Source organism: Thalassotalea sp. 1_MG-2023 (genome assembly GCF_030546745.1).
In the GTDB taxonomy this organism is placed as follows: Bacteria; Pseudomonadota; Gammaproteobacteria; order Enterobacterales; family Alteromonadaceae; genus Thalassotalea_C.
The window spans coordinates 1-57,671 of record NZ_JAUOPD010000009.1 but is presented as its reverse complement, the minus strand read 5'-3'; the positions used below and the strand labels follow the sequence as shown (position 1 = coordinate 57,671).

The 57,671-nt window shown below is 38.3% G+C and carries 51 protein-coding genes (1 of these 51 running past the window's edge); 15 read left to right on the top strand and 36 right to left on the bottom strand.

The window, feature by feature from the left end:
- From murC to Q4489_RS09085, 18 genes are all read right to left on the bottom strand, one after another.
- On the bottom strand, positions 1-857 hold the 5' portion of the coding sequence (gene murC, locus Q4489_RS09170) for a UDP-N-acetylmuramate--L-alanine ligase (protein ID WP_303479339.1). The gene continues 598 nt to the left of window position 1, outside the view; 857 of the gene's 1,455 nt are visible here — the first part of the coding sequence; it begins with the start codon at positions 855-857; its stop codon lies off the left edge, out of view.
- Positions 854-1,945, bottom strand: coding sequence for an undecaprenyldiphospho-muramoylpentapeptide beta-N-acetylglucosaminyltransferase (gene murG / locus Q4489_RS09165; RefSeq protein WP_303479338.1), 1,092 nt, complete (start codon positions 1,943-1,945; stop codon positions 854-856). The genes murC and murG overlap by 4 nt, the downstream gene beginning before the upstream one ends.
- Complete coding sequence (gene ftsW, locus Q4489_RS09160; RefSeq protein WP_303479531.1) at positions 1,942-3,141, bottom strand: cell division protein FtsW; 1,200 nt, start codon at positions 3,139-3,141, stop codon at positions 1,942-1,944. The genes murG and ftsW overlap by 4 nt, the downstream gene beginning before the upstream one ends.
- A complete protein-coding gene (gene murD, locus Q4489_RS09155; RefSeq protein ID WP_303479336.1) occupies positions 3,138-4,502 on the bottom strand; it encodes a UDP-N-acetylmuramoyl-L-alanine--D-glutamate ligase in 1,365 nt (454 codons plus the stop codon). The genes ftsW and murD overlap by 4 nt, the downstream gene beginning before the upstream one ends.
- 24 nt (positions 4,503-4,526) lie before the next feature.
- Positions 4,527-5,609, bottom strand: coding sequence for a phospho-N-acetylmuramoyl-pentapeptide-transferase (mraY, locus tag Q4489_RS09150; RefSeq protein ID WP_074498239.1), 1,083 nt, complete (start codon positions 5,607-5,609; stop codon positions 4,527-4,529).
- Complete coding sequence (gene murF / locus Q4489_RS09145; protein ID WP_303479333.1) at positions 5,609-7,009, bottom strand: UDP-N-acetylmuramoyl-tripeptide--D-alanyl-D-alanine ligase; 1,401 nt, start codon at positions 7,007-7,009, stop codon at positions 5,609-5,611. The genes mraY and murF overlap by 1 nt, the downstream gene beginning before the upstream one ends.
- Positions 7,006-8,535: a UDP-N-acetylmuramoyl-L-alanyl-D-glutamate--2,6-diaminopimelate ligase gene (locus tag Q4489_RS09140; protein ID WP_303479331.1), complete on the bottom strand. Its 1,530-nt coding sequence runs from the start codon at positions 8,533-8,535 to the stop codon at positions 7,006-7,008. The genes murF and Q4489_RS09140 overlap by 4 nt, the downstream gene beginning before the upstream one ends.
- Positions 8,528-10,261, bottom strand: a complete 1,734-nt coding sequence (locus Q4489_RS09135; protein ID WP_303479328.1) for a penicillin-binding protein 2 — start codon at positions 10,259-10,261, stop codon at positions 8,528-8,530. Before Q4489_RS09135 ends, Q4489_RS09140 begins: the two co-directional genes overlap by 8 nt.
- Positions 10,262-10,264: 3 nt before the next feature.
- Complete coding sequence (ftsL, locus tag Q4489_RS09130; protein WP_303479326.1) at positions 10,265-10,576, bottom strand: cell division protein FtsL; 312 nt, start codon at positions 10,574-10,576, stop codon at positions 10,265-10,267.
- Between the two features lie 3 nt (positions 10,577-10,579).
- Positions 10,580-11,518, bottom strand: coding sequence for a 16S rRNA (cytosine(1402)-N(4))-methyltransferase RsmH (gene rsmH, locus Q4489_RS09125; RefSeq protein ID WP_303479324.1), 939 nt, complete (start codon positions 11,516-11,518; stop codon positions 10,580-10,582).
- A gap of 39 nt (positions 11,519-11,557) precedes the next feature.
- Positions 11,558-12,016, bottom strand: coding sequence for a division/cell wall cluster transcriptional repressor MraZ (mraZ, locus tag Q4489_RS09120; protein WP_074498224.1), 459 nt, complete (start codon positions 12,014-12,016; stop codon positions 11,558-11,560).
- Between the two features lie 732 nt (positions 12,017-12,748).
- On the bottom strand, positions 12,749-14,641 hold the full coding sequence (locus tag Q4489_RS09115) for a methyltransferase domain-containing protein (RefSeq protein WP_303479323.1): 1,893 nt from the start codon (positions 14,639-14,641) through the stop codon (positions 12,749-12,751).
- A 179-nt stretch (positions 14,642-14,820) separates the two neighbouring features.
- Positions 14,821-15,876 carry an ABC transporter ATP-binding protein gene (locus Q4489_RS09110; RefSeq protein WP_303479321.1) on the bottom strand — a complete coding sequence of 352 codons (1,056 nt, stop codon included), beginning with the start codon at positions 15,874-15,876 and terminating at the stop codon, positions 14,821-14,823.
- Between the two features lie 5 nt (positions 15,877-15,881).
- Entirely contained in the window at positions 15,882-17,501 is a 1,620-nt protein-coding gene (locus Q4489_RS09105; protein WP_303479318.1) for an iron ABC transporter permease, read from the bottom strand.
- Positions 17,498-18,511 (bottom strand): Fe(3+) ABC transporter substrate-binding protein, encoded by a 1,014-nt coding sequence (locus Q4489_RS09100; RefSeq protein WP_303479315.1) that lies wholly within the window; start codon positions 18,509-18,511, stop codon positions 17,498-17,500. Before Q4489_RS09100 ends, Q4489_RS09105 begins: the two co-directional genes overlap by 4 nt.
- Positions 18,512-18,793: 282 nt before the next feature.
- On the bottom strand, positions 18,794-19,270 hold the full coding sequence (locus Q4489_RS09095; protein ID WP_303479312.1) for a YcxB family protein: 477 nt from the start codon (positions 19,268-19,270) through the stop codon (positions 18,794-18,796).
- A gap of 116 nt (positions 19,271-19,386) precedes the next feature.
- The gene (locus Q4489_RS09090; protein ID WP_303479310.1) at positions 19,387-20,454 is read right to left on the bottom strand and encodes an energy transducer TonB; all 1,068 of its coding nucleotides are present in this window, start codon (positions 20,452-20,454) and stop codon (positions 19,387-19,389) included.
- Positions 20,455-20,472: 18 nt separating this feature from the next.
- Positions 20,473-20,934, bottom strand: coding sequence for a GNAT family N-acetyltransferase (locus Q4489_RS09085; RefSeq protein WP_303479307.1), 462 nt, complete (start codon positions 20,932-20,934; stop codon positions 20,473-20,475).
- Between the two features lie 196 nt (positions 20,935-21,130).
- Here Q4489_RS09085 and Q4489_RS09080 point away from each other — a divergent pair, with 196 nt between their 5' ends.
- Positions 21,131-22,216 carry an aldose epimerase family protein gene (locus Q4489_RS09080; RefSeq protein WP_303479305.1) on the top strand — a complete coding sequence of 362 codons (1,086 nt, stop codon included), beginning with the start codon at positions 21,131-21,133 and terminating at the stop codon, positions 22,214-22,216.
- Between the two features lie 57 nt (positions 22,217-22,273).
- Here the strand turns inward: Q4489_RS09080 and Q4489_RS09075 are convergent, their stop codons facing one another.
- From Q4489_RS09075 to argR, 4 genes are all read right to left on the bottom strand, one after another.
- Positions 22,274-22,405, bottom strand: a complete 132-nt coding sequence (locus Q4489_RS09075) for a hypothetical protein (RefSeq protein ID WP_303479303.1) — start codon at positions 22,403-22,405, stop codon at positions 22,274-22,276.
- Between the two features lie 106 nt (positions 22,406-22,511).
- Positions 22,512-22,838, bottom strand: a complete 327-nt coding sequence (locus tag Q4489_RS09070) for a helix-turn-helix domain-containing protein (protein ID WP_303479301.1) — start codon at positions 22,836-22,838, stop codon at positions 22,512-22,514.
- 23 nt (positions 22,839-22,861) lie between these two features.
- Positions 22,862-23,299: a hypothetical protein gene (locus Q4489_RS09065; RefSeq protein WP_303479298.1), complete on the bottom strand. Its 438-nt coding sequence runs from the start codon at positions 23,297-23,299 to the stop codon at positions 22,862-22,864.
- A gap of 163 nt (positions 23,300-23,462) precedes the next feature.
- A complete protein-coding gene (argR, locus tag Q4489_RS09060) occupies positions 23,463-23,933 on the bottom strand; it encodes a transcriptional regulator ArgR (protein WP_074498200.1) in 471 nt (156 codons plus the stop codon).
- 229 nt (positions 23,934-24,162) lie between these two features.
- On the opposite strand from argR, the gene Q4489_RS09055 reads away from it, so the two are divergent.
- Entirely contained in the window at positions 24,163-24,957 is a 795-nt protein-coding gene (locus Q4489_RS09055; protein ID WP_303479293.1) for a polysaccharide deacetylase family protein, read from the top strand.
- Positions 24,958-24,967: 10 nt separating this feature from the next.
- Here Q4489_RS09055 and Q4489_RS09050 read toward each other — a convergent pair whose 3' ends face one another.
- A complete protein-coding gene (locus tag Q4489_RS09050) occupies positions 24,968-26,143 on the bottom strand; it encodes an acyl-CoA dehydrogenase (RefSeq protein WP_303479290.1) in 1,176 nt (391 codons plus the stop codon).
- A gap of 149 nt (positions 26,144-26,292) precedes the next feature.
- On the opposite strand from Q4489_RS09050, the gene Q4489_RS09045 reads away from it, so the two are divergent.
- From Q4489_RS09045 to Q4489_RS09000, 10 genes are all read left to right on the top strand, one after another.
- The gene (locus tag Q4489_RS09045) at positions 26,293-27,129 is read left to right on the top strand and encodes a LysR family transcriptional regulator (RefSeq protein WP_303479288.1); all 837 of its coding nucleotides are present in this window, start codon (positions 26,293-26,295) and stop codon (positions 27,127-27,129) included.
- A gap of 221 nt (positions 27,130-27,350) precedes the next feature.
- The gene (locus tag Q4489_RS09040; RefSeq protein WP_303479286.1) at positions 27,351-28,202 is read left to right on the top strand and encodes a MipA/OmpV family protein; all 852 of its coding nucleotides are present in this window, start codon (positions 27,351-27,353) and stop codon (positions 28,200-28,202) included.
- Entirely contained in the window at positions 28,192-28,602 is a 411-nt protein-coding gene (locus Q4489_RS09035; RefSeq protein ID WP_303479283.1) for a DUF3019 domain-containing protein, read from the top strand. Before Q4489_RS09040 ends, Q4489_RS09035 begins: the two co-directional genes overlap by 11 nt.
- Positions 28,603-28,616: 14 nt before the next feature.
- Entirely contained in the window at positions 28,617-29,318 is a 702-nt protein-coding gene (locus Q4489_RS09030; RefSeq protein ID WP_303479281.1) for a response regulator transcription factor, read from the top strand.
- Positions 29,319-29,320: 2 nt separating this feature from the next.
- Complete coding sequence (locus Q4489_RS09025) at positions 29,321-30,619, top strand: cell wall metabolism sensor histidine kinase WalK (protein WP_303479278.1); 1,299 nt, start codon at positions 29,321-29,323, stop codon at positions 30,617-30,619.
- Between the two features lie 84 nt (positions 30,620-30,703).
- Positions 30,704-32,122, top strand: coding sequence for a Gfo/Idh/MocA family protein (locus tag Q4489_RS09020; protein WP_303479276.1), 1,419 nt, complete (start codon positions 30,704-30,706; stop codon positions 32,120-32,122).
- Between the two features lie 13 nt (positions 32,123-32,135).
- Entirely contained in the window at positions 32,136-33,041 is a 906-nt protein-coding gene (locus Q4489_RS09015; RefSeq protein ID WP_303479274.1) for a sugar phosphate nucleotidyltransferase, read from the top strand.
- Positions 33,042-33,072: 31 nt separating this feature from the next.
- Positions 33,073-34,161, top strand: a complete 1,089-nt coding sequence (locus Q4489_RS09010; protein ID WP_303479271.1) for a phosphotransferase enzyme family protein — start codon at positions 33,073-33,075, stop codon at positions 34,159-34,161.
- A gap of 443 nt (positions 34,162-34,604) precedes the next feature.
- A complete protein-coding gene (locus Q4489_RS09005; protein ID WP_303479268.1) occupies positions 34,605-36,233 on the top strand; it encodes a methyl-accepting chemotaxis protein in 1,629 nt (542 codons plus the stop codon).
- A gap of 554 nt (positions 36,234-36,787) precedes the next feature.
- Positions 36,788-37,273 (top strand): MarR family winged helix-turn-helix transcriptional regulator, encoded by a 486-nt coding sequence (locus Q4489_RS09000; protein WP_303479265.1) that lies wholly within the window; start codon positions 36,788-36,790, stop codon positions 37,271-37,273.
- A 25-nt stretch (positions 37,274-37,298) separates the two neighbouring features.
- Here the strand turns inward: Q4489_RS09000 and Q4489_RS08995 are convergent, their stop codons facing one another.
- The 3 genes from Q4489_RS08995 to ygjK all read right to left on the bottom strand — a co-directional run bounded on the left by Q4489_RS08995 (position 37,299) and on the right by ygjK (position 44,822).
- Positions 37,299-40,577, bottom strand: coding sequence for an ATP-binding protein (locus tag Q4489_RS08995; protein ID WP_303479263.1), 3,279 nt, complete (start codon positions 40,575-40,577; stop codon positions 37,299-37,301).
- A gap of 222 nt (positions 40,578-40,799) precedes the next feature.
- A complete protein-coding gene (locus Q4489_RS08990) occupies positions 40,800-42,362 on the bottom strand; it encodes a sodium/sugar symporter (RefSeq protein WP_303479527.1) in 1,563 nt (520 codons plus the stop codon).
- 39 nt (positions 42,363-42,401) lie between these two features.
- Positions 42,402-44,822, bottom strand: coding sequence for an alpha-glucosidase (gene ygjK / locus Q4489_RS08985; protein ID WP_303479262.1), 2,421 nt, complete (start codon positions 44,820-44,822; stop codon positions 42,402-42,404).
- Between the two features lie 137 nt (positions 44,823-44,959).
- Here ygjK and Q4489_RS08980 point away from each other — a divergent pair, with 137 nt between their 5' ends.
- On the top strand, positions 44,960-46,954 hold the full coding sequence (locus Q4489_RS08980; protein WP_303479260.1) for a tryptophan halogenase family protein: 1,995 nt from the start codon (positions 44,960-44,962) through the stop codon (positions 46,952-46,954).
- A gap of 89 nt (positions 46,955-47,043) precedes the next feature.
- Here the strand turns inward: Q4489_RS08980 and Q4489_RS08975 are convergent, their stop codons facing one another.
- The 4 genes from Q4489_RS08975 to Q4489_RS08960 form a co-directional block, all read right to left on the bottom strand.
- Positions 47,044-48,957 (bottom strand): S9 family peptidase, encoded by a 1,914-nt coding sequence (locus Q4489_RS08975; protein WP_303479258.1) that lies wholly within the window; start codon positions 48,955-48,957, stop codon positions 47,044-47,046.
- 203 nt (positions 48,958-49,160) lie between these two features.
- Positions 49,161-51,176, bottom strand: coding sequence for a metallophosphoesterase (locus Q4489_RS08970; protein WP_303479255.1), 2,016 nt, complete (start codon positions 51,174-51,176; stop codon positions 49,161-49,163).
- 233 nt (positions 51,177-51,409) lie between these two features.
- Positions 51,410-51,943, bottom strand: coding sequence for a hypothetical protein (locus tag Q4489_RS08965; protein WP_303479253.1), 534 nt, complete (start codon positions 51,941-51,943; stop codon positions 51,410-51,412).
- A 127-nt stretch (positions 51,944-52,070) separates the two neighbouring features.
- Positions 52,071-52,541 (bottom strand): GNAT family N-acetyltransferase, encoded by a 471-nt coding sequence (locus Q4489_RS08960; RefSeq protein ID WP_303479251.1) that lies wholly within the window; start codon positions 52,539-52,541, stop codon positions 52,071-52,073.
- A gap of 170 nt (positions 52,542-52,711) precedes the next feature.
- Between Q4489_RS08960 and Q4489_RS08955 the strand changes: the two genes are divergently transcribed.
- Complete coding sequence (locus Q4489_RS08955) at positions 52,712-52,951, top strand: type II toxin-antitoxin system ParD family antitoxin (protein WP_303479249.1); 240 nt, start codon at positions 52,712-52,714, stop codon at positions 52,949-52,951.
- Positions 52,951-53,244: a type II toxin-antitoxin system RelE/ParE family toxin gene (locus Q4489_RS08950; protein ID WP_303479246.1), complete on the top strand. Its 294-nt coding sequence runs from the start codon at positions 52,951-52,953 to the stop codon at positions 53,242-53,244. Before Q4489_RS08955 ends, Q4489_RS08950 begins: the two co-directional genes overlap by 1 nt.
- 106 nt (positions 53,245-53,350) lie before the next feature.
- Here the strand turns inward: Q4489_RS08950 and Q4489_RS08945 are convergent, their stop codons facing one another.
- From Q4489_RS08945 to Q4489_RS08920, 6 genes are all read right to left on the bottom strand, one after another.
- Positions 53,351-53,836 carry an ATP-binding protein gene (locus Q4489_RS08945; RefSeq protein ID WP_303479245.1) on the bottom strand — a complete coding sequence of 162 codons (486 nt, stop codon included), beginning with the start codon at positions 53,834-53,836 and terminating at the stop codon, positions 53,351-53,353.
- 113 nt (positions 53,837-53,949) lie between these two features.
- On the bottom strand, positions 53,950-54,621 hold the full coding sequence (locus tag Q4489_RS08940; RefSeq protein WP_303479243.1) for an RDD family protein: 672 nt from the start codon (positions 54,619-54,621) through the stop codon (positions 53,950-53,952).
- 241 nt (positions 54,622-54,862) lie between these two features.
- Complete coding sequence (locus Q4489_RS08935; protein WP_303479242.1) at positions 54,863-55,060, bottom strand: hypothetical protein; 198 nt, start codon at positions 55,058-55,060, stop codon at positions 54,863-54,865.
- A gap of 227 nt (positions 55,061-55,287) precedes the next feature.
- The gene (locus tag Q4489_RS08930) at positions 55,288-56,403 is read right to left on the bottom strand and encodes a restriction endonuclease (RefSeq protein ID WP_303479240.1); all 1,116 of its coding nucleotides are present in this window, start codon (positions 56,401-56,403) and stop codon (positions 55,288-55,290) included.
- Positions 56,404-56,497: 94 nt separating this feature from the next.
- Positions 56,498-56,968 carry a HEPN domain-containing protein gene (locus Q4489_RS08925; RefSeq protein WP_303479237.1) on the bottom strand — a complete coding sequence of 157 codons (471 nt, stop codon included), beginning with the start codon at positions 56,966-56,968 and terminating at the stop codon, positions 56,498-56,500.
- A 3-nt stretch (positions 56,969-56,971) separates the two neighbouring features.
- On the bottom strand, positions 56,972-57,601 hold the full coding sequence (locus tag Q4489_RS08920; protein WP_303479234.1) for an SHOCT domain-containing protein: 630 nt from the start codon (positions 57,599-57,601) through the stop codon (positions 56,972-56,974).
- Positions 57,602-57,671 lie beyond the last annotated feature (70 nt).

The following is a 57,671-nucleotide window of genomic DNA, read 5'->3' as shown; positions in this document are numbered from 1 at the left end:
AAGTCAAGGTTAGGCAAGCCTTGGCGTTCTACACAGAAATAACTAACGCCACCACTTTGTTGGTAATTAGTCGCCACAACATCTGCATCATCAGAAAAACCATAAGTGATCACCTGACGACCAATTCTTGGCAGTATTTCACGCACTACGGGGTTATCAATACATACCACGGCAAGCCCATAAAAAGGTAAGTTATGAAGAAACTCAATGTAGGTATCTTTAAGCTTTTCAAAGTCACCTTGGTAGGTTTCCATGTGATCTTCATCAATATTAGTGATCACTGCAACCATAGGCTGTAAATGTAAAAACGACGCATCGCTTTCGTCAGCTTCGGCTATTAAATAACGGCTCGAACCTAAACGTGCATTGGTACCTGCGCTATTTAATAAACCGCCGATAACAAACGTTGGATCTAGATCAGCTTCTGCAAAGACACTGGCTATTAAGCTAGTCGTTGTCGTTTTGCCATGTGTGCCAGCAATAGCAACGCCATGTCTAAAGCGCATTAATTCTGCTAGCATTTCAGCACGTCTTACTATAGGTATACGTAACTCTCTTGCTTTAATGAGTTCAGGGTTTTCCTGATCTATGGCCGTTGATACAACAATAACGCTTGCACCTAGAATATTGTCTGCTTGGTGGCCTATTGTTACTTTTGCACCAAGATTTTCAAGGCGTTTAACGACCAGATTTTCACCGATATCTGAACCGGTAATTTGATAACCTTCATTGAGTAATACCTCGGCAATCCCCCCCATACCAGCACCACCAATACCAACGAAGTGGATTGATTTAACACGGCGCATTTCAGGAATAATGCTAGCGATATTTGATATTTTTTTCATAAATTTACTCATCGTTGAACAAGCCCCTGGCAAATATTAGCAACATCTTTTGTTGCGTTTGCATGTGCAGCATCATGCGCGGCTTTCGCCATGGCTTGTATGACGCTATCGGAGATAAATAAGCTATTTAACATTTGAGCTAAGCTTGTTCCGTTTAAATCTTTTTGTGCAATTAATTTCGCCGCTTGTCGTTCAACTAAATACAGCGCATTCTTTGTTTGATGATCATCAACGGCGTGAGGGAGCGGAATAAATATTGCTGGCTTAGCTGCCATCGCTAATTCAGAAACCGTTAATGCGCCCGCTCGACATATCACTACATCAGCCCATTGATAAGCGCTCGCCATATCATCAATAAATTCATTTAATATGACTTGTGAAGTATCAATGCCGTATTGTTGATATAGCGATTCAACTGAGGCTAAATGCCCTTTACCCGTTTGATGCCATATTTGGATATTTTGACGTTTAATTTGGCTGATAGCTTTTGGTACAGTGTCATTAAGCACTTTTGCTCCTAAACTTCCACCTACCACTAACACTTTTTTAGTACTTGTTGGCTGTACAGGTATAACTTGCTCTAATGCGATAATATTACCGCGCAACGGGTTACCCACGACCTGGCAATTAACGCTATCAATAAAGGCATCAGGAAAGGCACAAAGCACTTTTTCAGCAATTTTGGATAAATAACGATTGCTCATCCCCGCAACGGCATTTTGCTCATGCAAAACTAACGGTTTACCGCATAACCACGCAGCTACTCCACCTGGCGCACTTGCGTAACCACCAAGCCCTAAAACAACGTCTGGCTTAACTTTGCGAATAACCTTAATTGATTGCCAAACTGATTGCCCTAGTTTAAACGGTAGTTTTAGCCAATCTAACCATGTTTTATTGCGTATTCCGGCAATATTAATAAATGAGATATCAAAGCCATGTGCAGGTACAATCTCGGCTTCCATACGTTTCTTGGTGCCAAGCCAATGAATATGCCAACCTTGTGCTTTTAATTGTTCGGCTACTGCAATACCTGGGAAAATATGTCCACCAGTACCGCCAGCCATGACTAATAAAGTAGGTGTTTTAGTCGTGTTCACGATTTTTTACCTCCTTTACTCGTCGCTTGTAAGCTTTGCACTCGAATTTCATGATCAATACGCATTAATACCACTAAAGCTATCGTCATGATGATCATTGAACTACCACCAGAACTGATCAGCGGCATTGTTAGCCCTTTAGTTGGTACAATACCTGCACTTGCACCAACGTTTACTGCCGTTTGAAAGCTAAACCAAATACCAATGGCATAAGCAAAGAAACCTTCAAAATACTTTTCTTTTAATAACGCTTTTCTGCCGAGTAGTAAGGCTTTACAAACAAGTGTTAAACTCAACATAAGCACAATAGCTACACCAACAAAACCCATTTCTTCGGCTAATATTGCCATTACAAAGTCGGTATGAGCTTCTGGTAAATATTCAAGTTTTTGAATACTATTACCTAGCCCTTGCCCTAATACTTCACCCCGCCCGTAAGCCATTAATGATTGTGTTAACTGGTAACCTGTACCAAATGGGTCAGCCCATGGATCTAAAAAGCTGGTTACTCGCGCCCAGCGATACGGTGAGAAGTAAGCTAACGCAGCAATCGCTGACAAACCTACAGAGGCAATTGAGATAAACTGCCAGAGCTTTGCTCCAGCCAAAAATAATAAGCCAAAAGTGGTAACAAACATCACCACCACAGTGCCTAAATCAGGTTGAAATAACAGTAAGCTAGCTAAAACGCCAAAAACAACAAGAGGTTTGAAGAAGCCTTTAAAGTTTTCCATCACCTCTTCTCTACGTCTCACCATATAAGCAGATAAATAACAGAAAAAATAAAGTTTTGCCGGTTCAGCAGCTTGTACCGTGATCGGACCGATAACAATCCAACGAGTAGAACCGTTCACGGTGCGACCAATGACAAGTACAGCGAGCAGTAACACGATCGCAGATATCAACAGCGGTCCGCTATATTGTTGCCACTTAACCATAGGGATTTGCATGACCAAACCACCAATAATCACACTTAATACAATATAAACACTGTGTCTGATAAAGAAGTGGAATGGATTATCAAATAACCGTTCAGCGACAGGCATTGACGAACTCATCACCATTACAAGACCAATAGCATACATAGCAGCAGCAAGTAGCACGTAGTCTCTATCAAACGTAGCCACTGTTTTACGTTCATGAGTGAACCATTGATGAAACTTGAATAAAGACAGCTGAGTTACTGACGACATTATTCCGCCCCCTGTAACGACTTAACTGTTTGAGCGAACACATCACCACGTTCGGCAAAGTTTTTAAACATATCAAGGCTTGCGCAAGCAGGAGAAAGTAAAACAATATCACCAGCTTTAGCACATACACTTGCTTGTTTTACCGCCTGTTCAAGGCTTTCGACTTGTAAGCTTGATGATTTAAGTTGTGCGATTTGATGACCATCTTTACCGTATGTAATAAGCTTAGCGACTTTATTCGTTATGGCATCTTCAAGCATGGAAAAGTTTGCGCCTTTCCCTTCACCACCAGCAATGAGAATTATTTCACCTGAGGTTAAGGTTGGATAAAGTCCTTCAATAGCAGCTACAGTGGCACCCACATTGGTTGCTTTCGAATCATTGATCCAATTGATATTGTCAGAAGTTATAATTCGTTGGCAACGATGTTCAAGTCCGTGAAACGATTTACACGCATTTGCCACCGCATCAAGCGGCCAGCCTAAGCGATGAGCAATGGCAAATATCGCAAGATAATTTAAGGCATTATGTAAACCCGCTAAAGGCAGTGTATTTATGTCAATAATTTTTTGTTTGCCAAACGCTAAATACTGACACTCACCTTCCGTAATAATGCCAAAATCGCTCTGGCTTGGAACGCCTAGTCCGAATGATGTCACGCGTTCAGCGGTTAAAGTTAAGTGGTTATAGCTTGCAGGATCATCACGGTTAATCACTGCAAATTCACATTGCTGATAAACCTTTTGTTTAATTTCGCTGTAGTTTTCAACGGTTAAATGTCGATCCAAATGATCGTCACTTATGTTTAACACAGTGGCCACTTTAGCCTGCATACTCTGCAATGTTTCTATTTGAAAACTTGATAACTCAAAAATAAAGCCATCTACTTCCGCGTTAATCAATTCAAGTACCGGGGTACCAACATTGCCTGCAAGTGCCATATTGACTTCAAGCGCACTAGCAATATGCGATAAAATGCTGACAACGGTTGATTTACCATTTGAGCCAGTGACAGCAACAATTGGTTTATCATTTAACTGGCAAAAAAGCTCCACATCACCAATGACTTTACAACCCATTGATATGTGAGGAAATAGATCTTCAGCATGTAAATCAATACCTGGACTAACAAGTAAAATATCAGCCTGACTAATTTCATCAAGATCCCAAAAGCCAGTCACTAATGTATTCTTTGGATAAGCACGGGAAAACTCATTGTCATTAATAATGTTGTTACGGCTATCATTGATCAAACATGAAATATTATGTTGTTGTAAAAAACGCACGCAAGACATGCCCGTTAGGCCTGCGCCTAACACCACAATGCGTTTGTTTTTATAATTATTGACAACATTTAAATTCATGTTACTGATTACAAACCTTTTTAATTATCTAAGTTTCAATGTTGCTAAGCCGACTAAAACCAGCACTAAAGAAATTATCCAAAAGCGCACAATAACGCGCGGCTCAGGCCAGCCTTTTAATTCATAATGATGATGTATAGGTGCCATTTTAAATATACGCTGACCACGTAGTTTGTAAGAGCCTACTTGTAAAATGACAGAGACTGTCTCCATGACAAACACCCCACCCATAATGAACAGCACCAACTCTTGCCTAACAAGTACAGCAATAACGCCTAGGGATGCACCTAAGGCTAAAGAGCCAACATCACCCATAAATACTTGTGCTGGGTAGGTGTTAAACCAAAGAAATCCTAAACCGGCACCAACAATTGCTGTACATACCACCACCAATTCACTGGTCAGTGGGATATATGGAATATTGAGATATGCTGAAAAGTTAATATTGCCAGTTACATAAGCAAATACTGCAAAAGCCGCTGCAACCATAATGGTTGGAACAATAGCTAATCCATCTAAACCATCAGTTAAGTTAACCGCGTTACTTGTACCCACAATGACAAAGTAGGTTAATAAAATATAAAGCATACCTAATTGCGGTAGTACATCTTTTACAAACGGTATTATCAGTGCAGTTTCAGAGGCTTGCTGTGTAGTTGAATACAAGAATAATGCAGTGCCAAACCCTAACACCGTTTGCCAAAAGTATTTCCAGCGCGCAATTAAACCGTTAGAATCTTTGCGAATTACTTTACGGTAATCATCAACAAAACCAATAATGCCGAAACTGACCACAACAAACAGCACGGTTAACACATAACGATTTGTTAAATCGCCCCACAATAAAACACTAAACACAATGGCAGCTAAAATTAAAATGCCGCCCATTGTTGGCGTACCTGATTTTGATAAATGACTTTCAGGGCCGTCGTCACGTACTGTTTGCCCAATTTGCATCCGCTGTAAGTAGCGTATTAATTTAGGACCAAAATATAAAGAAACACCTAACGCTGTTAACGTAGAAACAATCGCTCTAAACGTTAAATAGGAAAAAACGTTAAACGCGGTAAAATATTGAGTTAGGTATTCGCTTAGCCAAAGTAACATTAAGCAATTTCCTCATGCATTTGGCCACTACGCCACTTTTTAATATCTTGAACAACTAACTCCATATGAGAACTACGAGATCCTTTCACTAATATCGAAATTTCTTGTTGCTCACCTGCCAATACTTGAGCAAGGTGCTTTAATAAAACGCTGCGTTCGCTGAAGTGCTTACCGTGAGAAGGTTTACGTTGATTGAAAGCATCTGCCGTGCTTTGACTTAACACACCAAGCGTTAGAAGTTCATCGATATCTCGACCTGCCGCATATTCACCCACTTCTTGATGGTAGCTTCGTGCATTTGTGCCAAGCTCCCCCATATCTCCAAGAATCAGTACACGCTTGCCTGGATAGCTAGCAAGTAGATCACTAGCAGCTTTAATTGATTCAACATTGGCGTTATAGCTGTCGTCAATTAATTTACAATTATCATCTAAATGATGAAGGTTTAACCTGCCTTGAACGGGGGTCATTTCAGCTAAACCTAATCTTATATCTTCTAAGCTAGCACCAAACTCTAGTGCAATTGATGCGGCTGCAACGGCGTTGCAAACGTTGTGTCGGCCAGGAATATTTAATTCAACAAAAGTAGAGCCTACTTGGTCGCAATACAGGTTGAAACTTGCACAACCATTGTCATCAAGTACAACATCGTTGCTGTAACAATCTGCTTTGTTATAACAAGAAAAGGTTTTTACGGTTTTATCTACTAAACGCCATTGCCACTTATTCGCTAACTTACAATCTTGATTATAAAGTGCGACACCGTTGCTTTTCATGCCTTCGTAAATTTCGCCCTTTGCTCGTGCAACACCGCATAAGTCACCAAACCCTTCTAAATGAGCGGCAGCGATATTATTGATAACAGCAACATCAGGCTGAACAAGTCCAGAGGTATAGGCAATTTCGCCCATATGATTTGCGCCCATTTCCACCACAGCAAAATCATGGTTTTCTTCTAAACGTAATAGCGTTAATGGCACACCAATATCGTTATTGAAATTACCTTTGGTGGCAAGCACGTTGCCTAAGCGAGCCAAAATAGCCGCAACCATTTCCTTTACCGTTGTTTTACCGCTACTACCAGTAATTCCAACGGTTTTCGGTGATACCTTTTCTTTCACGTAAGCACCTATTTTTCCTAGTGCTTTGTGGGTATCTGCAACCACAATTTGAGCAATATTTAGTTGGCAGTCATGATCAACAATTACTGCTGAACAACCAATATCTTCAGCTTGTTGAACAAACTTATGACCATCAAACTTATCACCACGCAATGCTAGAAAAACATTTTTTTCTGCCAATGTACGGCTATCTGTACTGATAGCATCAATCGTTATATCTTCACCTATTAAGGTGCCATCTACCGCATTAGCAATTTCTGATAGTTGTAGTTTAATCATTGCGTGATACCAATTTTATATTGTGAGCTTACCCACTCACGTTCATTGTATTGATGGCGTTTCCCTTGTATTTCGACATAATTTTCATGCCCTTTACCGGCAAATAACACCACATCTTTCTGGCTTGCGTTTTTTAACGCATAGATAACCGCTTGTTGGCGGTTTAACATCACAGTAATATGTTCTGGCTTAACGCAGCCTGACAAAATATCGTTAGCAATCGCTTCAGGCTGTTCGCTTCTCGGATTGTCATTAGTCACAACAATTCTATCGCTATATTTTTCAGCGACTTGCCCCATTAATTTACGTTTTCCTTTATCTCTATCACCACCACAGCCAAACACTGCCCACAATTGGCCAGAACAATGTTCTCGGCACGCAAGCAATGCATTTTGTAATGCGTCTGGTGTATGTGCATAATCAACAACAGCAAGCGGTAGGTGGTTTGCGTGAAATGTTTCCATTCTGCCAGTAACAGGTGTTAACTTGGTAATTGCAGTTGCAATATCAGCTAAATCAATCCCTTGCACGAGCAATACACTGATCGCAGCTAATAAGTTATCAACGTTAAATAAGCCTAACAAAGGACTGTGTATTTCGGCTTCTCCACAATGCGTTTGTAATGTAATTTTCACGCCATCATGGCTTGGAGTTATTTTTGCAGCGTACACGAATTTCTCGTATTGACGAATGTTACTTAGTTTTCCATAGACAATGGTCGGCTGTTTAATAACTTTCGTACTCAGCCATTGTTGAGCGTAAAGGTCATCACCATTAACGACTGCATGTTGGTTTCCATGTTGAGCAAATATTTTTGTCTTAGCTTCGCCGTAATTTTCCATCGTGCCGTGGTAATCTAAATGATCACGAGATAGATTGGTAAACACGGCAATATCAAACAATTCTGCATTAACTCGCCCTTGATCTAATGCATGTGAAGACACTTCCATCACTACTGTTTGCTGAGCTGACTCAACAAAACGCTGTAATAACGAGTGAAGTTCTGATGCCCCAGGCGTAGTATTGTTAATCGGTTCAAGCGCATTCACTTTTCCTGCGCCATTGGTACCAATGACTGCTGTTTCATAACCTAATTGATCTTGCAATTGCGCAATTAACTGGCTGGTACTTGTTTTACCGTTTGTGCCAGTGACCCCCACCATGGTTAATGACGCTTGCGGTGCTTGATAGAATGCTTTTGCTAAATCAAATAAATGTTCATTCAACTGATAAAACGCAATAATCGCGACTAACTCACCTGCTTTATTAGGCTGATGAGTTAAGTCACCATGTTCAGCTTTAACAGAGGTTTCAACGAGTATCACACTACAATTAGCATGTAGTGCTTGGCTAATATAGGCTTTGCCTTGCTGTAAGGTGCCATTCACCGCGCAGAAAACATCTCCAGCAGTTAGTTGTCGGCTGTCATTGCATAATTGACGTGGCATACTTGGAACCGTCAATGATACGGTAATATTAAATTTTTCAAGTAGCGTTTCTAGATAACGACCATCAACGTTAAACACGTTTACCTCCGTTATCATCATTGGCGCTTACCACGCGAGTATCTGCATCAGGTTCAATATTAAGTAAACGCAACGCACCTTGCATCACTCTAGAAAAAACGGGCGCAGCAATTTCACCCCCGTGATATAAATCACCACCGGGTTCATTTATTACCACGATCACAACAATTTTAGGATCTGAGATAGGCGCAATGCCAGTAAATAAACCAACATAATCATTTCCATATCCACCAGCTACCGCTTTAAATGCCGTACCGGTTTTTCCACCAACACGATACCCTTCTACTTTTGCTCTATGGGCTTTTTGTTCAACAACTTGCTCTAGCATGCCTAGCAAGCTTTCGGTGTTTTTTTCTGAAAAAATGCGCTGTTCGTCATAACTGTTAACTTTTTCGCGCTTTAAAATACTTAATGGCTTTTTAACACCACCGTTAGCAATTGAGGCATAAAAACGTGCCATTTGGATAGGGGTTGCTGATACGCCCATGCCATAAGACAAGGTTGCTAATTCAATTTGCGACCAACGAGAGCGTGTGTGCATAATACCTTGGCTTTCACCAATGAGATTAATACCGGTACTTTCACCAAAGCCTGCTTGGAAGAATTTATCTAAAAAGAATTCCTTAGGCAGAGATAAGGCAAGCATTGAAGTACCTAAGTTTGATGAATTCACTAGAATATCGGCCGGTGTTTGTTTACCGTAATTACGAGGATCGCCAACTCTTCTACCACCTAAGCGCATAATGCGTTTACTGGTATCAATAACGGTATCTTCGGTGACTTCACCAAATTCAAGCGCTGACAACACAGCCATTGGCTTCATCGTTGAGCCTGGCTCATAAAAATCAGTAATCGCACGGTTTCGTAAACGGTGTAAAGCTACATTACGGCGATTATTTGGGTTATAAGACGGGCTATTGGCAAGTGCTAATACTTCACCACTATCAACATCAGCTACCACAACCGAGCCAGAGCTGGCATTAAACGCTTTTACTGCACCTTTTAATTCACGATATGCTAATGCTTGAATACGTTGATCTAAACTAAGGACTAAATCTTGAGGTGGTTTAGCGTCTACTGTTTCTAGCACTTCAATGCGATTTCCTTTAGCATCTTTACGATAACGCTTGCTGCCCTGCTCACCTGTTAATAAGTCATCATAGACGCGTTCTACACCTTCAATGCCTTTGTCATCAACATTGGTAAAACCCACAACATGAGCACTTATTTCGCCTGCTGGATAGAATCGTTTTGATTCTTTTCGTAAATGAATGCCCGGTATTTTTAGTTGCTTAATATAGTCAGCCATGGCGGGTGACACTTGACGCTCTATATAGACAAAACGCTTCGCAGGGTTTTTAGTAACTCGCGACTTTAAACTATTTACATCTTTGTCTAATACATCCGCTAGGGCTTGCCAATGCTCTACTTTCGCAAGCGCATTTTGCTCCATAATAATCTTTGGATCAGCCCAAACGGTATCAACGGGGACACTAACCGCTAATTCAACACCATTTCTGTCAACAATTGAGCCTCTATGCACTTTATTTGCCGCCGTACGTAGCGAGCGCATATCGCCTTGTTGCTTTAACATATCAGGTTCAATTACTTGGATATAAGCCGTGCGTGCCGTTAACCCTAAATAAACAAGCACAATGACACCAATGACGAGATAAAATCGCCATGATGCTGTCATTTGTTTGTACTTACTTACTTTCTTAACCATTAATTATTTCAACCTAATAATTATTTCATTGTCAGCAGAGGGTTTTTCCATATTGAGCAACTTTTCTGCTTTGCTCTCAATGGCGCTGTGCTCTGCTAAACTGTTTTGTTCAAGTAGCAAATTTCGCCACTCAATATCTAATTCATCTCTTTCTGTTAACAGTACTTCCAAGTGGCTAGTGCTTTGCCGATTTAAATGGGTGAAATAAATCACCGTAAACGCTGAAAAAACCACAACAAGCAACAGTAAATACATCCAAATATGCTGTTTAATGTCATGCCAAACCTCAAACGCCAAAACCACTTTGGTTGACATGTTTTACTCAGCCAACCGTGTGGCTACTCGCATAACAGAGCTACGAGAGCGAACGTTTTCACCAACTTCATGTTTTGAAGGCTTTTGCCTGCCCTCTAAACGTAATTTCTTACCTTTATTAATTTCTTCTTCACTTACAGGTAAACCTCGCGGTACTTGTTTTCCTTGTGAATGCTTTTTCATAAACTGCTTCACCAATCTATCTTCAAGCGAGTGGAAACTAATCACCACCAAGCGGCCACCAGCAGCTAAGACTGATAACGATGCAGCAAGCGCTTGTTCAATTTGCTCTAATTCGCTATTAATATACATGCGGATAGCTTGAAAACTGCGAGTTGCGGGATGTTTCTTAATTTCACGCTGCGGCGCTGTTTTCTTAATTAACGCGGCCAATTGGCCCGTAGTGATAAGCGGCGACTCTTCTCGGCTGTCAACAATCGCATTAGCAATTCGCCACGCGTGTTTTTCTTCGCCAAAGGTTCTTAGTACCCAAGTGATATCTTCTACGTCAGCAACCGCAAGCCATTGTGCGGCTGTTTGCCCACGCGTGGTATCCATACGCATATCAAGTGGTCCATCATTCATAAAACTAAAGCCACGTTCAGCCTGATCTAATTGCGGTGAAGACACACCTAAATCAAGTAAAATGCCATCTACTTTTCCTAATAGCTGTGCTTTTTCTGCGATTGATAACAAATCAGCAAAACCAGTGTGTTCGATAGAAAATCGCGGGTCGGCAGAATATTTTTCTGCAGCAGCTATTGCGGTAGGGTCTCTATCGATTGCTATTAAACGCCCTTGGTCAGAGAGCTTGGAAAGGATAAGTCCTGAGTGGCCGCCGCGACCAAAAGTGCCGTCGATATAAATACCGTCGGGGTTAATCGCGAGTCCTGATATTGCTTCGTCAAGCAACACAGAAATGTGAGACTTATCAGTTTGCATTTTAAATAAACGCCGTTTTAGTTGTAATGAATTCTTTTGTTATAAAGACAGGTCGAGCAAACGCTCTGTTAATTCAATTTCACCTGACTGTATTTTGGCAATGCCTTGCTGCATTTGGCTTTGCCATGCTTGTTCGCTCCAAATTTCGAACTTTTTCAGCTGACCGACTAACATCACGTTTTTGTCGAGACCAGCATGATTGCGTAACGGACCATTGATTAATAAGCGACCACTCTTATCCATCTCACAGTCTGACGCATTTCCCAGCAATACTTGCTGTAATAAACGTTCTTGTGGGTTCATACTCGAAAGCCCACAAAGTTTTAATTCAATTTCTTCCCATTCAGGAAGTGGATATAGCAATAAGCACGCATGTTGTATATCTACTGTACACACCATTTTTCCCTGACAATCAGCCACAAGCTCTTCGCGATACTTTGTTGGTATCGTGATACGGCTTTTACTATCAAGCGTGATTGAACTGGTGCCTCTAAACATGCTGCCTTTTTTATTTGAAGATCTTCTATGATCCACTTTTTACCACTTTTCTCCACATTTATACAGTTTAGTGAGTCTAGTAAAGGTATGTCAAGCAAAGAATTGCTTATTTGATCTGCGTGATCAGCAATAAAATTGCGGGATAGAAGGAAGTTTATGTTTTTGTGGAGTTTTGTGGTTTTCTCGCCCAAAAAATTAACTAAATTAGGTAAAATAACCTGTAAAGTTGATTAGTACTGCTGGTTTTAGTGTCAGAAGTGGATGTCCAGAACGATGAAACTGCTATAAGATTTTAATTTTACTATAAATCGAGCTGCTTGCCATCATTCCTTTTAGGTTAAAAGAGTTCAAAGTCTTTGGTGTGAACTCTTTTACTAAATATGTCATACAATGCTTGAACAAGGTCTATTCAGTGAGCCTAATTCGAGTTATAAAATGAATATCTAACTTGGGTCTAATACATAATACGGTACAAGTTTAATTCACTGAATAACTAATATTTATTAAAGGTTAACTGTTCAGTTTGATAAATTCCCTTAGATATTCAAATGGAAATTGAAATTTTTCTCTAACCGGAACATTCAAGTTTACATATTCACTAGCCATCATTCTGACAAAAGTAAGGACCTTAAAGTTTAATTTGTAAGTGAAAAGAGTACTTTTCTATTTTTCTATTACATTTAATAGGTTGTGTTACTTTTATTTTTTCAACAGTAAGATTTTAATTGTCGTTTACCAATCCCTTAATTGCTGCATTTCTTTCAATCTTCCACGTTGCACCACTAAAGCTTCAAATAAATCATCTATTGATGAATTATTTGAATTTAATCCAGGTAAAGCAATATTGGCTTCAGCAAAAAAACGTCTATACATTGAACTTTCAGTGTTATTTTTTAGGGTTTTATTTCTTTGCGTACTATATGGGGGTGGAAATACTTCATATTTAGCAGAAATATCATTTACCTCATTTACATTGACACTAGCATCTTTATTTCCTTTGTTTTCAAGCCAAGCCTCTAACCACCAATGTTGAATTCTACCTTTTGCTGTTTTTAACTTATGCTCTGTTGGCAATCGATCCCTTTTTTGATTATTAACATTCCTGTCTGTTGGTAATAAGTTCCAAAGATCATTATTTGGCCAGCGAGCAAATGGCATACTATGGTCAATATCGTAATGTTGTTTTAATGATTTAGCAGACCACACACATTGCATCAGTTCACTATTCGGCTGTTGTATTTTAAGTTGCTCGAAGCGGCTTCTAACTTCTACCGTAGTACGTTTAGGTTCTAACCAGTTTAAAGCTTGATATAAGTGAAATTGTTTTTGAGGGGAGCTATATTCAACATTCCCTGAATAACTTGCCATGGTTTTTACCCATTCGCTTACGAGTACAGGCTCTATCCAGCATGCATAACGATTGAAAGCCAGCCACGTAGTTTCAGGTAGTGAAAATTCGCCCCATTGCTCAAGTGTGTTTAAATCAAGAAAAATACTATCTTTAGCTTTTACTGATTTGCTAGTAACTTCGAATACAGTTTCATCGCTATTGGGTAAAGTAATGAAGCGGCATGGCATGGTTTTAATATTGCCTACTGCTGCTGAGATGGTTTTATATAGTGCCTTAGCATCATCACCCGTAAATAAATTACCAATACGATAATCTGAAGCGGTGCGGTGTGTTAACTTATGCCAGCCATCAGGTTTCATAAAACCCATATTCGGGCTTTTATTGGGAGTTTGGTATAACTGGTGCGTATCTATTAAATCTTTATATTGATGACACCAATAAAGCGCAACGAGTCCAACGGGTAAAATAACTCTATCACCAAATTGACATGACTCTCTTCGTAATACAGCACCAGGGTGACCATCAGCAATTCGGAGTAACACTCTTAACAAAGCAAGTTTGTGTGTTGCCGACTTACCATCATTAATTGCTACGTGGCGAATAAAGGGGAATGCACCAGAGCCATCATCAGGCATTTGTAATACCAAAGTTTGCCAAGATACGTGATTTCTACCTAGCTTATCTTCTTCTTTAGGCGTTTCTAATTTAGTGAACAACCCCACTTCAGTCGCTAATTTCTTTAATTCGTCCGCACAAACATGATGCATTTTACGTTGCTTACACTCATCATCTGTTTGCCCATGACGTAAAGAAATTATTAATTTTCCACCAGGTTTGAGTAGGTTGGCGAGTTTACGAATTGAACGTGCGCGATCACTAGGCGGGATATGCATCCACACTGCGCTCAGTAAAATCAAATCAAAACTGACTTCTTGTTTAGTTACGTTACTTAATGCAGGAAGCGAGTCTTCCAGCCATTTTACATTTAAGCCTTGGGTTGTTTTTTGACCAAGTTGAGATAGTGCTTTTGCTGGCTCGGCAGCAAAGATTTGAATATTATTTTTTGCGGTATGTGTTTTGGCGGCTAACTCAGCAAGGTGTTTAACATCTCGCCCAGAGCCTGCTCCAATATCTAGAATGCGGGCATTAGGGTTTTCAATAATTGATGGCAAAAATTGAGACCAGCTTTGATGTACCTCATCAAATGATTTTGAAAGGTATTGCTGCGCTAATTCTGTAGCATTGTCGTTATAAAACTGAGATAACAACTGCATATTCCTTTTGCCTATTTATTCGTATCCGGTTATTCCTCAATTACATTCTATGATTTACGGCATTTTGTCAATGAACTACACATTAATAGCATTAGAAATACCGATTAAAATCATAGCGTAAACCTTATCATCAAGACTTAAAAGCTTATAAAAACATTTTCAATATGCGCTATAAACGTCTACTGATGACAAGGCTTCAAGAACAATTGATATTCATGTGGTTCAAGTATCACTGAAATTTTTTGCTCAATGGTTAATAAAGTGTCGCTATAGAAACTAAGCTCGTCAAAAGATAAGTCGTCATCTTGATTAATGCTACTTAACGTATAGTGGTAGCCTTGTTCGGTAAAAGATACATGTTTAACCACACAGTTCGGTGCTGCAGAAGATAGTGTTAAGTATTGCGGTTTTACTAATATAACTTGTTGTTGTTCGTTAATATTCGTGTTTTCAATAGTAGTTATCTCGCCGAGCGCAGTAGATATTTTGTCGCCATTACGCGTGATTGGTAGCCAACTGCCAATTTGTAAAAAGTCAGCCACATGCCAACTTTTTGGCTGATCAAATACTGCCCTAGGTGTACCATATTGAATAATATTCCCTTGATGTATCAAAGCGATTTTATCGGCAAAAGAAAACACTTCGTCTTTATTATGAGTGACGAAAATAGCACTAATATTTAATGACTTGAGTAACGCACGTAACTCAATCATTAAGCTATTTCTTAATCTGGTATCAATATTTGAAAAAGGTTCATCTAATAACAAAATTGACGGCCTAACCGCTAATGCTCGTGCAATTGCTACACGCTGTTGTTGGCCTCCAGACAATTGATGAGGGTATTGTTGTTCCTGTTCTGTTAATTTTAATAACGTTAATAATTCATCAATACGTTGCTGCTGTTTTTGTTTAGCTAACTTACTGATACCAAACGCGATATTTTTCTTAACCGTTAAATGTGGGAACAATGCATAATCTTGAAAAATAACCCCTACATTACGTTTTTCAGCTGGCACAGAATGTGAGGAGCTGATCGTAACACCATCAATTATTACTTGCCCTTTAGTAAAGTCAACAAAGCCTGCAATAGCATTTAACAAGGTTGTTTTCCCACAACCGCTTGGGCCAACCAAGCCTAAAATTTCACCGGAATAGAGCGAAAAATTCACATCAGAAAGTATATGCTTTTGTTGAAGTTCAACGGATAAGTCTTGAACTTTTAATATTTCACTCAACGCTATTACTCTTTTTTATTAAGTACGATAATAGGTAATAAACCAAATAATACGATGAAGAGAGCGCCTATAGCCCCTTGCTCTAACCTTTCATCTGAAATCATTTGGTATACTTGAGTACTTAGTGTATCAAAATTAAAAGGTCGTAAAACCAAAACCGCGGGTAACTCTTTCATTGCTTCTACAAACACTAATAGCCAAGCAACCATAATGGAGGATTTCAATAACGGTAAATGTACGGTGAGAATACTTTGCCATTTACTCACGCCTAAACTTGCAGGCGCCTGATCCAAAGACTTCGGAATTTTGGTAAGTCCGCTGGCAATCGTACCATTTGCTATCGCAGCGAAGCGCGTCACTAATGCAAAAATAATGGCAAATAGACTTCCTGACAACAATAGCCCAGGCATAGGTACTTCAAGCCATTTAGCAACATCGTTCAGCCAATGATCTAAAGGCCCAAAAGTTGCTAACATAGCCATTGCTAGGACGGTTCCAGGTACAGCATAACCAAAGCCAGAAATTTGTAGTGGTATTGCACAATTTTTTACACCACTTAACCGACGATATAACCCTAACAGAACAGCTATCAATGTTGCCACGGTTGCAACATAAATCGATACCTCTAAACTATTCAAACCTGCATGCCACAAACCTGCTAAGCTTGTTTGCTCAAAATACTGAACCGCCATATCTACTAATAAAATAAAAGGGAGAAGAAAACCAGCAATCACCAGAAACCAACAATAGATCCCCCCTATTATATGTTGACGGGTTGTCAGTGAAATACGCACCTTACTGGTTTGTTTATTTTTTGATTGATGTCGTTGATGTGCCCTTGCTCGATATTCTGCAGCTACCGTTAACAGCACCATCACCATCAAAATACTCGCAAGTGCATTGGCAGTTGATAATTCACCATATTCCAACCAGGTATCGTATATTGCGGTTGTTAACGTATTAACTGCGAAATACTGCACCGTGGCAAAATCGGCCAAGGTTTCCATTAATACAAAGCTAGCTGAAATAGCAATTGCTGGTCGGGCAAGTGGGAGTGTGACCTTGAAAAAGCATTGACGTGAGCTCAGGCCCAATGAACGGGCCGCTTTCACAAGTTGTTGATCTTGATATTCAAACGCTGTTCTTGTCAGCATATACACATAGGGAAATAACACTAAGGCGATCATCACTGCTGCGCCTGTTAAGGTTCTTAAATCAAAAAACCAATAATCAGCTGGTGATTGCCACGAAAAAAGTGCGCGTAAATAGCGCTGTATGGGTCCCGCATAATCAAATAAATCAGTATACAAATAAGCAATTACATAAGCGGGCATTGCAAGCGGCAATAACAGTAACCAACGAAGTACACCGCGTGTTTTTAGATTCGTTAAGCTAATTAAAGCAGCACTAGGCACACCAAATAAGATGACAAGTACCACCACATACACTGCTAACAATACAGTGTTTAATACATAATCAGGTAAAACAGTTCGCCATAAATGTAAAAAGGTATCGCTATTAGCTGCGATACCTGAAAAAAACATTACTGCAATTGGCGTCATTAACGCCAATGCAATTAGCCAACTTGTTGCAGACCAAACAGGATATTTAACGCGAGAGATCACAAATCAAATTTAGCCTGATCTAGCAAAGAAATTGCAGCTTTACGGTGTTTTGCAATTGTAGCTAACGGTAAATCATCCGCTTTATAATTCCCCCAAGACGCAACCAACTCTGCTAATGGCACACCTTTTCTCACCGGATACTCCATATTAGCTTCAGCATACATTTGCTGTGCTTGTTCTGAAATCAAAAATTCCATCAACGCAAGTGCGTTGTCACGGTTTGGTGCATGTTTTGCCATAGCTACGCCAGATATATTGATATGTGCGCCACGGTTATTTTGGTTAGGAAAGTTAATATTAACCGCGTCAGCCCATACTTTTTGCTCTGGGTTGGTTAACATTTTTCCGAAATAGTAACTGTTACCTAAACTTAAATCACATAAGTTTTGGTGAATAGCTTGAACCTGACCACGGTCATTACCCTGAGGCTTTCTCGCTAAATTTGCTTTAAAACCATTTAACCATTCAAGTGTTTTCTGCTCACCATGTTCTGCTATCATCGATGCAACTAACGCAACTGTGTACGGGTGCTTACCACTTCGGGTACAAATTCGTCCTTGCCATTTAGGATCTGCAAGATCTTCATAATTTACGTTGATATTACCTAAGCGTTTCGAAGAGTATATATTTCTAACACGTGTTGTTAACGCAAACCAAGTATTATCATTTGCTTGAAGGTGAGCAGGAACATTCGATTCCAACACAGTTGATGAAACAGGCTGTATTAAATCTTTATCTTGTAGGGCAATTAATCGGCTGATATCGGTTGTTAATAAGACATCTGCCGGGCTATGTTCACCTTCACGTGCTAACCGTTCTGCCATCCCTTTTTTTGCAAATACAACATTGACTTTAATACCAGTACTTTTGGTAAAAACATCAAAAAGTGGTTTTACTAAGTTAGCTTGACGATACGAGTAAACATTTACTTCCTCATTAGCATGAACGGAGGTAAATGGTAAAAAGCAACTCGCTAATACCGTAAATTTTATCAGTGTGTTTTTTAACATAACAAGGTCTCAACCAATACTGGAAAAATAATGCAGCAAGACTAATCAGATTAGCATGGTGAGTCAAGGTTTCTGAGAATTATTCTCATTTACTAATGGTGTATCTCCATTTTTTTTGATAACCATTAAAGTACTTCAAAGATGCAAAAATATTGATTTCAAGTGAAGAAAATTGGCACTAAACTTGGCACTTCTAATCAATAGGATTAATTTCAATCTATAGATTTATTTACTTATTAGTGCTGTTGAAATTAAAAATTATGTAAACCGTATAGTGTTAACTTACTTTGCTTTCTCAGCTAATACAGTGCTCACTTCTGGTGACAAAGATTGTGATGATAAATATTGTTTACCTTTATCGGTTTCTAATACCCAACCTTTCTCAGTCATTTTAATATTGTTGATATCTTGCCAAGCAGTATGTTGCTTAACACCCGTTAACGTAGTGGTAAAACCACGATGATCCACGGTTAAATGAACAGTATTATTGGCCGCCTGACTCCACATTTGTCGGGTGATCCACCACGGCTTTTTGTATTTAACACTTAACGCTTCAACTACACCTAAAATAAACAAAAACCAAGCAGCATAAGGCAAAATATCAGTAAGCAGAATCAAAATTGCACCAATACCGCTTAACATCATCGCTTTACGGTACTTTTGCCAACCCTGCTCTTGTTGAGAAGACTGTTCAAAACATTCGGTATAATACGCTTTATCTAATTTATATTGCGTTTGAAAAAACAAATTGTCTGACATAGTAGTTACTTACATATTTTATTAGCGTTATTTTACCCATTGGCTGAACATTAAAACAATACTTTTTGATCACCCATTGTCATTTGCTGTTATAACAAACAAACAGAAATTAACCTTTACGCTTCGTTAGCCACTTCAGATAACTCGACAAAATCAAACGTAGTCCCTGATTGACCATATAAAATAACATTACACCCTTGCCAATTTTCAGGTATTTGCCACGTAGATTGCTCATTCACAGTGTAAGAGTGGTATTTATTGGCACAACGCACGTCCATTTTAGTCAGTAACCCAGAAACATTAACTATCGAAAAATTATTACGAACAGGGGTAAAATTCCAAAACGGTGCTTGATGTAACGCCCCTTTGACCACGATCGTTTTGTCACTCTTAATGGTATTGTGAATATTTTGTTCAAGTTGTTGGTAAGTTAACTTTTGTTGCTCGTTTAAAGGCATTGCTGTTAATGCATCTAAAAGCATTAACGCTTTGTTTAATTGATTTAATTGCACAGCTAATACGAGTTTATTATGCGTTAACGCTAATTTATATTGTACACCTTTGTCTTTACCGTAATTAAACTGAACCTTTGATAAATACGTGAATTGTAATTGCTTATTATCGATTGCTTCATTGTATCTGGCTTTTAGCAAATTCAGTAAATTGCTTTCAGACGCATAGCGATTATTAAACGACGACATTTCATCGATATACTGCTCAACAGCCGTTATTTTCTTTTCTTCTAACGCTTCTAGTGCTAAGCGATACTTTTTCATAAAACGTCGACGAACTCCATCTTCTCCAGCGTTAGCTGACATTTTAAAATCTAGCTGAACAGTATTGACGCAACGTTGAATAGGTTCGCCATTTTCCATTGCGGGCTTATATTTCCAATGTTTTATTGCTTTTAAAGACTCCCGTTCGAAATCTTTGCTGCCGGATGAGTCCAATTTCACGATGTTTGAAACAGATCCATTTTTTTCGATCACAAAACTAAAAGTCGCCCAACCCGTTCTTCCCTGTCTTGCTGCAGATATAGGATATTTAGGGTTGATGCGTTTAATAGGTATTGGTGCCTCAACAGTGCTCAAATGTTTTGCTAAGCCTTGGCTTTCTGCTTGACTCGCCTGTACAAACCACGTTGTAAACATTAACACGATTGTTGTTTTTATACTTTTCATCATTACATCCCTGTTTAACAGTTAGATAACCTTTCTCATATCAATTAAATGTGGCACAAAACCAAATTTTTCATAAGCGCGTATTGCTGGTTCATTTTGAGCAAACACATCTAAGTGCAAAATATTAACCCCTTGCGACATCGACCACTCTTCTAGGTATTGCAAAACCTGTTCAGCCACCCCTTTTCCACGAAGAGTTGGCGCAACATAAATAAATCCTACATAACTCAAAAATCGATGCTGTAAATAAGGCTTTGCCGCTTTAAGTTTGGCATAACCGCTGGCGACGATTTGCCCTTGCAATGTGGCGACAATTAATACACTTTCATCACTCTTAATCAATTCATCAAGATTGTAATAGGTAACAGGTTCAGATTTAAATTGATTTTCAAACGGACGCTCTGCAGCTATCACACCTTGCTCTAACGTCTGTAATATTGGGATATCGTCTATGGTAGCAACACGAATGTTGAGTCCTTTCATAACAACTTCTTATCAGTTTTTTTATAGTGCTAAGCTTCCCAAACAACACGCGAAATTGCAACCTGAGAATCTCAATAATAGTAGCCCCCTAAAACACCATAATACATTTTAAAAAGTTGATTTATCAGCAAATACTTGCACCTAGCTGTCACATGGATAAGATATCACAGTAGTATCATCAAAAATGGAGAGAAGTGTGACCGGCATTTTTAGCGATTCAAGCATTACTGAACAGCCTTTTGGTACATTATTATCAGGTGAATCAGCCACGCTATACACCTTAACAAATAAGCAAGGCATGCAAGTTAACATTACCAACTATGGTGGTATTATCGTGTCAATTTTCACACCCGACATCACCGGCCGCCTTGCCGATATTGTCTTAGGTTATGATAACGTTGCAGATTACGAACAAGACACTTATTACCTTGGCGCTATTATTGGTCGATATGCTGGAAGAATTGCCGACGGGAAAATATCACTTAACGGCAAACAGTATCAGCTAGCACTTAATGCCCCTGACAGCCAGTTACACGGTGGTCCACATGCTTTAAACAAAAAACTATGGCATGCAGTTACCAAGCACGAACACCAAAACACCAGTTTAACGTTAAGCTATGTTAGCCCAGATGGGGAAAATGGTTACCCTGGTAATGTTACCATTAAGGTGGTCTACACACTTGACGATAATAATACACTCTCGGTTGAGTATTTCGCTGAAACTGATCAAACAACATTGCTCAATTTAACCCAGCATAGTTATTTTAATTTAGCAGGACATAACAGTGGTTCAATAGCACAGCATCAAGTGGCAATTAATGCTGATCACTTTTTACCTATGACGCCAACAGCTTACCCCACAGGTGAAATTTGTGAGGTATCAGGAACAGTACAAGATTTTCGTCAATTAACCCCCTTAAATAAACATATAGACGGCGATGATGAACAAGTACAAATAGCGAAAGGTTTTGATAATTATTGGTTGGTAAACCCAGATGCTCAAACAGGTGAAAATTACGTAGCGAAAGCTGTTGATCCAGCCTCCGGAAGAACCCTTACCTTATATAGTGATCAGCCAAGTGTCATTTTATACACAGCAAATTATATTGACGGAAGTCACATAGGAAAAAACAACAGTCGGTATCAACAACGTGCAGCGTTATGCTTAGAGCCACAACGAGCGAACAACATGAAAACAGGCGCTGACATTAACAATACCCTGCTAACCCCCAATACACCTTTTTATAGTAAATCACGGTATGTATTTTCAACTGAAAGTTGAGAAAATTTAAAGCAAAAAAGCAGCATCTTGCTGCTTTTTTCATATTAAAACAAATTGTTATAATAAATTTGCTAACGTACTTCCAATGGTAACACCACTGCTAAATAGGAAAATAACCAAACAAAAGCCACCTAACGTTGCTAGTGCTGACTGCTCCGTTTTTGTTAATGATTTCCACCATGTTGTCATCTTGTTTTCCTCGATAAATATTTTTAGGTTAGTCAGAGATTAATGATTCTCTGCTATCTGTTACTTATAATATGCGTTTAATTTCTCTAAAAAGTACTGTTTAGTTTTACATTAAGCTTTGTACGATAATAGTAATAAACACACCCAGTACCAGACCGACAATTCCAGCTAACAACAAAGTACGTCGCTTCAGCTGAGGAGTGATCTCAACAAAACGCTCTACTACCTCAACTTGATTCACTTGATCTAATAATGTTGCTTGCTCTTGCTCAAAAACCGCAGCCAATGCCATAAGAGTTTCTTTGGAACTATTACCATATCGCTCTGCTCGTTGAATAGTGCGTAGGCTTACCCCGCAAGCATCAGCTAAATGCTGTTGTGTCCATGCCCTATCCGTACGAAGCTGTTTTATTTTTTTTGCGTTGATATCCATGAATAGGCTCTATTTTCCGATGTTCACAAAAACAGTTGATTGAAGATATCAACACTCAGATAACCTAATACCGCACCAAGTAAGCCAAAAAGTAACATCCAAGGTAGCAGTGTTTTGTCATTAAGCTGATAGCGTTTTTTAAGCACTTGTTTTTGCGTTGCAACATGTGTGTTATCAACGATTAAAGTGCAATGTACTTCACCGGTAAGTATTTTTGCCATGGTTATTTCAATTTCAACCGTTTTATTGGCAATTGTTAACGTTTGACAAGATTTTAATCCTAAACTGCGCTGAGTTATCACTAGCTCTTCATTTACATAGATACTTTCTTTTCCTGATAGCGCTGAGCAGTGCACGTGAATATGTTGTTCATCAAAAGTAAAATAAAAATGATAACCTTCTCGATAACCTACTTGGTGCATTAACCCATCCATATTCGTTTGCTGTTTTTCGTTTTTCATTTGATATCCCTGTTTAAGTCAATTCGAGAGCAATTACATCATTAGCGAGTAAAATAGTCTGCGACATGCTTATGACAGGACAATAAAATGTCATATGACACCGAGTGTCACATTTTATATTTAATTGAAATTAAAGAAAAAATTTCTAGACGCTTTTTTAATCTTAAACATCAAGTAGGCGTTTGATATCTTCAGTCGTTTGATCAATTCTTTTTACATCTATTGGTGCAATAAAAATAGTATCATCACCCGCTAAAGTACCTAAAATACCTGCAGACTCTCCCATGCTGTCTAGCATACGAGAAATGAGTGGTGCGCCACCAATGCCTGTTTTAACAATAATTTGCATGTTGTTGTGTTTTACACTGGCAACCACAGATTGAATCGCTTGACGAGATTTTGGAATAGCTAATTCATCAGGAAGAATATAGACCACTTGATCACTGGCGTTACGCATTTTAACGGCGCCAAGTTTAGATAACAAACGCGAAATTTTAGCTTGAGACATATTTTTAAAGCCTTGCTCAGCAAGTGCCGCTGCAAGTTGACCTTGAGAGCCATAACATTGCTCTTTTAATAAACTTTTAAAGGCTATAATTAATTCAGCTTCATTTTTCTTGCGTATAGATGTCATTATCTGTCTTATTTCAAGTAAGTGTATTAGCGAATATTTTAACGACTTTTTAGCTTTAGTCCTATCTTTTATTCATTCTTTTTGTAGTTTACATCACTTACACAGACTGAATACTCCCTTGCTTGTTAAATATAAATATAATAAAACTATGAATATTTATACAGTCAGATTGTAATGAGCCCGTGCTTACTTTAAGGTATATAAAACCGTTGCTTTTTAACAGTCCCTTATGAACATGCGTTTTACTCTTTTAGCTGTGCTTTTATTACTTTTCAGTTGCCAGCAAATCCCAGCGATTAATGAAAAATCAGAACCTTCTCACATAAGGCGCGCAGAGCCTTCAAGCTTTGGTGTACATGAACATCGAGCTAAAACGTTCCCTCAGCATTATATATTAGAAGGTCGTTACACCAATAAAACCGTTTCGCTTACCTTTGATGATGGCCCTTCGCACCATACCATCGCGTTGCTAAAGATTCTCAAAAAACACCGAATTCACGCAACGTTCTTTATGCTGGGTAATCAAATGCAACAATATCCTGACATTGTTACTCAAGTGCTCAACGATGGTCATGAAATTGCAAATCATTCTTGGGATCATGACGATATGCTCAATTATCCTAATCTTGATGAATTTTGGCATCAGCAAATAAATAAACAACGCAAAATCAGTCAGTCTATTACGGGTAAAACACCACTATTATTTAGGCCTCCTTTTGGCCGCATTTCTGATCAGCAAGTGCAATTTCTTGCCGCGCGTAACATTAAAACCATTATCTGGTCGATAGACACTCAAGATTGGAATGAAAAAACAAATACGGTTACCAACTTAGTAAGCTCTGCAACTGAATTTATGCACCCTGAGGCTATTATTCTAATGCATGATGGTGGTGGAAACCGTAAAAACACTGTTAACGCTTTAGACAACATTATTTCACACTACCTTGCTAATGATTATACCTTCGTTACCGTTTCAACTTTGCTTAACACAGCTGCCTATGAGAGTGATCTGAACAACGAGTAATATGTCCTTGTCAATAAAACGCTTGTATACCTGTTTGCGCACGGCCTAAAATTAACGCGTGCACATCATGGGTACCCTCGTAAGTATTCACGGCTTCTAAATTCATCATATGACGAATTACATGATATTCGTCAGAAATACCATTACCACCATGCATATCTCTCGCTGCACGAGCAATATCTAATGCTTTACCACAAGAGTTTCGTTTTACTAACGAAATTGCTTGTGGTGCCAATTGTTGACTATCCATTAAACGACCTGTTTGTAAAACGGCAAGTAAACTTGTGGTAATTTCAGTTTGCATATCGGCCAGTTTTCTTTGAATTAACTGTGTTGCCGCTAATGGTTTACCAAATTGCTCACGATCTAAAGTATATTGTCTGGCCGCGTGCCAACAAAACTCAGCGGCACCTAACGCTCCCCAAGCAATACCAAAACGTGCTTTATTTAAACAACCAAAAGGTCCTGAAAGGCCAGAGGCATTAGGCAGTATTTGTTGTTCCTCAACGAACACATTGTCCATGATAATTTCACCCGTGCTCGATGCTCGAAGTGAAAATTTACCGTCTATCTTAGCGGTTGAAAGCCCTGGCATGCCTTTTTCTAAAATAAAACCTTTAATTTCGCCAGCAAGTTTCGCCCATACGATAAAAATATCAGCGATTGGGGCATTTGTGATCCACATTTTGTTACCCGTAATACGATATCCACCAGACACTTTTTCAGCCCTGGTTGTTAAACTTGCAGGGTCAGAGCCAGAGTCAGGCTCCGTTAAACCAAAGCAGCCAATCATTTTACCCGCGGCAAGCTGTGGTAAATATTTTTGCTTTTGAGCTTCGCTTCCATAAGCAAAAATAGGATGCATAACCAGCGAAGACTGCACGCTCATTGCGCTACGATAACCACTATCAACTCGTTCTATTTCGCGAGCAATTAAGCCATAACTAACATTATTGGTTTCTGCACCACCGTATTTTTCAGGTAAGGTACACCCAAGTAATCCAAGTTCACCCAACTCTTGCATAATACTCACGTCGAAAATTTCATTACGATTTGCCTGTAAAATTCTAGGCATTAATGACTTTTGACAATATTGCTGAGCAGTATCACGAATCAACCTTTCTTCTTCAGAAAGCATCGCATCAAACAATAACGGATCTTGCCAGTTAAAATGTGGTGTATTCATGCTATATATCTCTTTTAAGGCGAGTACAATTCATCTTGCTTACCAATTTACAGTCTAAGGTTACGCAAACGCTCATTAAAGGTAAGATATAGTTTTTATCTAACTGTTATAGCTTTAAACTATAGCAAATTATTACGCATGAGCATGACATGGATTTAAAACAATTAAAGTATTTTGTCGCTGTTTATGAACATGGCAGTTTCAACGCCGCCGCCAAAGTTTGCTTTATTGCTCAACCTTCAATTTCACATGCCATCGCACAGTTAGAACATGAACTTAAGCAGGTATTATTTACTCGACAATCAACCGGAGTTTGTCCAACACAACAAGGTAAAGAACTTTACCCTATGGCTAAACAATTGCTTGGCCAAGCACAAGCGATTAAAACTAGTTTTAACCAACAAACCATTAAGAGTGAATTTTCACTTGGTGTAACGAAAGGCTTAGGCGTAGAACGTATGAGCCAATTGCTTAGGGCCTTTATTTCTAAAGAACCTTCTATGTCGCTGACTCTAGTGCCTCAAGATGCGCAATGCCATGCTAGAATTATCACCAAAGAAGAGTTAACCTCCGCTGAAAACTTCACTACAATTTGGCAAGAAAGTTTTGTTATTGCATTGCCGCATAATCATCCTCTTGCGCTTAAAAATGAAATCACCTTAGCGGATTTTCAGCAAATAGATTTTATTCAACGTGCCTCTTGTTCTGCCTGGCAAACACTTTCATCAACGTTAACAGAAGCAAGTATTTACCCTCGAATAAGAGCAAAGATTCAAACAATTGATTATGCAATAGGATTAGTACGAGCTGGACTTGGCGGGGCAATTGTTCCAGCACATAAAGAAGTCACCGAATTACCCGATATCTGTTTTAAAACAGTAAAAGGTTTAGCGTTAACACGAGAAGTTGTACTCGCCTTTCAACAAGTTTCGCCATTGCTGACCAGTTTACAGTCAACAATTCAAAACATGAAGAGCTCAAGTTAGCATTTTGTACCTTCGTAAATAGCGTACTTGAACAGATGAACCATAATGCGCATTCAACAATGCTAACTATATAGTGATTTTATTTACAATTTTTAAACACTTTACCTTATGCTAGAAATAGCACAATTTGTTAACATTACTCAATTCACTGAGGGCTGTTGAACATTATTCAATAATCCTGCTAAAAAATAATTGCTTTTACTTCATAGGATCTTGCCAAAATGCCTAAATTGCTCATCAGCATCATGTTAGTTTTGATGTGCGCCAATGTTAACGCAAATGAAAAAAAGCCGGAGAACCAAAGTACGGTTTTCAATAAAACATTCAGTTGGCAAGCACAACTAGGCATTTCAGCTTACTATACCGACATTATACTCAAAGACGTTAAACAAACGGATCTGAAAAGTTACCTCACCATACCGCTACTGTTCGATTTTTATTACAAAGGTTTTTTCATACAATCCAATCATCGACGCTCTGAAAGTTTTGCCCTTGGTGCCGAGCTAGGTTATCAATTAATGGTGCGTGAAAATTGGGAACTGGATATTATCAGCAAAGCTTATATTGCAGGTATTTCACCCGATAATATTATGGAAGAAGCCGGTAAAAAAATAGACAGTATCTATGGGCTTTTCGATCGCGATGTTGGTGAAGGTATTGGCTTACGTTATACCCATTATTATGCTGATAGCCAACTATCCATAGATGTTGCAAACCTTGCTGTGCCTAGCCATGCTAAAGGTTGGTTAGTAGAAGCTTTTTACAGCCATTTGATCCCTTATCGAAATTGGGACATTTATATCAATACCAGCTTAAGTTATTATCCAGATAGCATGATGGACTATTACTATGGCATAAAAGGTTACGAAGTTACCGATACAAGGCCATATTACGAAGCTGACACAACGTTAAAGGGCCAAGTTGAAGTATTTGTACAACGCCCTATTTCTGAGTCATGGACATTTAGCGCCGGCATAAGCTTTACTAAATACACTGACAATATAACAGATAGCCCCATTGTTGATAAATCTCATAAAGTAACCGCCATGTTTGGAGTGCTCTATGTTTTTTAACTACCGCAAAGGAATTGCAGGGTTTGTTTTAATCATTTTATTAACTGTAAGTACATATTCACTAGCGCAAGAAGCCTTAGATGAATCGATAACGCTCACAGCTACCCCAAATAATTGTGTCACCTTACGCCAAGGTAGAACCTGTTACGCCCAAGTCATCATTGCTTGGCAAAGCAATGTAAAGGGTGATTACTGTTTACGACATAAAACAACGGGAAAATCCATGAAATGCTGGCAAAAAAGCCAAAAAGGTCAGTGGACTTTTGAATTTCAAGGCAGCGAAACAACTGACTACCAATTAGTTTCACTTAATAAAATTAAAGTGATTGCAAAAACCAGTATTAATGTCAGTTGGGTACACAAAACAACGCCTAGAAAACGCCGTTGGCGATTGTTTTAACAGCGGGAGTTATCATGAGCAAAATGCAAAAAGTATTATTAGTTGAAGACGATTTATCTCTCGCTAAGTGGGTCAAAGAATACCTTGAACAACAACAGTTTGATGTTGAACATGTCGCACATGGCGATAAAGTTGCCGCTGCATTTACTCACTTCACACCCGACGTAGTATTGCTTGATGTGATGTTACCCGGACTAAGTGGAATTGAAGTATGTCGATTACTCAGGCAACAATCTGACACACCGATTATTATGCTAACAGCAAGAGCAGATGAATTTGATGAAGTGATTGGTTTTGAAGCAGGTGCAAATGATTATGTCATCAAACCAGTGAGACCCCGTGCATTATTGGCAAGAATTCAAAGTGCTTTAAAATATCAGCCCATGTCAGCTAAACAGAATAACGCTTTCACTTTTGGTCACTTACACATAAATGGCGAAGCAAAACGAGTAACATACCTTAACGAAGAAATTGAACTTTCTACAAGTTTATTTGCTTTTTTATGGTATTTAGCGAGTCATGCCGGTGAAGTAGTAGACCGTGACAGCGTGTTTAAAACACTAAAAGGGCGTGAATATGATGGGCAAGATCGTCGTTTTGATGTGATGTTATCTACCTTAAGAAAAATATTCAAAGATGATCCACAAAGCCCGAAAAAGTTTAAAACCGTTTGGGGTAAAGGGTACTTGTTTGTTGCTGACGCTTGGAATGATTAACCATGAAAAAGCTTTTCATCAGTATTATTTTTGCTGTTTTTGGTTCATTGTTTTTCATTAGTTGGGGAGTCGATCAATTCATCGCAAAACATAGCGATGAAAGTGAATACTCCGATACTCTTATCTATGAAAACCTTATAGAAGGTATAAGCGCAGAACTTAATAACACACCAGAACCACAACTTTCACAACGTCTCACCCTTTTGGCTAAACGCTTTTCCCTTGACCTTACGTTAGAAAGTACATCAGCTATAGCACTTCCACCTGCTTTATTTAAACAACTCTCAGAAAAAGGCGGTTTGCTGTTAGCCTCAGAAAAACAAGCATATTTAGTTAAACAGCTAACTACCTTTCCACAACACTTAGTAAAATTACATTTGCCAACAGCCTCCGAAGAAGATCAACAGTTAAATGTTTTTTTAACCGCCATATTATATTTAGGTGTAGGTATTATTCTTATTCTTTGGTTGCTACCCCTAGCACAACGTTTGTATTTACTCACTCAAGCTGCAGAACTTATTGGAAAAGGTGAAAAAAACGTAAGAGTTAAACTCAGTCGGTTTTCATATATTTCATTACTTGAAAGTCGATTTAATCAAATGGCATACCAAATAGAGAAACTCATGGCAGATAATAAACTGCTTGCCAGAAGCTTATCACACGATATTCGCACGCCAATGAGCTGTTTACGATTTGGCATAGATGCCGCCCTAGAAGCTAACGATGTTGAAAGTAAAAATAATTACTTGAAAAGAATGGAGTTAGAACTTTCTCGGATGGAAGACATGACTTCAGCCTTTTTATCATATGCCAGCATGGAGCGACAAGGTGTACATTTAAATGTGACAAAAATAGAAGTTAATCAATTAATTAGCACCCTTTGTCAAGACTTTAAATCACTGGCTCAGCAACATAACATTTCTTTTGAGTATAAAGATTTAGTGAACGAAGAATATATTTCGGGTGATCTGTACTGGTTAAATAGAGCGCTACAAAATTTAATCACTAATGCGATTCATTACGCCAAAAGCCGCGTCTTTATCCGAGCAAAAATATCTCACAAAAATATAAACATCATCATTGAAGATGATGGTAAAGGTATTGAGAAGGAAAAACTTACCGCTATTTTTGACCCATTCGTCAAACTTGATCCCAACCGGTCAAGAGAGCAAGGACATTTTGGTTTAGGACTTGCCATTTGTCACAAAGTGGTTGATTGGCATCATGGCAAAATATCAGCCAGTCAATCAACATCGTTAAAAGGTGCTAAATTCATACTATCCATCCCACGAGAATGCTAATAACGAAGTCCCCTAAACACTTGCTTGCATTCATATTTCGATACAAGTAACGTTAAGCAAATGACTTAAAATGCACTACTATTCATGAAAATATTCGATCGGCGTTTTTTTATCAAATCTGCCGCAGCAATTTCGACAACTCATATAGCGACGACACTCGCCGATACCTTTACTCAAATATCCCCTTCAACACTGTTTGATCATAAAAGTGTTATGCACTTAATTGCCCCTAAAATGGCAACCGTTCGTATTGGCTTTATTGGCTTAGGAGAAAGAGGTTTAAGTCATGTTAAACACTGTAGTCATATTGATGGCATAGAAATAAAAGCGCTTTGCGATATCGACCAAAACGCCATGAATCAAGCCAGCCAATACCTTGAACAACAAAAAATAACTCTCCCTGATGAATATTCAGGTTCTAAGCTTGCTTATAAAGACATGCTCACCCGAAATGATATCGATATTGTTATTATTTCCACACCAACTGAATGGCATACTCCCATGGCCGTCGATACGATGAACAGCAACAAACATGCTTTCGTTGAAGTGCCCGCAGCAACCTCTGTTGATGAATGCTGGCTATTGGTAGACACCTCAGAACGAACACAAAAAAATTGCATGATGATGGAAAGTGCTTGCTACGGCCAAAAGGAATTAATGGTTCTTCAAATGGTAAAACAAGGGCTGTTTGGCGAATTAAAACATGGAGAAAGCACTTCGCTCATTGAGTTACATGGACAACAAAAGCAAGAAGCAAATAATAACGATTCATCGCATAAGAAAATTCCAGCGCATTTATATCCTACACACGGCCTAGGACCCATATCACAATACATGAACATTAACCGTGGCGATCAATTTGATTTTCTAACCGCTGACCAGTCTACGACATTAAAACGAACCGAAGCCACTCAAAATCAATCGAAGCCTGTTGCAAGAGATTTTAACACCACCGTCATTACGACAAAACTCGGTCGAACCATTAACGTAAAACACGAAATTAACAGCCAAAGCCCTTACACTCACCATACCGTTATACAGGGTACAAACGGCACGTTTTCTGGTCCCCCAAATCGTATAACTCTTGAAAAATTACCAGTAACTGTTAACCGCCATTATCAAAATATTCACCAATTAGCGGTCAAAAAGTGGCAAGAAAATGGTCAAAAAGGTCAGAAGCCCGACATGCAAAACCAACAGCAATGGAATGACAATATGGCTTACTGGCAAGAACACTATCAACACCCTTTATGGCAGAGTAAAGGAGCCGAAGCTTTTCAGAACGGCGAAACGCATGGCAAAGATTTTCTGATGATGTGGCGCATCATTTATTGTTTACGTAATGGTCAAGCACTTGATCAAAGTGTGTATGACGCTGCAGCTTTGTCGGTAATTTCACCACTAATGACTGATTTAGTTACCGAGAATAGCAACCGTAAAGATATTCCTGACTTTACCCGCGGTTTATGGAAAAATACCGCGCCTATTTCCAATGCCTCTTAACTGTTGTATAGATATGAAAAATGAAGTTAACACCAAAACCCTAGTAATATTAGCAGCCGGCCAAGGCAGCCGTTTTGGCCGTGCCAAGCAATTTGTTCCATTTGGCCCAAAGCAAATAACACTGATGGAATACAACATTATTCAAGCAGTTAAAGCAGGTATTAGGGAGGTTGTTTTCATCACACAAGTGTCACAAAAAGCTACTCTGCAAGAACATGTACTGCCTCGTTTGCCCAAAGGTATTAAAACACACATTGTGTTGCAAGAAACAAGCAATTTACCCGCAAACTGTGGGGTAGCAAAAGACAGAGTCAAACCGCTCGGTACCGCTCATGCAGTTTGGTGTGCTAAAGATGTCATCAAAGAGGGTTTTATCGTTATCAATGCTGATGATTACTACGGTGAGCAAGCATTCGCTAACATTCAATCCCTTGCAAGAAATGACTTTGGCCTTGTCGCCTTTGAGTTAGGCAAAACTTTATCTGCACATGGCGGAGTAAACAGAGGGTTGTGCCACCATACAAATAATCGATTAGAAAACATCAAAGAAGTCATTGAAATCACTGAAGTAGATGATAATAACTGTCAGGGGCTTTGTGAGGGAGAACAAGTTTCCCTTTCTAAAACACAGTTAGTATCAATGAACTTCTGGCGCTTAACGCCAGCTATTTTCAACTGTATTGAAGCCCAATTAATCAAATATTTTCCCTCTAACGCAACTAATACTTCTGAACAAATAGCCCAAGAAGTATATTTACCTGAAACCGTTTTTGCCTACATGGCAACAACAAATGCAGGTGTAACGCTTTTAACTTCACAAGATGCGTGGTTTGGCGTAACATATGCGGCCGATTCTCCATCTGTAGAGCAAGCGTTAAATAACCTGTCGAGTAATGGAGCGTTCGACATTAGCGATTAACAATAATAAATCTAGGGACAGCGATACTTTTATGAACATTAATATTGATCGTGTACAAATAAGCCACGTTTTAGAAGCGTACCTATGCGACACAGAAACCAGTAAAATTGTGCCGTTAGGTAACGGTTTGATCAATTCAACGTATTTGGTATCGAATCCCGACAAAAAGTTTGTATTACAGCGTATTAATCATCATGTGTTCACTGAACCAAACCAAGTCATTAACAATGCCGATTTGATCAACGAACATTTACATGCCAAGCAAAAGCTAGGTGAGTACCATCTCGAACCAATCTGGCAAATCAAGAATCATCAAGGTGATTCAATGGTGCAGTATCGCGACAATAGTTGGCGCGCTATCCAATTTATTCCCAACTGTTTTACCGTAGAAAAAGTAGAATCTGTACAACAAGCTCACGAAGTCGCAAACGCGTTTGGTGCATTTACTTGCGCCCTCAGTGATTTTCCTGCTGAGCAACTTAATGAAATTATCACTGATTTTCACCACTTAGCCTTTAGGCTATCTCAACTTAGCCAAGCACAAGCTAATGACCCTAAGGGTCGTCTCGCAAACTGCCAGCATTTAGTCACCGCTTGTTTATCAGAAACCGCGTTTATTAATGAGGTGGCTGATATCGTGGAGAAGTTACCGATTCAAGTCACTCATAACGATACTAAGATTAATAATTTGCTGTTTGCCAAGGCCACCAATAAACCTATCGCAGTTATCGATTTAGACACCTGTATGCCAGGTTTTGTTATGCATGATTTCGGCGACATGGTGAGAACCTGCTGCTCAAACTTACCAGAAGATGGCAAAAATATTGACGAGCTATCTATTTCAATAGAAATTTTCCAAGGGTTAGCACAAGGCTATATTGAGAGCTTTCAAGGCAAGTTAACTAAACTTGAACAACAAAGCTTAGTGATTGGCGCTCAGCTATTACCTTTTATGATCGGCATACGCTTTTTAACTGACTATTTAGATGGCGATAATTACTTTCATACTCAGTACGACGAACACAACTTATCACGCGCGCTAAATCAAATCACTATGTATCAACGCTTAAAAGGCCAACGTGAAACATTACACGATATCGTAATGAGTGCTCATAGGTAAACCTGCTTCATTACATAAAGTGTTTAATCTCCCCTACTTACTTAACGTTACCAGATAACAACAAGCACTGGGTTGTTGTTCTGTAATTCTATTATGTGCAATCAATTATTTTCCCCGAAAGTCACACGACATAAGTGTTCAAAACAGAACACGTCAATATTTTTTTAATATAATTATTTGATTTAACGATAAAAATTTGACATCTAACGGTGACAATCCTTTATTGATTAATAATTATTGTATAAAGATAATCTTTCGCTAATATCACTAAGTAATTGTTTATTATTAAATCAATTATCAAATACTTCCCTTTCAATGTTAGGCTAAATAAAAAACAGTAATTCTTGTAACTATAACTAGCCTTATGCTATTAAAGTATCAGTGTAAACAGGGAAAGAATTACATAACGAATTGTCAGAACTACTATAATTGGGGTAAGCAGAATGAAGTTACGCTTTAAAGTAAGTGCGCTGGTTGCGCTCATTTTAGTCTCGTTTTTAATGTTAATGGTAGTAGGCTTAACGGCACTACGCATAGCAAGCAATGATGATAACCGCGCGCGTGTTGAGCAATTATTTAAGTCTACCTACAATATAATTGTTGAAATGGAAAAATATGTTGCTGATGGCAAAATGTCAGAGCAAGATGCCAAGAAACTGGCAACTCAACTACTCAGAGAAAACAAATATCATAAATCTGAATACGTTTACGTCGCTGACGAAAACCTAAATTTTATCGCGACCCCTTTAGATCCTGAGTTACATGGCACTAGCTTTCACGAATTTAAAGATGGTAAAGGACAAAGTGTAGGTAATATTCTTCAAAATGCTGTCAATAAAAAACCTAATGGCATTGCCACTTATGAATGGACTCAAAAACAACCCGATGGCTCCATAGAAGACAAGTTATCTATCGCTCAACAAACGCCTGTGTGGGGTTGGTATGTTGGTACCGGGATTGGCTTTGCCGAGGTTGAAGCACGTTTTTGGTCTAACGCAAGCTGGCAGGTGTTTATCTGTTTAGCGTTAACTGGTGGCTTGGGTGTTTTATTATTCTTTTTTACCCGTAAATTACTTGATGATCTTGGCGGCGAGCCATCAGCTGTGTTAAAAATTGTCCAAAAGGTAGCAGCCGGCGACTTAACGGGAAATAACTCTAGTTCAAATACGAGAGAAGATTCAATTCTTGGCTCGATATTACGTTTACGCGAATCATTAGCGACTATTTTAGGTAGCATTGAAGAATCTATTCAAAAATTACGACAAGAAACGGAAGACGCCAATCGTCGTAGTGCAGAAATTGATCATACCTTTGAGTCACAGCGTAGCGAAATTGATATGGTTGCCACTGCCATGACAGAAATGTCATCATCTTCTCAAACCGTTGCTGACAGCGCTAATGCTGCGGCGCAATCAACAGCAGAAGCTGATCAACAAGGAGTAAAAGCTCACGGAATTGTTGATTCAGCTGTTCAATCAATTACAACCCTTGCCAGCCAAATTGAAGAAGCAAGCGTCGTTATTACAGAACTTGGTAATGATGTCACGAACATTGTCTCAGTACTCGATGTTATTCGTGGTATTGCAGATCAAACAAACTTATTAGCGCTAAACGCTGCCATTGAAGCTGCTCGTGCTGGTGAACAAGGTAGGGGTTTTGCCGTGGTTGCCGATGAAGTACGTAACTTAGCGAAACGCACGCAAGATAGCACTGAAGAAATTCAAAATATGATAGTACGTTTGCAAACGGGTTCTAACCGCGGTGTTGAAACGATGGAAACAAGCAAAATATCAAGCGAGGGAACAGTAGAGCAAACTCAAGAAGCAGCGACAGCGCTCAACCAAATTGCGCAAGCACTGAGCTCTATAACTGATATGAATAATCACATTGCCACAGCATCTGATGAACAAAATAAAGTTGGTGACGACATTTCACGACGTATTAATATGATCGCTGAAAGTTCGCATGATGCAGCAGAACTTGCCCATAAAGGCAAAGATGCCACTTCTGCATTAATTCAATTAACCGACCAATTAGAATCACTAATGACACATTTCAAAACAGTAAAATAACCTTTTAGTTCATGTGCGGTGTTATCTAATGCCGCGCACCTTGCCAAAAAAATTCATACTTGCCAAATAACGCAACGACATTATGAAGCACTATGAAAGCTTCATTTTACAAGTGTATTGTTTTATTTTGCGATGTTTTTCTTTTGTTCTGATAGCTTTTTAGAGTATTTGTTTCGTTAGCTGTAATAATTTTTGTACAAATTTCATTTTGCACAGCTACCAATAGGTAAAACTTTTATGTTATTTTTTTGTTAACTTGCAAACGTTCTGCTAGTCTTATTTTGTCTTAATTGACCTTTAAGACTGAGAGCGTAACAAAATATTGTTAATAAAAGGTTAATTTTAGTGCAGTTGCAGGGGTGTTGGTGCGCTTATTTAATTTTCTACGTTGTTACGCTTTCACTCAAGCAAGTTTGGCTCTCCCCCAGGCTTGCTTGAGCTTTCTTCACTGTATTTAAATCACACGTTTTTCAATACATTTAATAACGACGCGTTGTCCGTTATAATTTGTGTTAACTCAATAAGATTAAAAGACACTCATTCTCAATAAAGCTATGTCGAATAAGCAATTTGCATTATCTCACTTCTTCCCATATCAACTAACCCGTTTACAAGCGTTAGTTAGTCAATCTATTGCTCAAGTATATCAAGGCGAATTTGACCTTTCTCGGCAACAATGGCGAGTATTAGCTATTTTAGCAACGCATGCCCCTATCAATGCTAAATCAATTGGTACACTTGCCGATTTAGAAAAAATGCCTACCAGCAGGGCTATTAAAGGCTTATTAGCACAGCAACTTATTATTCGCGTAGATTCTCAAACAGACAAACGTGCGCAATTGTTATCATTATCTGCGCAAGGTGATTTATTATTTAAACAATTAGTCCCCTTGGTGAATCAACAGGAAGAAGCGCTTTTATCAGTTCTGTCAGCACAAGAAAAGCAATGTTTAGCGACTGCATTTGAAAAACTAGCCAAACAAAGTGAAAAAATATTGCTCGCAAATGAAGTGTTAATCAAAGAAAAAGCGATAAAATAAAAATTTATTACGGCGAGAGGGCGGGCTAATTTAGTACTGCCAAGATGTTCTTCAATAACACTTCTGCTTTTACGGGTTTAGCGACATGCATATTCATACCAGCTGCGATACTGTTATTTTTGTCTTCCTGTCTAGCGTGTGCGGTCATCGCAATTATCGGTAAATGGGTAAATTTTGAGTTTTCACGAATAATTTTAGTTGCGGTGAGACCATCCATTACAGGCATTTGTATGTCCATTAACACAATATCGACAGCGCTTTTATCTAATTGTGATAAAGCAACTTCACCATTTTCAGCAACAATAACACTTGCACCCATTGATAATAATAATTCTTTTGCCACCAATTGATTTACCAAATTATCTTCCACCAACAATACTGTTACACCTGATAATTTTTTCTGCTTAACTTGTTGTTTGTTATTTATTTTTTGTTTGTTTATGGGAGTCAAAGGCTTATTTTGTTGAACACTTTTCAACGCTAAATGAAGCTGGCATAGCGTATACCGATATAATGGCGCATCACATATTACATAAGGAATTTGCGCTTGATCTAACAATTGATAAGCATTATTTGTTGGTAATGTGTTGTCTTGTTGGTAAACCGCTAGCACAAAACCACCCGCCGTTTTTGCTGTTGCATGATAAAAATATTCAACAATCTTTTTGCAGTTTTCAGTGGTGATCACATCGAGTCTGACAAACAAAAAACAGGTATCATCTTCTGTTACTTGATGTTGTTCAAAATCAGACAATTGTTGATAACGATAATGCAGAGATGACAATAACTGTACAAATGAATCAGGCAATGTAACACCAAATGATTCAATGGTAACAGGCGTATATATCGTTTGCTGTTGCGCATTATTTGATTGGTTAAAAGGTAAAATAAAACTAAACTCACTACCCTGCATTGGCGCGCTTTTAATTTTTATTTCACCATCAAGTAAATTGACAATTCTTTGACAAATTGACAAGCCCAAGCCAGAGCCACCATATTTACGCGTCATTGACTCATCCGCTTGAATAAACGCATCAAAGAGTGTTTTTTGTTTATCTAAAGCAATTCCTATCCCGGTATCTTTAACACTAAATTTAACTAAGGTTTTATTACTACTGTTGGCAATAACGCCAACATTTATATTTATTGAGCCTTGCTCCGTAAACTTCACCGCATTATTGAGTAAGTTACTTAACACTTGCACCAATCGCATATCATCAGTAAAAACCATCTCGGGTACATCAGGTTCAATCACCACCTGTAGCGTTAATTTTTTTCGTACAATTAAATTTTTATTAAGATTAATGGCGCGATGCACAATATGATCAACACTGCAAAAATCTTTAACTATGTTCATATTACCTGATTCAATTTTTGCTAAATCGAGTAATTCGTCAACAAGGTGTAATAAGGTATCTGAAGCATCTTGAGCGTTGGCAATTTGTTGTGTTTGTTGCAACGTAAGTTGTGTATTTGTTAGCAAAGCATGCATGCCCTGAATAGCATTAATCGGGGTGCGGATTTCATGACTCATATTCGCTAAAAACTGACTTTTAGCTTTATTGGCTAATTCAGCTTGTTCTTTCGCATTTTCTAAAGCGGCATTGACTGCGTACTGTTCAGTTACATCACGAATAATAATAATCGTACCAAGCACTTGATTGTCTTGATCATAAAAGTTTGATGAGAATAATTCATACGTATTACTCACGGTTTCAATGACACGAAAAATGCCATGCATACTTTCAGTCGTTTTTCCTCCAGTTTCACAGGCTAGCAATGCTTTTCCGAGTTCGTTATTAATTAACTTTCCTGCCTGTTGACCTATTATTTGCATTTCTGAAGAGCTAACAAAGCGCTCAAAGGCTAAATTACAGCCGATAACTTGACCGCTAGAATCATTGAAAATCAAATAATCAGGAATCGCATTCATGACGGAACGTAAAATGGCATAGTCTCGTTGGTGTTGTTGGCTTTTTTCTAATAGTGCTTGTGTTTTTTCGTGCACACGCATATCAAGCACGTTATTTTGATCTTTAAGTTGCTGCAATAGGCTTCTATTTTGACTAAAAATATCGCCAACAATATTGAACCAATGCTGCCAACCAGAAGGGGGCGTTATTTTTCCATGGTCACCTTGTGCACTAAACGCAATATGACTGATAAATGCCTGTGTCGGTTTAATAAACGTTTTACGCGTGACAAAATAAACAACACTCAATAAGGCTGTTTGACCAATAAAAAGCAACAAAAACGACCAAATAAAACGGTTAACTACTGGTTGAGAAAAGTGCTTATAAGGTTGATACCTTAATAATACCCAATCGGTTGATGGTAAAAGAAATTGTTGCACTAACCAGCCATTGTGCTGGAACGATGCGGGCTCATTTTGCAATGTTTCGTATGTTAAATCTTTTAGAGTGTCAGGCATGAAGCTTTGCCATTTACTCACTTGATTAATCGCTAAATTGTTCGCCGTTTTGTGCAGCAACACTTGGTCATGCTGATTAAATAAAATATATCTGTGATTATCGTCATCATTCATTATTATCGCGTTGTGTAACCTTGCAAGATCAATATTGATCACCACCGCCCCGACAAAAGTTTCTTTATCAAAAACCCCTGCACCAACTGAACTGTATAAACTGGTGGCAGAAGATCCCAAATAGGGCGCTGACCACCGATAGCTATTAGAAAAATAGGCGGTGTTACTTAACTGTTTAATTTGGTCGTTGTCGAGTAGAGACGCTGAATACTGCCAGTTTTCACGGCTTATCCATGGATAAATGCTAACAAATTGATTTTTCGATACATAATAAAACCAGTTTGCAGCATGGTTAGTGCTTTGTGCATTAACAAATGCCGGCGTTAAGGTATAAGCCATTGCTAATTCATGTTTTAATTCATCGTTGAATTCTGTGACTTGTCCAATACCGGTAATATTAACGCTAAGTTGCTGCCGTTGTTCAATAATATCGCGTTTAGTTTGGGCTAAATAAAAACGTTCGCCTTCTTGCTCAAGTAGAGGTGTTGCCAAAGGAAAATGATCAGGTTTACTTAATGCATAGTTTGCAAAACGTTGGATAGAACTAATAGAATTAATTGCTTGTTTTAGCGTTTCATTTAACGTGTAGCTTTGGTTTTCTAATGCTCCATACTCATTTAGCTCGTGTGACTCAAGTTCATGATAATATCGATAACCAGCCATAGATACCGCAACCAGCAAGATCGCGAAAAAAATCCCTATAATTGAGAGTTTATAGCGTGTAACAACTTGATTATTGCCCTGCTTTTTAAGGTTCATGGATATAACTGATGTAAAGAGTCATCTTAACGCGATAATAAACATTAATGATAAAAAAATCATGTGTTGAATGTTATCAAAAATCTAATTCTCTTTTGTTTGAAGAAAATACAGTATCAAATAATCAATCAGTCGTAACACTGAATTTATGTTACAACTAAATGATTACAGGCGTTTAAACGTAAAAAGGCCGATAAATCGGCCTTTTTGAAGCGTTATTTATTACCACCATGCAGCGTATAACGCGATTAAAATAATCACAACACCAACCGTTGCCACATTAAAACCTTTATCAGTTGCAAAATTAATTTCTTTTAGTCTAACACTAGAATTGGATGCTTTACTGTCAGTAAATAATGATACCAATACACATAATGCTAAGCACATTAAGAACACTAAGCCAACACGATCCATAAAGGGTAATTCTGGCCACGTAAATTTAAGTATCAACGAAAATACAGCAGAGCCAATTGCAGCGGCTAAAGCGCCTGATGAACTCGCTTTAGACCAAAACATGCCCATCACAAAAATCACCACTATTCCAGGGGTAAAAAAGCCAGTAAACTCTTGAATGTATTGGAATGCTTGATCAAACTTACCTAACAATGGTTCTGCAACAACCAAAGCAATTGCCAATGAAGCCAATGCGGCAACTCGACCTACTTGCACATAGTGATGTTGCGATTTCGCAGGCTTCATCTTGGCATATATATCCATGGTAAAAATAGTAGAAATACTGTTTGTCATTGAAGCAAGCGATGACACTATCGCTGCCACAAGTGCTGCGAACACTAAACCTTTTATACCTACTGGCATTAAGGCCATCATCGAAGGATATGCTTGATCAGGCGTAGTTAAATCAGGATATAAAATCACTGCTGCTATACCCGGTAACACGACGATAATCGGCATTAATAGTTTAAGATATGCGGCAAAAGCGATACCTTTTTGCGCTTCTTTTACATCTTTCGCTGCAAGCGCGCGTTGAATAATGTATTGGTTAAAACCCCAGTAACTAAAGTTCATAACCCACATACCGCCAATTAATACAGAGATACCAGGTAAGCTCATGTAGTGTTCATTATCACTACTTAAAATCATATCGAAATGACTCGGTACTTTTTCGGTTAATACACCAAAACCAGCAAGTACCCCTTCACCACCAGAAACAGCATCAAGTGCAAGATAACTCAAGAATAATCCACCAAATACAAGCAAGACAACTTGTAAAATATCTGTGTACGCAACCGCTTTTAAACCACCATATAATGAGTAAGCAATTGAAAAAACAGCAAGAAAGATCATACCGTATATCCAATCAACACCCGCTACAGTTTCTATCGCTAAACCACCAAGCCAAAGAACGGCGGTTAAGTTGACAAAGATATAAACCGCCAACCAAAACAATGCCATGGTCGTTTTAACACGATTATCAAAACGTTGTTCTAGATATTGCGGCATTGTATAGATGCCATTTTTCAAAAAGATAGGCAGCATATACTTACCCACTAAGATAAGCGTAATAGCAGCCATCCATTCGTATGACGCAATTGCTAAGCCCAGTGCATAACCGGAGCCAGACATACCAATAATTTGCTCTGCTGATATATTAGATGCGATTAACGATGCACCAATTGCCCACCAAGGTAGCGCTTTACTTGCAAGAAAGTAATCTTCGGTGTTTTTACCACCTTGTTTATCTTCTCGTGAAACCCATAACGCTAAGACTAAAAGCCCTAACACATAGGCGATGAATACACCGGCATCCAACATCTCTAATTTCATCATTTCTCCCCTAAATCTTACTATTCTTATGTGCGTTAATTATTTTTTATTGTTAATGGTAAGCATGTACAAATGTGCAGCACTCCAACTAAAGTTAGTTGCCCCTTGCATATCACCGGTCATTGGATTGTAATTCTCTCTGATCGGCTCTGCTAATATTAAACCTTGTGCATTATTAAAAAGCTTATTTGTAAGCGCTTTCTTTTGTTGATAATAACCATATTTTTCTAAGGCTGCTATGCCAAAATAAAACTGATCTAACCAAACACGCCCACGCCAGTAAATATTTTCATCATATGCAGGGTTTGTAAGCGCCGCAGTAGGTAATGGTATTAACGAATTAAACTGGGTTTTCGCCATCATGTTTTTAACTACTTGCGCTGCTTGTTTTTTATCGGCAACCTCAGCCCAAAGCGGACTCCAACCCTCAGGCCCCATACCTCGAGCAGTGAGTAATGTACCTTGACATTGTAACGGTGCTAACGATTCAGACGATATTTGCAGATCATAATAGAACCCTGTTTTCTCATCAAAAAAGCATTGATTTATTAATGCTGTTAATCTGTTTACGTCTTTTAATAAATCTTTTTTAAGGGTGTCTTTGTTAAGTAAAGAGGCCATGTCAGCTAAAATTTTCTTTTCTTTGACCAAGTAAGCGTTCAGTTCAACTGACTCTTGATCGATAGAAAAGCCAAGTAGCTGCCCTTTATTATCGCGATTTTCAAAGAACCTTACTTGCCAATCTTGTTTCGCTTTAGCCAGATCTCCTTGGTAGTGTTTGTTCGCATAAGCAGCTAACTGTGCTTGATTGATAAAACCAAAACGTGCGGCATTATCCATCCCAGATTCCCAACCAGCGCCGTGTTGAGCACCAATATCTAGTTGTTCATAATCACCTTCTGCTAGCACTTGTTCATAGAGAGCTAAGCCATGGCAAGACAACCAGCCATTTTCTGCAGGCTGGCATTGGTGTTGATATTTATCGTTGTTTTTATCTGAAACTTTAAGCGTAAAGCCAATATTTCCTTGCGCATCATTATGAAAACGGTGTTTGGTTGCGCCATATTCTATTAACCCATTGTTGTTATGATCGCGATTTCGATACCACCAGTCATGGTAAGCCATTAATGGCTCAAACATTTCTTGCACAAAGCTTATATCTTGCGTTGCTTTATACACTTCCCAAACAGCCCAAGCCGCTAATGCAGGCTTAGTATTTCGTTCATTCCAATTACCACCATCACCATTGCGAACACTATCTTTGTTATAAAAGACAGCATCAATCACCATACCGTGATCTTGTGGGCGAACAGCATCGTTTGGTTTGACTTGGTAATCGAACATTGCTCGAATATTATCTTTCGCCACCTCAGGTGCAAAATAAGCCATGGCAACGGCATGTTTCCAACTGTCCCAAGCCCACACACCATTGAACCATCTAGCCGTAACAGAAGGCGTTACACCATCATGTTTTAGTTCACCAGCCGCACTTCGCCAGTTACCAATCAGCGTTTCAATCGACTTTGCAGCGACGTGCTGTTGTTCAGTGCTTTCAATCGCTTCAACACTGGCTAAATATTGTTGCCAACGTTTAGCGGTAGCAGACAAATATTGTTCAGGGTTCTTTAATACTTTTGTCGTTAATGCTTCACCATGTTCCACTTCTTGTTCGTTATGATAATAACTATGGGTTGCATAAATCGTCTGGCTTTCGTTTGGTAATAGCGTTAATGAAGCCTGGCTGATATAAGACAATTGCTGCTGATTTAAGCTTGTTTTACTTTCTATTGAACGCTTTATTACATAACGAGAAGTGCCTGAAAACATCATATTCCATGTACTACGTAAACGGTCAAACTCAACGGAAACGCCTTGTGCTGATTTCGATAATGTACGTTGCCAATTAGGGTATTGTTTTGACACAGGTATTTCTGGCGTCCATTGAGATAATAATTCGCCCGACCATGCTAGTGAATATGCTTGAGTATCCTTGCTGTTATTTATTATTGTCGTGTTGACCAATGCCGTTCGATTCGAGACAAATTGCAATGTAAAGGTTACATTAATGTCTTCACCACGATAATGCTGAGTAAGCTTTCCAGGTTGTGATGACTTGCTAACAGTGAACGTTGACCAGTCTACCTTCTCACCACTTTTTTGCTTAATTAGAGTTAGTTTATCTAACTGTTTAGCAATGAAAACACCATACTCTTCAGCGATTATCATTGGTCCGGTAAAGCCGCCTAACTCATGTTTACTTTCAGGTAGCAAAAAGCCATGCCAACTACCTGCATCAAAAAGCGGATTGTATTTTTGGTTGCCATATTGGTCAAAATTTTGATATGAAACTGGTGTACCTGCACGGTTGATCAAATTTTTAAACGGCTTTTCTTCCACCGATGCTTGAACAGTACTGAGCACACAAAAGGAGATACACCCTATTAACCATTTTTTTATCATAACACCCTCTTTAATATGAATATCAAGTGTTTATGCGAATAACGAGCATAATGGTTGTCAATCATTTTAGCTAACACTTTAAAATATCCCATTTATACTATATATTTTATATTCTTCACATTTTCAGGGGAAAGTAAATGATTAAATCAATTGTTGTGTTAGGTGGTGGTAGTGCAGGCTGGTTAACCGCATGCTTAATTGCGGCTAAACACGTTAACAAAAATTCCCCTTTTTCCGTGACATTAATAGAGTCTCCTAATATTCCAACGATTGGTGTAGGCGAAGGCACATGGCCAACCATGGTGAACACGTTACAACAACTTGGTATAAGTGAGTTAACCTTTATGCAACGTTGCGATGCTTCTTTTAAACAAGCGTCGAAATTTGTCAATTGGGTGAACAATAAAGAGGGTGATGAGTATTATCACCCGTTTACACCACCACAGTCATTTGATCAAATTAGCTTAGCCAGTACTTGGCAACAACACTACGCAGATAAACCATTTGCCGAAACCGTATGTTTACAAGCATTACTTTGTCAGCAAAAGCGGGCCCCTAAACAGTTAAAGCTTGGCGACTTTAAAACCATAGAAAACTATGGTTATCATTTAAATGCCGGTAAATTCTCACAGCTTTTAACAGAACATGGCACTGAAAAACTGGGCATTAAACATATTCTTGATGATGTCATCGCGGTAAATAGTAAATCAAACGGTGATATTGCATCGTTAACAACCAAAGAACACGGAGATATTAACGGAGATTTGTTCATAGACTGTTCAGGCCAAGCGGCAGCTTTAATCGGCAAACATTATCAAGTCCCCTTTATCAGTAAAAAAGATATTTTGTTTATTGATAAAGCCATTGCGGTACAAGTGCCCTACCCATGTGAAAATTCGCCTGTGGAATCTGCCACCCTTTCTACCGCACAAACCGCTGGATGGATATGGGATATAGGCTTACCCACAAGACGAGGCGTTGGCCATGTATTTAGTACTAAATACACATCTATCGAAGCAGCGACTACACAACTTAAATCGTATTTAGCTCAATCAGTGGATAACGTTGAGCAACTCACCTTTAGAACACTTGATATCAATCCTGGGCATCGAGAAACCTTTTGGCATAAAAACTGTGTTGCAGTTGGCATGTCTTCCGGCTTTCTAGAGCCTTTAGAGGCATCTGCTCTAGTCATGGTAGAACTGGCAGCGAAAACCATTGCTTTACAAATGCCAGCGAGTCGTGAAGCAATGGATGTTATCGCCCGCCAGTACAATAAAAACATGCATTTTCGCTGGCAACGTATTATCGACTTTTTAAAGTTACATTATGTGCTGAGTAAAAGAGATGACAGTGATTTTTGGTGTGATAACCGCGATCCAGCAACAATTCCTGATTCATTAAAAGAATTACTGACTTTATGGCAGTTTCAACCACCAGAAAATAATGGTTTTTTAAGCCCTTATGATCTTTTCCCTGCGGCAAGCTATCAGTATATTCTTTATGGTATGGGCTTTAACACTCAAGCCAACTGCTTAGGCAACGAATCAGAATTGGCAAAACAATCGAACGAAGCGATTGATAAAGTAAAATCTAGACAGCATAAAATGCCTTCGTTATTACCAACAAACCGAGAAATACTCACCGAAATTCGCCAACAGAACCGCGAAATTCTCATCGATATAAATCAAGACAATAAACAAAACAATCAACCATGGCAATTCTTATCAAGTGATAACTTATCCAAGGTTAGCCAGCAATATCCAATATTTTTTAAGAAAATAGCATCCGGTTATACACCTATTTATTTAACCCACTTAACTGATCATGGAAGCATTCATCAAACTAACCAACATAGTAAAAAGTTTCGCAATGAAGAAAATAGTTCGCATACGCTATTTCCATTCAACGATGATGCATTATTAGAACCCGTTAAACTCGATATTACGTTAAATGATGACACCGAGATAAAGATGTCTGGATTATATGTTCTTCAACAAAACAAATGGCAGCAAATTAAGTCATCTTCACAGTATTCTTCTACATTAACCAAACAACTCGACTTAATGATGTCATCTTTACAACATGTACCAGCGTTGATTGCCATTGAAAACAAAATAAGAGGTGTATAAGCGCAACGTGGTTAGCGATGCGCTCAAAATAAAACCAGCGTTATTGCTGGTTTTATTATGATTAAGTTTTTAAGTGCGTAATTTAAGCACTATAAATGATCATTTAAAAAGCTAACGTATTTTTTGGATGCTTCTATACGATTGACTTTTTTACTGAAGCCATGACCTTCGTCATCAAACACTAAATAGTCGACAAAAGTACCGCCATTTCTAATTGATTCAACCATTTCATCGCTTTCAATTTTCAACACTCTAGGATCATTTTTTCCTTGTACCACTAATACTGGCTTTTTAACTTTATGGCCAAAGAAAACAGGTGAAATACTGTGAAGTCGCTCTTTATCTGTACTTGGATCGCCCAACTCATCATAAAGTGATTTTCTAAAGGCTTCCCAATAAGGCGGAATACTCTCTAACGTTCTAACCCAATTTGTAACACCAAAAATATTGATCCCCACTTCAAATTCATCAGCAAATGCCATTGCTGCCATGGTTAAATACCCACCATAGCTTCCACCAATCACACCTATTCGGTCATTGTCGACCCAATCTAAAGACTGTAGGTAATATTTGTTATACACCACGTCTTTTAAGTCATGATCACCGTGTTTTTTATCATCTAAGTGAAAAAATGTTTTGCCATAACCACTTGAACCACGATTGTTAATTTTAAAGATGGCATAACCATTGTTGACTAAGTGTTGTATTGTTGCCGAATACCCTTTACGACTTTGCCCACCTGGACCACCATGAATCCAAATTAATGCCGGTACTTTCTGCGTTTCTGCCTGTATGGGTTTATATAAAATCCCTGGAATTTCTAAACCATCGAAACTCTTAAACCTAACAACCTCGCCAGAGACTAAGTTGTCTTCAACTATGTTGGGGTTTCCGGTATTCGTTAAACGTTTTACGTTATCGGAACCCAGTTGATGAACATATAAATTTGACGGTGAGGTATCTGAGTTAATATAAAATACTAACGTGTTTGCATCATTTGAGAAGTTAACACCACGTAAATCACCGCTTGGCAGTTTAGGTAGGGTCAATGGTTTCATGGTTGATAAGTCTAAAATTTCTATTTTTGTTTGCGCGTCTGCATTAACGCCTACAACTTGATAGCGACCATCTTTAGAATAGTAAGTAAAGCTAACGTCCCAATTCGCCTTATAATTCACTTCCTTTGTTTTTGTATTTAGATCATAGGCCCATGCTTGTCGATATTCACCAAATTCGTCAGTGGAATAAATAAGCTTTTGACTATCTCGCGTGAACGTATAGGCACTATGTTCAACCTCTCCTTCATGCTCAGTAATTAATTGAGCCACTTTATTTTCTTCTTTAAGATCAACTAAGTATAAATTAGAGTCAGCGTTGGTGATTGTTTTACTTAATGCAATATATTGACCATTAGGACTTATACTTTCTACTGAGTAGCCAGCGTTATTTTGATACACAAGCTCCCTTGAATAATCACTCACTTGATAACGGTAGACATCAAAAAATTTTGGATCTCTTTCATTTGTGGCAACATAAAACTGTTTATCGTCTTCATGCCAACCAACAAAGCTTGCTTTTAAGTTATCGCCTGGGGTTAAATCTTTTTCATCGCCTGATAGTTCTCTTACATATAAATGATTTAATTCATCACCACCTTTATCAGCGGTATAAAGTATTCTGTCATCTTTTGGGAACCAGCTAACCACATAAATTGATTCAACAGTGGAATGCGTTAACGGTGTTACAGGCGAACCATCAAGCGGTACTTTATACGCGTTAAAGATACCGGTTGCATCATTACTTACTAGTATTGCCGTAGCATCTGCATTAATGGATGACCCAAAAACAGATGTCGTTTTATGAAACTCTTCAGCACTATATGTTTGAAAGCTTGATTCTTCTTGAGCAGTAGGTTGCTCAGAAACCTCTTCAATTTGCTTTGAACAAGCCGATAGGTAAAAGCCAGTAAAAATAATAGTGGCTAGTAATGGAAATTTTCTCATTAGTAAACTCCATGTTTATTATTGTTCTGATTTAACAACGTATAAGTTGTTTGTTTTTTATCCATATTCAGTATACAGAATTAGAACATAAAGCATATAGTTTGCTGTTATTGTCATTTAAAATTGTGTTAAAGATTCATTTCAAATAGAAATAACCAAACGAGAATCGCCCCGTTTGGTTAATTGATATCATTTACTTTAGTTTACTTGCTGATTAAAGCTAGCTCAGCATCAGCGTTAAGCACCACCCACCAGCGATTACCAAAAGCTGAATCAAAACCGACCAATGGGTAATCACTACAGCCATCAACTTGAGTAGGTAATGTTGTTAAAAACGTATCATCCCAAGCAGCATTCACAATACACTCATCTGGCGCAATCGGCTGCCAACTCGCTTTCTTTATCGCTAATTGAACGGTCGCTGAATCAATGTTTTCATTCGCACTGTATTGCACTACGTATTTGTCTGATACAGCATCACTGATATCCCAAGATTTAGTCGCGGTTTCAGGTAAGATGACAGCTGGTTTGCCAGCTCCTTGTTCAATATCACCTAAATCAGGGCCAGATAAAGAAAACGCGAGACCAACATCTGCTTCAATATCTTTTTCAACACCATAATCATCTTGATACATACCTGTTTGGTTTTGTGTACCACTGACAATCAAAATGTCTGAAGCAGTATTGTCGTTAGCGGGTGTCCAACTTAAGGTAACATGCTCTTTTAAATCAAAAGTCGTTTCAGGAATGATCAACTCTTCATTTTCATTGTCTGGAACGACTCGATAAGCAGCATTTAAATTAGGCGACCAACGTTCGTGAACTTGAAATAGCCATTGATACGCTAATCGAACGAGATCATTCATTGACTCTGCACGACTGATACCTGGTGTATAACTCATATCTCTTTCACGCGTATCAGTACGGTTAAAGGTATCATTACTTCCGCCGACTAAGCGGGCATACGAGCCATCATTCGCGTAACAATCATTGGTTATATATTCCGGTTGAAATACCATTGCTGGGCGTGTGTTAGGATGAATAGCATTCGGATAGACTAATGTTTCACAACGATTATTGGTTCGAGCGAATTTATCCATTAATTGCCATTGTGCATTAAATGCATATTCAGGCGCGTTTGAATGTGCTTGGTGATTCGCAAAATACGACTCGTATTCAACTCGATCATTGTTAAACGTTAAGATGGATGAATTAACATCGTAACCGGGATCTTCTGAGTGGTCAGTTTGGTTCTTTTGCGAAACAACTGCCTGCACGAGATCGCGCTCTCCGTAACGGTACTCATACCCTTTGTATGATGCGTTGCCGACCATAATTTGAGTATAAGCGTCCATGCGATAATTTCCACCCAGTGGCGTAGAGCTTGACGGATAAGTAGTAAGTACTGACTTAGCGGTAATTAATGAGCGCTGATATTGATGCTCATGACCTTGCACATAAATCACATCATACGCTGAGAAAAACTTACGTATTTCTGGCTGCACATCATACAACCAATTATCATCTTTAGTACCGTCTACAATTTGCTCACGAGTTTGGCCATACTTAGCGCCAATTAAACCATCATGACTGGCTACAACAATGTGGTCAAAGTTCCCTTCGTTAGCTTCTACGGTTTCTTTTATCCAATCAAAAGCGAGAGGTAAATTGTAGTACGCAAGACCAAAAATCAGCACGTTTTCACGAATAACGGAATAGTTTACCCATTCATAAGCTGGCATATGAACGGCATCTTCTGGGATAAAATTTTTCATATTTTCAATCCAGTTATATGTGTAAGCATAACTGGTTTCGTGGTTTCCCATCACCGGTAAAAATTCGATGCCTTGTTCCGCATAGGTATCTGCCACTGAGCGCCACTCTGCAAATTCAACATCGGTACCATTGTCGGTTAAGTCTCCAACAGCAATGATCAGATCAACATCGTGATTTTTTTGATGCTTAACCACTTCTGCCATCGGGTGCAAAGCAACATGTGCCTGACCTTCTGCATCAGTTCCCCCTTGTGTATCTGGTAACAATCCAATTTTAAACGATTGATAAACAACAGGTTCTGGCTCTTGAGGTTCTTGAGGTTGTTCGGGTGTAATAGGCACCTCAACAACAACTTCTTTTTCAACTATTTTAACGTCTTCACCGCAAGCCGATAAAACAATAATCAATGATAAACATAGCGCACTTTTTTTATAATTATTCACATTACTTCCTTCAAATTTCACATTAAAAACAACGTGTAGAGTAGAAGCATTGATTGACAATTACATGACGAGTTTATGAAGGATTCACGACAAAGAACGGAGTAGATAACAATACCGATGCTGTACGATTAATTTTATAGAAAAAGCGTAACAAGCAATAAAACCAGTAAACGTCCGTCAAAGGAAGTCGTAGACATGACATATTGCTGTCATAGGCATTTGTATGGGTTATTTTACTCTTTCTTTTGAAGTTGAATTTCTTTCAAAAGTAAGCCGCATGTTATTGCATAAATTGGAATAAGTGCAGCAAATGTATAAGCGTATGAAAATTCACTACCTCCGAAAGCGATAATGCATCCAACAATAGGCATACTAAACCCTATAAAATAATATCCGGTACTTTTATATAGCCAACCATAAGGAATAAAATGAGATCCAAAAAGCACCGAAAAAACAAAAGGAAACCAATTAGGAATGAGTTGAAAAACCATGATAAGAACCGGCCAATATAGGAATTGAGCGAACGCTAAAATAGCTCCTAAATCAGTTAACGGTGGTAATTTAGCAAATGGATTAACATCGAATATCTTTGAGATGAAAAAGGCTAAAGGAAAAGTACTGCCCGTTGCAATAATACTCCAAATTAAAGCTTGTCTCTGTGGAAGCACATTAATGAATAGCGTAAGAATGGAAATAACAAGCAAGCCTGCCAGAGGAAATCCAATTCCTTTTTTAGTAAAACGTATTAATTTATCTCTATTATCCATAATTTATCCTAAAATTGACAGATAGCCCTAACGCTTAAATTACAGGCTAATTATTCTTAACTAAAATGTGTAGCGAAACGGCTTCTAACCTACTGTTTGTTCCTTTTAAGTGCTTGTTTTCTGAAAATTACTCTATTTCTTTTATCATGTGAACAACTTCAGGTTTAAACCCAATATTTTGATAGAAAAGATCTGCTCTTTTATTATTTGCGAAGACCTCTAAATGCAACAGCCTGCATCCTAAGTGTTTAGCCCACTTTTCACCATGCTCAATTAATAATTTACCTAAACCCAAACCTTGAGATTTAGGTGATACTGCAAGAAGCGGTATGGTTCCACAAGTTTCACCTGAAATTCCATCTTCACATGTGCGTACATGAATAAAACCCAATGAAATATTATTGACCTCAGCGATAAAGGTAATATTTGGTTTTGGAGTTTCTTCAAGCATTTTAGAAATGTAATCATCTTGCATTTTTTGAATAGCTTCATCACTATGCCAATCTAACTGAGCGACTTCAGCTAAGTAAGGTGAAAGCTCAAAAATAAATGGGTGATCACTTTTCTGCGCTTCCCTTATTACAACTAAATTTTCCATACGCCCCTTTGAATAATATTCATAAATCCAATTGTATATTACGTCCCATTCAGGGGTTGATAATAGCTTGCTAAAACAGTGTCGCTAAGTGTTTTTCGTGTCTTAATTTATTGCCTTGCTATATTTTATATACCATAATCACATATATATTGGTACTTATGGATTTCATTATGGCTAAGAATACGAGCGTAACATTAGGCGAGCATTTTGATCAATTTATAAATCAGCAACTTAACTCTGGTCGTTATGGCTCTGCAAGTGAAGTGGTTCGTGCTGGTTTAAGAGCACTGGAAGATCAGGAAACAAAAATACTTAATTTACGTAATATGCTTGTTGAAGGTGAAGACAGTGGTATTACTAATTATTCATATGATTCTTTGATCTCAGAGTTGGACAAAGATAACCAATAATGTCGAAACTTGAATTATCAGGTAAAGCAAAAAGCGATTTAATTAAAATAGCTAAATATACTCAATTAACTTGGGGAACGGCGCAAAGAAATGATTATTTAAAACTGTTAGATCATACTTTCCATCAATTAGCAGATGAAACGATGTTAGGGTTTAATTGCGATTATATAAGAGAAGGTTATCGAAAACAGCCTCAAGGTAGTCATGTAATTTATTATAAAGAGCACAAAAAAAACCAAATTCTGATTGTAAGACTATTACACAAAAGTATGGATGTTAACCGCGCTCTCTGAAAAATATAACGCGTACATAAGTTGAAAATTATAGTTGGCTAAAATGTTTGAGGAACGAAAAACAGCCAATAGTAAATTTTGTTTAATGTTCTTGTTATACGTATTATCACACACGTACCAGACTGAGGTTTTCACTCGATGATGGAGCTTCAAAATACTGAGTCACATGATGAAATACGGCCTCTGTGTCAAACATAGCTCTTTCAGGTTGTTCAACTCGGCGTTTAGCAATTTGGAATAAACATTGCTCATCTGTTAAGTCTAAATACCATAGCTCATGCTTACTATCTACTTCAACGCACAGTGAAACGAACCAAGCTCTTTGCTTAATAGTATTAGCTGGAAAATCCATGACCACGTTAACCCCAACATTCAACAAACTTTGAACATGGCTTTTAACGAAAGGCTTAATGAGATTTGAGTACTTAATGTAATCGTCAAATGTTTGAATTTGAGAAGGATAATGAGCTGACAACCAATCGTCTTCTGAAATTAGGATTGCATTGTTTTCAGCAGCCACAACCATAGATTTAGTCGATTTTCCTGCTCCCATCTTGCCACAGAAGAAGAACAGCTTACCCTGATTTTCCATGTTTCCTCCATTTACGCATATCACCCAATTAATGGGCTGATAATAGCTTGCTAAAATACGCAGCGAAGCGGAACCGAGCTAGCTGTTAGCAGTCTCGTTACTGTAATGGCTTGTTATGTACGTACCACAACTGTTTTACCTATATAATCATGAATAGCTCTTCGTTTATCATTAAATAGCATGGTAACAAATTCGGATATAATCCAAACAATAGCTAGGATACCAAAACCAATAACTGCATATGACAGCCCGACAGAAATAGTGCCTGTGACTTCTAATATTGTTGCAACTGTTAAAATAATTAGCACCCAAATAATATTTAACGCCAAATTAACCGACTCTCTTCGCAGTGCTTGTTTAACATTAATATCGGTTTCAGTATCATGATTTAGCACCTTAACTTCCATAAACATTTTACCAAGCGTTTGACCAAAATAACCGTGCATAAAAATAGCGTATATTGCGAATTGAACACCATTTAAAGCTTGAAGAAACCTATTCTGAGTATTGTATTCAATTCCAAATATTAAACATTCAATGTATAAAAGCAGCGCAAATAAAATCCCGTCAATTGTTGCAGCCCAAAAACGAGGCCAGAATGTAGAATATTTATCAATTTTAACTTCCTGTTGCGCCTCAACCTTTCCTTCAGGTACGTGGTTTGAGTCGTTTAAGAGTTTGATGACCGTTGCATATCGTTCAGGGTAGGCTTCTCTATCTATGTGCCTTTCAGCATCCAGTAACTCGTCATAAGAATATTCAGAAAAGTCTGGTTCATAGTCCATTATTTGATGATTCCTTTAGTACATCACGAGCTTGTAGAATAACTCGTTTTTATATTATTTATTAATCAAAATACTCTAACTGGATTATTTTCTTTTAACAATCAATAAACTTTACGTTTTTGGCGATTTTATTTTTACATCGTTAATTCAGTAAAATTATTAATTAGCGCCTGATGATTCGGCGTTATAGCGGCTTATATGATGAGATGTTGGCCACTTAATCCCTAATACAGATGGTTTCTTAACTTTTCAATATTATGAATAAGGCAATACAGTTGCCATTGTCATTTTGATACCAATGTTCGAAGCCAGATAAATCAAGGTGATTATCAACAATATGCGCAAGCGCATATTCAAAGGTTCCAGGGATTATTTGTTGTGAGAAGTCGATGGGAATGAACTTACTTTGACAGGATAAATCTGCTTTATAATTGGCCATGATAATTTGCTATCGGTGAATAATATCTATTAGATTACAACGAGGAATTTGCTTCAAGCTTAAAAAACAAACAATTGAGAATATATAAAAAAAGACGTGAAAACATCTTTTTGGGAGAAATTCTACAGCCTCAACGCCCATTCAGGGGCTGATAATAGCTTGCTAAAATGTGCAGCGAAGCGGAACCTAACCAACTGTTTTTGTACCGTTTGAAGTGTTTGTTAGCTTTATCTTGACTCCACAGGAAAAATACAAAATCCCAGAGTGTTATCTGCTTTTTTAATTTTTAGGTTTAATAAGCTAGACTTCGCAACCCTAGTACTAGATTGAATATCTACACCAACCCATGGACTAAGAAAAATATTGGCAGTAGAACCATTTATAAAAGTATCATTTGAGGTTGTAACATCGCTAGTTTCGTTATCATATGCTGATATTACAAGATCGCCATTCTTCTTAGAAACGTAGTGTGCTTGCTCATTAACGTAGTTTTGGACGACAAGTGCATAATCTAGTTTCTCTCCTCTATCAATATTTAGCTCACTTCTAGAAATTTGTGTGACGAAGCTTAATGTCATTTCAGATAAATCTATGGCCGCATATTTATTTCTTAATTGGCGAAACTCAAAACCAGTAAGATCTAAACGTACGTCAGATGTTACGGTTAACTTTTGGTTTAAAAGCTCGTTATTTTGCCCTACAGCTGCATTAATATTTTTAATTACAACGCTATGCACCTCTGCAAGTATCCTTGTTAAGTTATTTCCGGTATCACCATTAACAATCGAATATAAAAGCAATGATTCATCATCAATACTGTCTTTACTTAACTCTATATTAAGATTCATGTTGTCGGGTTGCTCTTGCACTATCAGTTTTGCTTGAGCATTTGGAAAGTGAGTCTTACTCATTTGCCCGCCAACTATGTTTAAATAAAGTTGAAGGTTTCTACCGGGCGCTCCCCATTCCTCTTCTCGTAAATCTCTTACTACAAAAATATCAATGTTTTTAGACTTAGCGTATGTTTCCGCGCCTTGTTGATATCCTTTTGTCGTAAAAATAACACCTTTAGATGCATTTAAATCATCTATAGAAGCTGCAACAATATCTACAGTTGTTCTCTCGACTGCCTTCTTCCAAAACTTGCATTCGATGAGAGTTACATATGTATGAAAGCCAGTTCTTTGTGTTACTTTCACATCAATCTGGCGTGATGCTCCTGATTTTCCAATTTCGGTAACATCATGTTCAACGAGAAGATTTCCATCCGTAGAATATAAATCTTTTACGAATAACTCAAAATTTTTCCAATCGAACAGTTTATGTAAAAAACCACTAGTCATGTGAGATTCGATCCTTGATAAAGCTAACGCTTTGCTCACCGGAAATTTAGGAGCGCAGCGAGTAATTTTTCCGAGTGCAGCAACTTGTTATATTTCAATTGTAGTGCTCCATGAATGAATCAGAAAATTGACGCCAAAGTGGCATTAAATTTTCTAAGTCCAGTTTGTCATCCAATAAGTCAGCTTGATTCTTCCAATGACCTTTTAAGTGTTCAGGCTTCTTCGGTGTAGGGTAACGTCCATCCCAAATAACATATTCAGACAACACCTTTAATAATTTTTTTTCTTCTTTTGAGATAGGTAGGTTTGCTATATTAGCCAAAGCTACTAAGTCATGTGTAGACTTAAACTCTGTACCCGAACCAACACAATGAGCCTTAAAAAGAAGTTCAAAAGACATTCCCATTAGCATCTTGTAAGTCGCCCAACAATTGGTCTCCAGTTTTCTCTCGCTTTCCATTGCATTCCATAGCGTGCGTGCCGACACCAAAAGATCGTGTGATTTATTGTGCCAGTAAGCAGAGGTTTCTTGACGCTGTTCGAACTGCTTATTGTAAAGATCCATTTTTCAATTTCGCTTCAAAAGCTTGGTCCTAGCTTCGCTAAATTCCTCTTCAGAGATGTGACCATCTTCTTTGAGTTTTGCCCACTTTGTGAGCTCATCCGCCACAGAGTATTGCTTTAGTTTTTCACCTTTTATGATGTCTACATCAGAAGACTTAGAATTGATAATAGACGATTTATTTTTTGAAGAGAAAATTCCATTTGCTTCTACCCAACCTCTATGGGAGTTTAACGGCTTGAAAAAAAGAAAGCTTATTAAAATTATGTAGGTTAAGGCTATCCCTGTAAAAATTAATGAAACAATAAAATCATTTTGGTTTATCCATGTCCCCGAATATTCGGAATAGTGATCTGGATTTCCGTATGTGCTACCAAAATATATCGTAGCGATAATACATCCAAATAATAAGAGTGAAATATATGCTTTCGAGTTCTTTACAGCGGTTTCAATATGAGAGAAGTCTTCATTTTTTTTCAGCATAAATATACCAAAAATAATAAAGAGAGCCGGTATAGCTCCAACACCAAATACGACAGAAGGCGCTAACAACAATGAAAATATCAATATCTTACTTTGATCACTACTACTTAATGGCTGATTTGTCACCCAACTCTCCTTTTGAAATATAGACATAATGACTCCCCACGAGGCTAGCCTCCATCATCGTGGGTTAACTTAAAAAGACAGAGCCATAATTAGTTTG

Coding starts and splice junctions, on each gene's coding strand:
- murD (WP_303479336.1), bottom strand. CDS start 4,502: ATGAATTTAAATGTTGTCAATAATTATAAAAACAAACGCATTGTGGTG.
- mraY (WP_074498239.1), bottom strand. CDS start 5,609: ATGTTACTTTGGCTAAGCGAATACCTAACTCAATATTTTACCGCGTTT.
- murF (WP_303479333.1), bottom strand. CDS start 7,009: ATGATTAAACTACAACTATCAGAAATTGCTAATGCGGTAGATGGCACC.
- Q4489_RS09135 (WP_303479328.1), bottom strand. CDS start 10,261: ATGGTTAAGAAAGTAAGTAAGTACAAACAAATGACAGCATCATGGCGA.
- ftsL (WP_303479326.1), bottom strand. CDS start 10,576: ATGTCAACCAAAGTGGTTTTGGCGTTTGAGGTTTGGCATGACATTAAA.
- rsmH (WP_303479324.1), bottom strand. CDS start 11,518: ATGCAAACTGATAAGTCTCACATTTCTGTGTTGCTTGACGAAGCAATA.
- mraZ (WP_074498224.1), bottom strand. CDS start 12,016: ATGTTTAGAGGCACCAGTTCAATCACGCTTGATAGTAAAAGCCGTATC.
- Q4489_RS09115 (WP_303479323.1), bottom strand. CDS start 14,641: ATGCAGTTGTTATCTCAGTTTTATAACGACAATGCTACAGAATTAGCG.
- Q4489_RS09100 (WP_303479315.1), bottom strand. CDS start 18,511: ATGTTAAAAAACACACTGATAAAATTTACGGTATTAGCGAGTTGCTTT.
- Q4489_RS09095 (WP_303479312.1), bottom strand. CDS start 19,270: ATGTCAGACAATTTGTTTTTTCAAACGCAATATAAATTAGATAAAGCG.
- Q4489_RS09090 (WP_303479310.1), bottom strand. CDS start 20,454: ATGATGAAAAGTATAAAAACAACAATCGTGTTAATGTTTACAACGTGG.
- Q4489_RS09085 (WP_303479307.1), bottom strand. CDS start 20,934: ATGAAAGGACTCAACATTCGTGTTGCTACCATAGACGATATCCCAATA.
- Q4489_RS09075 (WP_303479303.1), bottom strand. CDS start 22,405: ATGACAACATGGTGGAAATCATTAACAAAAACGGAGCAGTCAGCACTA.
- Q4489_RS09070 (WP_303479301.1), bottom strand. CDS start 22,838: ATGGATATCAACGCAAAAAAAATAAAACAGCTTCGTACGGATAGGGCA.
- Q4489_RS09065 (WP_303479298.1), bottom strand. CDS start 23,299: ATGAAAAACGAAAAACAGCAAACGAATATGGATGGGTTAATGCACCAA.
- argR (WP_074498200.1), bottom strand. CDS start 23,933: ATGACATCTATACGCAAGAAAAATGAAGCTGAATTAATTATAGCCTTT.
- Q4489_RS09055 (WP_303479293.1), top strand. CDS start 24,163: ATGAACATGCGTTTTACTCTTTTAGCTGTGCTTTTATTACTTTTCAGT.
- Q4489_RS09050 (WP_303479290.1), bottom strand. CDS start 26,143: ATGAATACACCACATTTTAACTGGCAAGATCCGTTATTGTTTGATGCG.
- Q4489_RS09045 (WP_303479288.1), top strand. CDS start 26,293: ATGGATTTAAAACAATTAAAGTATTTTGTCGCTGTTTATGAACATGGC.
- Q4489_RS09040 (WP_303479286.1), top strand. CDS start 27,351: ATGCCTAAATTGCTCATCAGCATCATGTTAGTTTTGATGTGCGCCAAT.
- Q4489_RS09035 (WP_303479283.1), top strand. CDS start 28,192: ATGTTTTTTAACTACCGCAAAGGAATTGCAGGGTTTGTTTTAATCATT.
- Q4489_RS09030 (WP_303479281.1), top strand. CDS start 28,617: ATGAGCAAAATGCAAAAAGTATTATTAGTTGAAGACGATTTATCTCTC.
- Q4489_RS09025 (WP_303479278.1), top strand. CDS start 29,321: ATGAAAAAGCTTTTCATCAGTATTATTTTTGCTGTTTTTGGTTCATTG.
- Q4489_RS09020 (WP_303479276.1), top strand. CDS start 30,704: ATGAAAATATTCGATCGGCGTTTTTTTATCAAATCTGCCGCAGCAATT.
- Q4489_RS09015 (WP_303479274.1), top strand. CDS start 32,136: ATGAAAAATGAAGTTAACACCAAAACCCTAGTAATATTAGCAGCCGGC.
- Q4489_RS09010 (WP_303479271.1), top strand. CDS start 33,073: ATGAACATTAATATTGATCGTGTACAAATAAGCCACGTTTTAGAAGCG.
- Q4489_RS09005 (WP_303479268.1), top strand. CDS start 34,605: ATGAAGTTACGCTTTAAAGTAAGTGCGCTGGTTGCGCTCATTTTAGTC.
- Q4489_RS09000 (WP_303479265.1), top strand. CDS start 36,788: ATGTCGAATAAGCAATTTGCATTATCTCACTTCTTCCCATATCAACTA.
- Q4489_RS08995 (WP_303479263.1), bottom strand. CDS start 40,577: ATGAACCTTAAAAAGCAGGGCAATAATCAAGTTGTTACACGCTATAAA.
- Q4489_RS08990 (WP_303479527.1), bottom strand. CDS start 42,362: ATGAAATTAGAGATGTTGGATGCCGGTGTATTCATCGCCTATGTGTTA.
- ygjK (WP_303479262.1), bottom strand. CDS start 44,822: ATGATAAAAAAATGGTTAATAGGGTGTATCTCCTTTTGTGTGCTCAGT.
- Q4489_RS08980 (WP_303479260.1), top strand. CDS start 44,960: ATGATTAAATCAATTGTTGTGTTAGGTGGTGGTAGTGCAGGCTGGTTA.
- Q4489_RS08975 (WP_303479258.1), bottom strand. CDS start 48,957: ATGAGAAAATTTCCATTACTAGCCACTATTATTTTTACTGGCTTTTAC.
- Q4489_RS08965 (WP_303479253.1), bottom strand. CDS start 51,943: ATGGATAATAGAGATAAATTAATACGTTTTACTAAAAAAGGAATTGGA.
- Q4489_RS08960 (WP_303479251.1), bottom strand. CDS start 52,541: ATGGAAAATTTAGTTGTAATAAGGGAAGCGCAGAAAAGTGATCACCCA.
- Q4489_RS08955 (WP_303479249.1), top strand. CDS start 52,712: ATGGCTAAGAATACGAGCGTAACATTAGGCGAGCATTTTGATCAATTT.
- Q4489_RS08950 (WP_303479246.1), top strand. CDS start 52,951: ATGTCGAAACTTGAATTATCAGGTAAAGCAAAAAGCGATTTAATTAAA.
- Q4489_RS08945 (WP_303479245.1), bottom strand. CDS start 53,836: ATGGAAAATCAGGGTAAGCTGTTCTTCTTCTGTGGCAAGATGGGAGCA.
- Q4489_RS08940 (WP_303479243.1), bottom strand. CDS start 54,621: ATGGACTATGAACCAGACTTTTCTGAATATTCTTATGACGAGTTACTG.
- Q4489_RS08935 (WP_303479242.1), bottom strand. CDS start 55,060: ATGGCCAATTATAAAGCAGATTTATCCTGTCAAAGTAAGTTCATTCCC.
- Q4489_RS08930 (WP_303479240.1), bottom strand. CDS start 56,403: ATGACTAGTGGTTTTTTACATAAACTGTTCGATTGGAAAAATTTTGAG.
- Q4489_RS08925 (WP_303479237.1), bottom strand. CDS start 56,968: ATGGATCTTTACAATAAGCAGTTCGAACAGCGTCAAGAAACCTCTGCT.
- Q4489_RS08920 (WP_303479234.1), bottom strand. CDS start 57,601: ATGTCTATATTTCAAAAGGAGAGTTGGGTGACAAATCAGCCATTAAGT.